At 59.8% G+C, this 55,424-nt stretch carries 60 protein-coding genes and 1 pseudogene (2 of these 61 cut by a window edge); 32 read left to right on the forward strand and 29 right to left on the reverse strand.

Annotation, left to right across the window (positions count from 1 at the left end):
- On the reverse strand, positions 1–78 hold the start of the coding sequence (gene msrA, locus N5D22_RS05605; protein WP_058193752.1) for a peptide-methionine (S)-S-oxide reductase MsrA. 426 nt of this gene lie to the left of the window's left edge; only the first 78 of its 504 coding nucleotides appear in the window; it begins with the start codon at positions 76–78; the stop codon falls past the left edge of the window.
- Between the two features lie 44 nt (positions 79–122).
- The gene (locus tag N5D22_RS05610; RefSeq protein ID WP_058193757.1) at positions 123–1,352 is read right to left on the reverse strand and encodes a bifunctional alpha/beta hydrolase/OsmC family protein; all 1,230 of its coding nucleotides are present in this window, start codon (positions 1,350–1,352) and stop codon (positions 123–125) included.
- A 233-nt stretch (positions 1,353–1,585) separates the two neighbouring features.
- Here N5D22_RS05610 and N5D22_RS05615 point away from each other — a divergent pair, with 233 nt between their 5' ends.
- The 7 genes from N5D22_RS05615 to N5D22_RS05645 all read left to right on the forward strand — a co-directional run bounded on the left by N5D22_RS05615 (position 1,586) and on the right by N5D22_RS05645 (position 6,598).
- Entirely contained in the window at positions 1,586–2,461 is an 876-nt protein-coding gene (locus N5D22_RS05615) for a LysR family transcriptional regulator (RefSeq protein ID WP_170233918.1), read from the forward strand.
- Positions 2,462–2,610: 149 nt separating this feature from the next.
- On the forward strand, positions 2,611–3,054 hold the full coding sequence (gene msrB, locus N5D22_RS05620; RefSeq protein ID WP_058193748.1) for a peptide-methionine (R)-S-oxide reductase MsrB: 444 nt from the start codon (positions 2,611–2,613) through the stop codon (positions 3,052–3,054).
- A gap of 1 nt (position 3,055) precedes the next feature.
- Complete coding sequence (msrA, locus tag N5D22_RS05625) at positions 3,056–3,595, forward strand: peptide-methionine (S)-S-oxide reductase MsrA (RefSeq protein WP_058193745.1); 540 nt, start codon at positions 3,056–3,058, stop codon at positions 3,593–3,595.
- Between the two features lie 132 nt (positions 3,596–3,727).
- Positions 3,728–4,432 (forward strand): glutathione S-transferase N-terminal domain-containing protein, encoded by a 705-nt coding sequence (locus N5D22_RS05630; protein ID WP_058193743.1) that lies wholly within the window; start codon positions 3,728–3,730, stop codon positions 4,430–4,432.
- Positions 4,429–5,397, forward strand: a complete 969-nt coding sequence (locus tag N5D22_RS05635) for a magnesium and cobalt transport protein CorA (protein ID WP_058193741.1) — start codon at positions 4,429–4,431, stop codon at positions 5,395–5,397. The genes N5D22_RS05630 and N5D22_RS05635 overlap by 4 nt, the downstream gene beginning before the upstream one ends.
- 94 nt (positions 5,398–5,491) lie before the next feature.
- Positions 5,492–6,064 (forward strand): hypothetical protein, encoded by a 573-nt coding sequence (locus N5D22_RS05640; protein WP_058193739.1) that lies wholly within the window; start codon positions 5,492–5,494, stop codon positions 6,062–6,064.
- An 84-nt stretch (positions 6,065–6,148) separates the two neighbouring features.
- A complete protein-coding gene (locus N5D22_RS05645) occupies positions 6,149–6,598 on the forward strand; it encodes a hypothetical protein (protein ID WP_058193737.1) in 450 nt (149 codons plus the stop codon).
- Between the two features lie 427 nt (positions 6,599–7,025).
- Here N5D22_RS05645 and N5D22_RS05650 read toward each other — a convergent pair whose 3' ends face one another.
- From N5D22_RS05650 to nadE, 4 genes are all read right to left on the reverse strand, one after another.
- A complete protein-coding gene (locus N5D22_RS05650; protein ID WP_058193734.1) occupies positions 7,026–8,285 on the reverse strand; it encodes an MFS transporter in 1,260 nt (419 codons plus the stop codon).
- An 8-nt stretch (positions 8,286–8,293) separates the two neighbouring features.
- Positions 8,294–8,785, reverse strand: a complete 492-nt coding sequence (locus N5D22_RS05655) for a DM13 domain-containing protein (protein ID WP_058193732.1) — start codon at positions 8,783–8,785, stop codon at positions 8,294–8,296.
- Between the two features lie 3 nt (positions 8,786–8,788).
- On the reverse strand, positions 8,789–9,262 hold the full coding sequence (locus tag N5D22_RS05660; protein ID WP_071537974.1) for a redoxin domain-containing protein: 474 nt from the start codon (positions 9,260–9,262) through the stop codon (positions 8,789–8,791).
- Positions 9,263–9,523: 261 nt separating this feature from the next.
- A complete protein-coding gene (nadE, locus tag N5D22_RS05665) occupies positions 9,524–10,348 on the reverse strand; it encodes an ammonia-dependent NAD(+) synthetase (RefSeq protein ID WP_058193727.1) in 825 nt (274 codons plus the stop codon).
- Between the two features lie 351 nt (positions 10,349–10,699).
- On the opposite strand from nadE, the gene N5D22_RS05670 reads away from it, so the two are divergent.
- The 13 genes and pseudogenes from N5D22_RS05670 (at position 10,700) to N5D22_RS05730 (ending at position 20,012) form a co-directional block, all read left to right on the forward strand.
- On the forward strand, positions 10,700–11,305 hold the full coding sequence (locus N5D22_RS05670; protein WP_058193725.1) for a sulfite oxidase-like oxidoreductase: 606 nt from the start codon (positions 10,700–10,702) through the stop codon (positions 11,303–11,305).
- Positions 11,298–12,044 carry a ferredoxin reductase gene (locus N5D22_RS05675; protein ID WP_058193722.1) on the forward strand — a complete coding sequence of 249 codons (747 nt, stop codon included), beginning with the start codon at positions 11,298–11,300 and terminating at the stop codon, positions 12,042–12,044. The genes N5D22_RS05670 and N5D22_RS05675 overlap by 8 nt, the downstream gene beginning before the upstream one ends.
- A gap of 118 nt (positions 12,045–12,162) precedes the next feature.
- Positions 12,163–13,428, forward strand: a complete 1,266-nt coding sequence (locus N5D22_RS05680) for a thiolase family protein (RefSeq protein ID WP_071537973.1) — start codon at positions 12,163–12,165, stop codon at positions 13,426–13,428.
- Positions 13,429–13,442: 14 nt separating this feature from the next.
- Positions 13,443–13,994 (forward strand): zinc-binding dehydrogenase, encoded by a 552-nt coding sequence (locus tag N5D22_RS05685; RefSeq protein WP_079979739.1) that lies wholly within the window; start codon positions 13,443–13,445, stop codon positions 13,992–13,994.
- A 66-nt stretch (positions 13,995–14,060) separates the two neighbouring features.
- A complete protein-coding gene (locus tag N5D22_RS05690) occupies positions 14,061–15,665 on the forward strand; it encodes a GAF domain-containing protein (RefSeq protein WP_058193720.1) in 1,605 nt (534 codons plus the stop codon).
- Between the two features lie 16 nt (positions 15,666–15,681).
- Positions 15,682–16,041: a response regulator gene (locus N5D22_RS05695; RefSeq protein ID WP_200969033.1), complete on the forward strand. Its 360-nt coding sequence runs from the start codon at positions 15,682–15,684 to the stop codon at positions 16,039–16,041.
- 141 nt (positions 16,042–16,182) lie between these two features.
- Positions 16,183–16,455: a glutaredoxin 3 gene (gene grxC / locus N5D22_RS05700; protein ID WP_058193717.1), complete on the forward strand. Its 273-nt coding sequence runs from the start codon at positions 16,183–16,185 to the stop codon at positions 16,453–16,455.
- A gap of 56 nt (positions 16,456–16,511) precedes the next feature.
- A complete protein-coding gene (locus N5D22_RS05705) occupies positions 16,512–16,793 on the forward strand; it encodes a DUF427 domain-containing protein (protein WP_058193715.1) in 282 nt (93 codons plus the stop codon).
- 172 nt (positions 16,794–16,965) lie between these two features.
- Positions 16,966–17,232: a hypothetical protein gene (locus N5D22_RS05710; protein WP_058193713.1), complete on the forward strand. Its 267-nt coding sequence runs from the start codon at positions 16,966–16,968 to the stop codon at positions 17,230–17,232.
- 190 nt (positions 17,233–17,422) lie between these two features.
- A complete protein-coding gene (locus N5D22_RS05715) occupies positions 17,423–17,923 on the forward strand; it encodes a DNA starvation/stationary phase protection protein (RefSeq protein ID WP_099503724.1) in 501 nt (166 codons plus the stop codon).
- Between the two features lie 323 nt (positions 17,924–18,246).
- Complete coding sequence (locus N5D22_RS05720) at positions 18,247–18,813, forward strand: alpha/beta hydrolase (protein WP_266282153.1); 567 nt, start codon at positions 18,247–18,249, stop codon at positions 18,811–18,813.
- A gap of 51 nt (positions 18,814–18,864) precedes the next feature.
- Positions 18,865–19,302, forward strand: a pseudogene (locus tag N5D22_RS05725) (peptide-methionine (S)-S-oxide reductase); the annotation flags it as partial.
- 440 nt (positions 19,303–19,742) lie between these two features.
- Positions 19,743–20,012, forward strand: a complete 270-nt coding sequence (locus tag N5D22_RS05730) for an AlpA family phage regulatory protein (protein ID WP_099503730.1) — start codon at positions 19,743–19,745, stop codon at positions 20,010–20,012.
- Here the strand turns inward: N5D22_RS05730 and N5D22_RS05735 are convergent.
- From N5D22_RS05735 to N5D22_RS05800, 14 genes are all read right to left on the reverse strand, one after another.
- Positions 20,002–21,258 (reverse strand): tyrosine-type recombinase/integrase, encoded by a 1,257-nt coding sequence (locus tag N5D22_RS05735; RefSeq protein WP_099503732.1) that lies wholly within the window; start codon positions 21,256–21,258, stop codon positions 20,002–20,004. The two genes, N5D22_RS05730 and N5D22_RS05735, sit on opposite strands and share 11 nt — an antisense overlap.
- Positions 21,259–21,576: 318 nt before the next feature.
- Entirely contained in the window at positions 21,577–23,154 is a 1,578-nt protein-coding gene (guaA, locus tag N5D22_RS05740) for a glutamine-hydrolyzing GMP synthase (RefSeq protein ID WP_279654737.1), read from the reverse strand.
- 83 nt (positions 23,155–23,237) lie between these two features.
- Positions 23,238–23,876, reverse strand: a complete 639-nt coding sequence (locus tag N5D22_RS05745) for a 5'-methylthioadenosine/S-adenosylhomocysteine nucleosidase (protein ID WP_279654738.1) — start codon at positions 23,874–23,876, stop codon at positions 23,238–23,240.
- Positions 23,873–24,322: a PaaI family thioesterase gene (locus N5D22_RS05750; RefSeq protein WP_279654739.1), complete on the reverse strand. Its 450-nt coding sequence runs from the start codon at positions 24,320–24,322 to the stop codon at positions 23,873–23,875. The genes N5D22_RS05745 and N5D22_RS05750 overlap by 4 nt, the downstream gene beginning before the upstream one ends.
- A gap of 78 nt (positions 24,323–24,400) precedes the next feature.
- Complete coding sequence (locus tag N5D22_RS05755; protein ID WP_279654740.1) at positions 24,401–24,853, reverse strand: tryptophan-rich sensory protein; 453 nt, start codon at positions 24,851–24,853, stop codon at positions 24,401–24,403.
- 51 nt (positions 24,854–24,904) lie between these two features.
- The gene (locus N5D22_RS05760) at positions 24,905–25,999 is read right to left on the reverse strand and encodes a DUF1513 domain-containing protein (RefSeq protein WP_279654741.1); all 1,095 of its coding nucleotides are present in this window, start codon (positions 25,997–25,999) and stop codon (positions 24,905–24,907) included.
- A 4-nt stretch (positions 26,000–26,003) separates the two neighbouring features.
- A complete protein-coding gene (locus N5D22_RS05765; RefSeq protein ID WP_279654742.1) occupies positions 26,004–27,125 on the reverse strand; it encodes an imelysin family protein in 1,122 nt (373 codons plus the stop codon).
- Entirely contained in the window at positions 27,125–28,648 is a 1,524-nt protein-coding gene (locus N5D22_RS05770) for a di-heme oxidoredictase family protein (protein ID WP_279654743.1), read from the reverse strand. Before N5D22_RS05770 ends, N5D22_RS05765 begins: the two co-directional genes overlap by 1 nt.
- 57 nt (positions 28,649–28,705) lie before the next feature.
- Complete coding sequence (locus N5D22_RS05775; protein WP_279654744.1) at positions 28,706–29,983, reverse strand: imelysin family protein; 1,278 nt, start codon at positions 29,981–29,983, stop codon at positions 28,706–28,708.
- A gap of 155 nt (positions 29,984–30,138) precedes the next feature.
- Positions 30,139–31,428, reverse strand: a complete 1,290-nt coding sequence (locus N5D22_RS05780; protein WP_279654745.1) for an RsmB/NOP family class I SAM-dependent RNA methyltransferase — start codon at positions 31,426–31,428, stop codon at positions 30,139–30,141.
- A gap of 61 nt (positions 31,429–31,489) precedes the next feature.
- The gene (locus N5D22_RS05785; protein ID WP_065114667.1) at positions 31,490–31,858 is read right to left on the reverse strand and encodes a septal ring lytic transglycosylase RlpA family protein; all 369 of its coding nucleotides are present in this window, start codon (positions 31,856–31,858) and stop codon (positions 31,490–31,492) included.
- 426 nt (positions 31,859–32,284) lie between these two features.
- Positions 32,285–33,157: an SDR family oxidoreductase gene (locus N5D22_RS05790; protein ID WP_279654747.1), complete on the reverse strand. Its 873-nt coding sequence runs from the start codon at positions 33,155–33,157 to the stop codon at positions 32,285–32,287.
- Between the two features lie 3 nt (positions 33,158–33,160).
- The gene (gene queG, locus N5D22_RS05795) at positions 33,161–34,312 is read right to left on the reverse strand and encodes a tRNA epoxyqueuosine(34) reductase QueG (protein WP_279655040.1); all 1,152 of its coding nucleotides are present in this window, start codon (positions 34,310–34,312) and stop codon (positions 33,161–33,163) included.
- Between the two features lie 132 nt (positions 34,313–34,444).
- A complete protein-coding gene (locus tag N5D22_RS05800; RefSeq protein ID WP_279654748.1) occupies positions 34,445–35,137 on the reverse strand; it encodes a glutathione S-transferase family protein in 693 nt (230 codons plus the stop codon).
- 158 nt (positions 35,138–35,295) lie between these two features.
- Here N5D22_RS05800 and N5D22_RS05805 point away from each other — a divergent pair, with 158 nt between their 5' ends.
- On the forward strand, positions 35,296–36,102 hold the full coding sequence (locus N5D22_RS05805; protein ID WP_279654749.1) for an undecaprenyl-diphosphate phosphatase: 807 nt from the start codon (positions 35,296–35,298) through the stop codon (positions 36,100–36,102).
- A 587-nt stretch (positions 36,103–36,689) separates the two neighbouring features.
- Here N5D22_RS05805 and N5D22_RS05810 read toward each other — a convergent pair.
- The 6 genes from N5D22_RS05810 to dnaN all read right to left on the reverse strand — a co-directional run bounded on the left by N5D22_RS05810 (position 36,690) and on the right by dnaN (position 41,422).
- A complete protein-coding gene (locus N5D22_RS05810) occupies positions 36,690–37,670 on the reverse strand; it encodes a complex I NDUFA9 subunit family protein (RefSeq protein WP_279654750.1) in 981 nt (326 codons plus the stop codon).
- A gap of 132 nt (positions 37,671–37,802) precedes the next feature.
- Entirely contained in the window at positions 37,803–38,090 is a 288-nt protein-coding gene (locus N5D22_RS05815; RefSeq protein ID WP_279654751.1) for a DUF1330 domain-containing protein, read from the reverse strand.
- 20 nt (positions 38,091–38,110) lie between these two features.
- On the reverse strand, positions 38,111–38,818 hold the full coding sequence (pyrF, locus tag N5D22_RS05820) for an orotidine-5'-phosphate decarboxylase (RefSeq protein ID WP_279654752.1): 708 nt from the start codon (positions 38,816–38,818) through the stop codon (positions 38,111–38,113).
- A gap of 4 nt (positions 38,819–38,822) precedes the next feature.
- Positions 38,823–39,419: a phosphoglycerate mutase family protein gene (locus N5D22_RS05825; protein ID WP_279654753.1), complete on the reverse strand. Its 597-nt coding sequence runs from the start codon at positions 39,417–39,419 to the stop codon at positions 38,823–38,825.
- 95 nt (positions 39,420–39,514) lie between these two features.
- Positions 39,515–40,108 carry a phospholipid N-methyltransferase PmtA gene (pmtA, locus tag N5D22_RS05830; RefSeq protein ID WP_279654754.1) on the reverse strand — a complete coding sequence of 198 codons (594 nt, stop codon included), beginning with the start codon at positions 40,106–40,108 and terminating at the stop codon, positions 39,515–39,517.
- A 195-nt stretch (positions 40,109–40,303) separates the two neighbouring features.
- Positions 40,304–41,422 (reverse strand): DNA polymerase III subunit beta, encoded by a 1,119-nt coding sequence (gene dnaN / locus N5D22_RS05835; RefSeq protein WP_279654755.1) that lies wholly within the window; start codon positions 41,420–41,422, stop codon positions 40,304–40,306.
- Between the two features lie 267 nt (positions 41,423–41,689).
- Here dnaN and rsmI point away from each other — a divergent pair, with 267 nt between their 5' ends.
- From rsmI to N5D22_RS05885, 10 genes are all read left to right on the forward strand, one after another.
- Complete coding sequence (gene rsmI / locus N5D22_RS05840) at positions 41,690–42,631, forward strand: 16S rRNA (cytidine(1402)-2'-O)-methyltransferase (protein ID WP_279654756.1); 942 nt, start codon at positions 41,690–41,692, stop codon at positions 42,629–42,631.
- Positions 42,621–42,989 carry a YraN family protein gene (locus N5D22_RS05845; protein ID WP_279654757.1) on the forward strand — a complete coding sequence of 123 codons (369 nt, stop codon included), beginning with the start codon at positions 42,621–42,623 and terminating at the stop codon, positions 42,987–42,989. The genes rsmI and N5D22_RS05845 overlap by 11 nt, the downstream gene beginning before the upstream one ends.
- Before the next feature lie 13 nt (positions 42,990–43,002).
- Positions 43,003–43,563 carry a sugar O-acetyltransferase gene (locus N5D22_RS05850; RefSeq protein WP_279654758.1) on the forward strand — a complete coding sequence of 187 codons (561 nt, stop codon included), beginning with the start codon at positions 43,003–43,005 and terminating at the stop codon, positions 43,561–43,563.
- Positions 43,564–43,695: 132 nt separating this feature from the next.
- A complete protein-coding gene (locus N5D22_RS05855; protein ID WP_279654759.1) occupies positions 43,696–44,994 on the forward strand; it encodes an extracellular solute-binding protein in 1,299 nt (432 codons plus the stop codon).
- 83 nt (positions 44,995–45,077) lie between these two features.
- Positions 45,078–46,046 carry an ABC transporter permease subunit gene (locus N5D22_RS05860; protein ID WP_279654760.1) on the forward strand — a complete coding sequence of 323 codons (969 nt, stop codon included), beginning with the start codon at positions 45,078–45,080 and terminating at the stop codon, positions 46,044–46,046.
- 11 nt (positions 46,047–46,057) lie between these two features.
- Positions 46,058–46,900 (forward strand): sn-glycerol-3-phosphate ABC transporter permease UgpE, encoded by an 843-nt coding sequence (ugpE, locus tag N5D22_RS05865; RefSeq protein WP_279654761.1) that lies wholly within the window; start codon positions 46,058–46,060, stop codon positions 46,898–46,900.
- A gap of 10 nt (positions 46,901–46,910) precedes the next feature.
- Positions 46,911–48,011, forward strand: a complete 1,101-nt coding sequence (locus N5D22_RS05870; protein WP_279654762.1) for a sn-glycerol-3-phosphate import ATP-binding protein UgpC — start codon at positions 46,911–46,913, stop codon at positions 48,009–48,011.
- Positions 48,012–48,121: 110 nt separating this feature from the next.
- Positions 48,122–48,634 (forward strand): cupin domain-containing protein, encoded by a 513-nt coding sequence (locus N5D22_RS05875; protein ID WP_279654763.1) that lies wholly within the window; start codon positions 48,122–48,124, stop codon positions 48,632–48,634.
- A gap of 243 nt (positions 48,635–48,877) precedes the next feature.
- Complete coding sequence (gene gshB, locus N5D22_RS05880; RefSeq protein ID WP_279654764.1) at positions 48,878–49,837, forward strand: glutathione synthase; 960 nt, start codon at positions 48,878–48,880, stop codon at positions 49,835–49,837.
- A gap of 184 nt (positions 49,838–50,021) precedes the next feature.
- The gene (locus N5D22_RS05885; protein ID WP_279654765.1) at positions 50,022–51,554 is read left to right on the forward strand and encodes a YifB family Mg chelatase-like AAA ATPase; all 1,533 of its coding nucleotides are present in this window, start codon (positions 50,022–50,024) and stop codon (positions 51,552–51,554) included.
- A gap of 217 nt (positions 51,555–51,771) precedes the next feature.
- On the opposite strand, the gene cysK is transcribed toward N5D22_RS05885, so the two are convergent.
- From cysK to dut, 3 genes are all read right to left on the reverse strand, one after another.
- Complete coding sequence (gene cysK / locus N5D22_RS05890) at positions 51,772–52,740, reverse strand: cysteine synthase A (RefSeq protein ID WP_279654766.1); 969 nt, start codon at positions 52,738–52,740, stop codon at positions 51,772–51,774.
- A 155-nt stretch (positions 52,741–52,895) separates the two neighbouring features.
- Positions 52,896–53,513 (reverse strand): LysE family translocator, encoded by a 618-nt coding sequence (locus N5D22_RS05895; RefSeq protein ID WP_279654767.1) that lies wholly within the window; start codon positions 53,511–53,513, stop codon positions 52,896–52,898.
- 144 nt (positions 53,514–53,657) lie between these two features.
- Complete coding sequence (dut, locus tag N5D22_RS05900) at positions 53,658–54,128, reverse strand: dUTP diphosphatase (protein WP_279654768.1); 471 nt, start codon at positions 54,126–54,128, stop codon at positions 53,658–53,660.
- Positions 54,129–54,218: 90 nt separating this feature from the next.
- Here dut and N5D22_RS05905 point away from each other — a divergent pair, with 90 nt between their 5' ends.
- Positions 54,219–55,424 carry the 5' portion of a peptide chain release factor 3 gene (locus tag N5D22_RS05905; RefSeq protein ID WP_279654769.1) on the forward strand. It continues 378 nt past the right edge of the window, so only the first 1,206 of its 1,584 coding nucleotides appear in the window; it begins with the start codon at positions 54,219–54,221; the stop codon falls past the right edge of the window.

Below are 55,424 nucleotides of genomic sequence, written 5' to 3' on the forward strand. Positions count from 1 at the left end.
GACCCCCCTGGCTCGCCGAAACAAATCCTCCAAGCCCCAGAAACACCCACCAGCAAGGATTGCGCGTTCTCGACGCATGGTTTCGCTAACTGATTGACCGTGACTTTTTGCGGAAGTCACGATTACGGCTCCACCTTCGTGGGCGTGATGAATGCTAATCCGTCTATCAACTCGGTTTGCACATCCGACCCTCGGAGGAGCGTCAAGTCCACCGGACAGCGATCAGCAATCTCAAGTATCCGCGCACGCTGCTCATCACTCAACGGCCCCTCCAGAACGACCGTCCGTTTGAAGCGATCGGGGGGCATCATATCTGCCACTTTCATGTGCTCGACGGTCGTGCTCGCGCGCTCAAGCGGAAATCCCTTGCGGTTCGCGTAAAGTCGCATCGTCATGACGGTGCAGGCCGCTAGACCGGCTGACACCAATTCATAAGGGGACAATCCGCTGCCAAGTCCGCCGACCGACGGCGGCTCGTCCGCAAACAAAGTGTGCTCGCCGCTGCGCACCGTAAGCTGGAACTTTCCGGCTAGCGTCTCCGTGGCGCTCACGCCCTTCGCCGCTTCAACTTGCGGGAGGTCGTCCACGAGTGGCGGAAGAAAGCGGTTGGCCCAGGCAGCGACCATAGCGGCAGCGTAGTTCGCGTCGCCTGCATCGCTGAGGAGGTGATCCGCCGTATCAAGCGATATGAAGCTCTTTGGGTGGCGCGAGGAGACGAAGATGCGCGACGCATGGTTGATCCCAACCACCTGATCGACCGGGGAGTGCATAACCAGCACCGGACGTCGTAGTGAGTTGATGGCCGTCTCCACATCGATTGCTTGCAAAGACTCGATGAAGCTACGACTGATCACGAATGATCGACCGGCGATTTCGACCGAGGCTTCCCCGTCTTCCCTGATGGCGTCGAGGTCATCTTGCTTAAAGATGCTCAGGATATGGTGCAGGTCCGCCGGCGCACCGATCGTTGCCACCGCAGCGACATCTGGTAGCTCTGACGCGGCTACGATTGCTGCAAGGCCGCCAAGACTATGCCCGATAAGAAGAGAGGGGGTCTTACCGGCGGCCTTCATCGCCTTTGCGCCTGACCTGATATCCTGAACGTCCGAGGCGAAGTTCAAAGCATCGGCGGTCGGCTCGCCGATCCCAGCGCCGGCAAAGTCAAATCTCAAGACGCCGATGCCCGCGCGCGACAACGCGCGCGATATGTGAACTGCGGCACGGTTGTCTTTTCCGCAGGTGAAGCAATGGGCGAAAATCGCCCAGCCGCGAGGTGTTCCCTCCGGGGGTTCTAGCCGCCCGGAAATCCGTGAACCTGCCGCGTTGAGAAACGTGAACGCAGTGCCTGCCATGTCTTCGAGCCTCCCACACGCCGCGGTGCGAGCGTGCCAGCGCGCAAACTCGGCCGAACCGATCGACATATTCGCGACCAAACCCAGCACCGCAGGACATCTCTTTTATATGCGTGGCGCATATAGACAAGCCCCTCGGTCATGATTATATGCGTCGCGCATACTTCTGTAGGGCGTCCGCGGGGGACGTTCAGTCAGCGGTAGCATCTGTCAGGCGCACGGGCCGAAGGGCTATGGAACTCAATCAGGTCAGCTATTTCATCAACTTGGCCGAGACGCTGAATTTCACGGCAGCTGCTCGTCTTAGTGGTGTCTCCCAACCAAGCCTGACCCGCGCGATCCGCCGCCTGGAGGAAGAACTTGGTGGACCGCTGATTTATCGTGACGGGAAGAACAGCAGGCTCACCGGCCTCGGTCAGGATGTCGAACTCGAGTTCCGCCGCATGCTGGTCGCGATGAAAAGCGTAAGGCATCACTCGGAAAACTGGGCCATGGGACGACACCGCGTTCTCGATGTCGCGGTCGCTCCGACGGTCGGCCCAAAGGCTTTCACGACATTTTTCGACAGCGCCTTGGAAGAGGTTCCGTCAATCGAGATCAAACTGCATTCGCTACAGTCGAGCGAAGACACGTCGGAGGTGCTCTCAGGTAAGTACCATGCTTGCATCCTACCCCGCGAATCGAGACCGGACCGCAAGCTCGATGTCCGGCCCCTGTTCAAGGAACGGTTCGTGCTGGGCTGCTCCGTCAATCACCCTTTAGCGGAGACCGACACCGTTCGCGGCGAAGACCTCCTGGCCTTCCCGTTCGTGGATCGGCTGAAATGCGAGTTCCGCGATCAGATCCTCGATCACTTCGCTCGGCGGGAGGTGCTCGTCCGCCCTCGTTTTCGCTCAGATCGAGATGATTGGGTCCAGCGTGTCGTCGCTGAAGGGCGGGGGATTTGCATTCTGCCTGAACGATCGGCTGCCGCGCCTGGCTTGGTAACCAGACCGATTGAGGGTTTCGCCCTGGAACGTGAGGTGGTGATCGCGACCGTTTCAGGGTCCACGGCGCCGGTCGAGATACGGAAAATTGCACAACTCGCAGCGCGTTACGAGTGGAGTTGACCTCGCAAGCAAAGTGCACGGGCGGTATCAAAACTATACACACGACGTATTGGATAAAAACTGGAGCCGCTGCGATAGTTGAGGCGACCACCGCAAAGATAAACTGAACGTAGTGTGCCTGGACCTCTAACTAAGTATTGGAGACCATCATGAAGTTTGAGAAATCAAAGGAAGCAATTGAGCGCCTGACGCCGGAACAGCGCCGGGTCACCCAGCAGGACGGCACCGAGCGGCCCTTCACCGGCGAGTACAACGATAACAAGGAGGCGGGCATCTACGTCGACGTCGTATCCGGTGAGCCGTTGTTCGCGTCGACGGACAAGTTCGAGTCGGGCACCGGCTGGCCGAGTTTCACCAAGCCGATCGTCCCGGCGCACGTCAACGAGGTTCGAGACAGCTCGCATGGGATGGTACGGACTGAAGTTCGCTCAGTACACGGCGACAGCCATCTCGGTCACGTGTTTCCGGATGGTCCGTCCGACCGCGGCGGCCTGCGCTACTGCATCAACTCAGCAGCGCTTCGCTTCATCCCACGCGATGAGATGGAAGCCGCGGGCTACGGTGAATATCTCGATCAAGTAGAGGAGGCCTAACATGCAGCAGCGCGCTGTTCTCGCAGGCGGGTGCTTCTGGGGTATGCAGGATCTGATCCGCAAGCAGCCCGGAATCGTCTCGACCCGCGTGGGTTACACCGGTGGCGACGTGCCAAACGCCACCTATCGCAATCATGGCACGCATGCCGAAGGGATCGAAATCATCTTCGACCCCGAGGTGACGAACTATCGCAACATCCTGGAGTATTTTTTCCAGATCCACGATCCGACCACGAAGAACCGTCAGGGCAATGACCGCGGACTCTCATACCGGTCGGGCATCTACTACGTCGACGACGAACAAAAGCGCGTCGCAGAAGACACGATCGCTGATGTTGACGCATCCGGACTGTGGGACGGCAAGGTGGTCACCGAAGTCGAACCCGTTGGGGATTTCTGGGAAGCAGAGCCAGAGCACCAGGATTATCTGGAGAAGCGGCCGGGTGGCTACACCTGCCATTTCCCTCGCGCAAACTGGGTGCTCCCCAAACGTAATGACGCTGGCGACACTCAGCGCACCGCCGGAGAGGCAGCGGAATAGCTGCAACGGCCAGCGCGGCTAAGCCCCTGGATCGTAAGCATCGGGACCGCATCGACCAGCGATGCGGTCCCCGAGCCAGCCAATCAGGCGGTCACGCTTCTTCGCTGAAATCACGTTGTGGGATCGCCCAGCATGCCAGACCTTTCATCGTTTCCGATCACTCAGCGCTGGCCCGCCTCCAACACTGATCTGTTGCAGCTCTATGCGGCTCCGACGCCAAACGGCGTCAAGGTCTCCATCATGCTGGAGGAGACCGGCCTCCCATACGAGCCGCACTTCATCGACATCAGCCGGAATGAGACCAAAGACCCGGCTTTCGTGTCTCTAAATCCCAACGGCCGCATACCCGCGATCATTGACCCATCCGGTCCGGACGGTGAGCCGCTCGGTCTTTGGGAATCCGGTGCGATCCTCGTCTATCTTGCCGAGAAGACCGGCCAACTGATCCCAGCGGCGGCAGCCAGGCGTTACGAAGCGCTCAGTTGGGTATTTTTCCAAATGTCGGCGATCGGCCCGATGTTCGGTCAACTGGGTTTCTTCCTGCGTTGGGGCGGCAAGGACTATGAGGACAAGCGGCCTCAGCAGCGGTTCGCCGACGAGTCCAAGCGCCTCCTGGGGGTGTTGGATCGCCAGCTCGAAGGGCGCAACTGGATCGTCGAGGACTACTCCGTCGCCGACATTGCGACGCTCGGCTGGGTCAATGCCCTGGTCGGCAGCTATGACGCCGGCGACCTGCTGCGCCTTGACGATCACCGGAACGTCCGAGCGTGGCTAGACCGCGGCCTTGCTCGGCCAGCTGTGCAGCGGGGCCTGCTCATCCCGGCGAGGCCGGCATGAGCGTCATCGCCGCGTATTACTACAACGAGGGTCGGCGGATCCGCGAAGTCGCGATCGACGAGCGCGTCGAGCTCGACAAGAGCCGTTCGGGCTTCTGCTGGATTGGGCTCAGCGAGCCGTCAATAGGCGAACTGAAGACGCTTCAGGCGACCTACAATCTGCATCCATTGGCGATCGACAACGCGATGCACCCGATGTGCCCGCCGAAGCTCGAAGTTTACAATGGCGAGCTTTACGTCGTCGCCCAGACGGCCGAGCTGGTTGGAGATCGCATACGCTACGGCAAAACGGCGATCTTCACTGGCCATAACCACCTCATCACCGTGCGCCACGGCAACGCCGGGGCATTGGGCAATCTTCGAGAGCAACTGGAGGGCTCGCCCGCCCAGTTCGGAAAGGGCGTCGATTACGTCCTTCACGCGATCCTGCACCGGATCGTAGATCAGTATCTTCCCATCTTCGAAATGATCGAAGATGACGTTCTCGAGATGGAGAGGCGGTCGCTCGACGATTTCCTCGGGCGAGAGGAAGTCGCCCGCATCTTCGGCTTACGATGCGAGCTAACGCGCTTTCAGCGTACGCTCGGCGCTATGGCGGAGCTGGTGCGCAAGCTCGTGCGCGGACACTTTCCATGCATCAGCGCTGAAGTTCGCCCCTACTTCAACGACGTCGCGGACCATGTCGATCGCGTTCAGTCCATGGTCGACGGCCTCCTCCAGGTGTTGTCCACTGTTTTCGAATTCAGCAGCCTGCTGGAAGCGCAGAGAACAGGTGTCATCACGCGCCAACTCGCGGCCTGGGCGGCCATCCTTGCGGTCCCGACGGCCATAGCGGGGATATACGGGATGAACTTCAGGAACATGCCTGAGCTGGATACAGCCTACGGCTACTTCGTCGTGCTCGGACTGATGTTGACGTTCTGCCTGTTCCTGTTCGTGCGCTTCAAGCGAGCAAAATGGCTATGACGGAAGCCCACGCTTCGCGCGCTGATTGGTCGATGCGCCATTGCGTGCTCTCCGCCCTGGCGCGATCCTTCCAATGCGAATTCGAGGTGCGTTTATGCCGACCCAAGTGACAGACGTTCTGGATGCCGTGCAGTCCTTCGTGGCGAAAGGCTATGACCGAGAATATCGCGTGAAGGACGGCGCTCTCGTCGATCTCGAACTCGGATCAACGCTCGATCCATGCAGCATTCGCGTCGACGCAGCATTGCGTCTCGAAAGCGGGGACGGGGCCGAAGACGCGTCCAACATTTACGCCATCACCGATCCGGCGACCGAGCACAAAGGCCTGCTGATCGATGCGTTCGACGTATTTGACGAGATATGTCACCGCGACCTGTCTGAACGGCTTATCGAGCACCGCGAGACAGCCCCGGCTGGCGACGAGGACGTCCCGAGCAAGCATGGGCTGCGCAAGGTCTATAAAAGCGAGTTCGATCGCGATCCGGAGCGCTACGTGTTGAGAGAGGGCTTTCCGGACTTTCCAGCGTGTCCGTTCGGGGGCGCATTCAGCATCCTCGGCTTCGATACTGCAGAACAGTCCTACGTTTGGCTCGTCACGAGCATCATTCGGGACCCTCGGCTAATCAGAATTCCCTACCAGGGCGAAGACGTCATTAGCGACGAATGACTCGTTCGCTGTTCGCGGAGACCGCTTCTCGAGCAATCGCCCAGGATGTGCGTCGGCTCCAAATCACGAAGTAACGAGGACAAGATGGACTGGAACAAAGACCACATTCGGGAGACCATGCTGTCGCTTGAGACGGCCGCACTACACAGCGCTCGAGACAACTATCTCGATTACGTTTCCACCGCGCGCCTCGATCGGAGCGAGCCGATAGAGAACGACGAGCAGGCGCAAGCCGAGGTCGCAAGCGATTTCGCTGAAGCGCTCGACGACACTCTCGATGATTATGCGGATAAGCTCGACAAGCTGCGTGCGATCGATTTCGGGCCGAAGTCAGCCGTTGCGGAGGGCGCCGTCATCAAGCTGTCCGGCAAGTACTTCGTGATCGCAGTGTCGACGAGTAGGTTTACCTGTCATGGGCGTGAGCTCATGGGTATTTCCACGATGGCCCCGATCTTCGAGGCGATCGAGGGTGCGCGGGCGGGTGAAACCGTGCAGTTCAACGGCCGGGACCTCACCGTTGAGGCCGTTGCCTAGGCGAGGACCCGCCGTGCTGCATTATGCAGCCCCACAGAAATTCAATCCGGATCTTAGGCGGCCGCGGCCCAGCGGTTGGCACACACAACATCTGGGGGGTGAGGCTGCGGACAGATAGCGTCAAAAGCCTTGCCGACCCAACGGCTATCTCCCGGGGCCGTTACATCGAACCGATGTTGAGTTTATGCCCCTAGAGACGCTCATGATCCCCACGCCCCACCACGGAAAGCCTACCTGCACAGCCAGAAGACCGAAGGCCATGCCATACACGCTGGCTCCCAACGCCAAGGGAAGGATGGCAAGAGCACCCCGCTTCATTTCATGGGCCCCGCTTTGAGCGGGAGCACACACTGTCTCGTCCATGGCGGGCTTCGCTTCGTTTGGGCCAAGCGTCTGCATCAGCTGACTGGCCTTCGGCCGCGAATGATCATTTCTGTGGCTTAGCTTGCGTTGTTATCATCGCATCGAGGGATCCGGTGATCATCGCCGTGCTTGGGCAGCGTATGGCGCGTGTCTCGATGGCGCGGTGAGTACGCCTGCGCGCACCGGCCAACACCGCCAGCGCAGTGAGCAACGCCGCCGCGTAGAGAAACAAGCCGCCGGGCCCCACTAAATCCATCACTACTCCCCCGATGAGCGGCCCAGCAGCGGTCCCGATACCGTTGAGCAGAAGAAGCCCGCGAGCTGTGCCCAGAAGCCGACCCGCAGGAAGATCGTCGTTGGCGACGGCTAGACATAGCGAATAGATGGGAATGCCGAAGCCGCCGAACAGCGCGCCCGCGGCGAGTAGCAGAGGCAGAGGCGCGTCCGCCGCCATCGCTACGGCGATAGCGGACGCTGCGGAAGCCAGGGCCGCGCCGGCGATGACGAGGTTTCGCGACACCTGGTCCGATAGCCATCCGAGAGGCCATTGCAGGGCGAGCGTCCCACCAAGGACTGCCGCCATGAACGCGGATATGCCGCCCACATCGAGGCCGATCCTCTGTGCAAAGTTAGGTCCCAAGCCCCAGAAACCGCCTATGGCCAGGCCCGCCAGGAAGACGCCGACCGATGCTAGAGGCGAGACCGCGAAAAGATCGCGGAAGGCGACGGGTTCCTGTCGAACATCGGCCGGCGGATGGCTGGGCAGCAGAGTGACTGGGACGACCGCCGCCGATATCAGCAGTGAGACGATCAGGAACAGGGTCACGTCTGCAGGTGGGGCCACGTTTAGAAGTGCTTGGCCAAGAGCCCACGAGCCCATCGAAACGACGCCGAAGATCGACAAGAGCTGACCGCGTGTGGACGGAATAGCGTGAGCGTTGAGCCAACTCTCAGTCGCAAGGATCATGCCGGCATAGGCGAAGCCGGTTACAAGCCGAAGTGGCATCCATGCGCTCGCGTCTACGAATGCGACATGGAGGAGAGAAGTCATCGAAGCGATCGCCGCGAAGCCAGCGAAGGTCCTGACGTGACCGACAGACACGATGATCCGGGGCAAAACCAGCGCGCCGATCGTGAAGCCCGCGAAATAAAAGGACATCATTGCGCTGATCGTCCCGGCCGAGAAGCCTTCCTGACCAGCTCTCACAATCAGGAGAGTACCCAGCAGACCATTGCCCAGGAGCAGTGTGGCGACACTTAACAACAGCGCCGCAACCGGAGCCAAAACGAGTCCCCGCGCGCACGCTGCCTTTACGTCGTCCATCGCCTGGCTCATTTCCGAGCCTGACGCGGAGGCTGATACTCCGCGGAACTGATGAACTGAGCAAAGGCTTCGCACCAGATGACAACGGTGCTGTAGTCTCGAACATCGATATCGGCGGGCACCTCTACGATGAAGCCGTTGAACGTTTTCACATCGCCCACCCGAGCGGATGCGTCCTTGATCGCGAGGAACGCTTCCTCTGTGTCGACGAAGTGTGGGGTGAGATAGAGCTTGTAGTCCGGCCCCGGCGAGAGGCGGCCGATGTGCGCGATCCGGAGAGGCAAGACCCGCACTTCACCTTCGCCCCAATGCAGCAGGTCGCTGCCGGCGAGATCCCGAACAAGCCTTCCGGAATAAAGCGCTTCAGGCGTCGAGCTGCGCAGGACAGCTTCGGTCGGCGAAACCGGCGCGGTCAGGATCGGGAGCATGTAGATGCCACCAGCAAAGCCTGCGGCGGCGGCGGCGATATGGGTGGCGGCTAGAATGAGCCAACGTGGCATCTTTCACGTGCTCTCCAGTTCCGCCACCAAACGATCCGCGTCGAGATGAAAATCCGAGAAGACGATGCGACCGTTGGCGTTGATGACGGTAAACCACGGCGTTCCCCGTGTTCTGTAATCTTCCATGAATGTGGGAAAAGCCGCGCCAGCTGGCGGCTCGTCATGCCCGAAAGCAATGGGGAGATTGTATTCGACTTGATTGATGCGCAGTTTCTCGAAGGTATTTTCGTGGGCACCTTCGAAGACCGTTTGGATCACTGCAAACCCGACACCTCTGGATTCCAGCGCTCCGTGCAATTTCTGCAGAGTGGGAAATCCATGCAGATGGCAGCCACGGCACCAATGCTGAAACGCGAACACGATCTTCGGGCCTACGCCCAGATCCGATAGTTGGATCGGCGTGGCGAGGTTGCCGCCATCTACACCGATCCACCGTTGCACACGAAGCTGAGGAGCTTGACGTTCGGCCGGGCTCATTCTTCTCTCCAACCACGATGCAGACACCCGATGCCTGGCGAAACATCGCGTCCACAGCGGCTTTGCTATGCGTTACTGCTCCCTGAGCCAGAGGGTCGCGTGGTCGATGAGACCAATGCTCTTCTCAACTATACCCATCGAAACAAAGCGTTCGCGTGATCGACTATGAATTCCCACGCTGAACTTTTCCAATAGCGACGTGACATAGTTTCTATATCTTCGACGGGAGCAAATCGGAGCGTGCGTTCGACCTGGGTGACGTCAAATCTGGAAAGCGGGCGCAGCAGGTAGCTTACGTTTGTGGGCTGTCGCTCGGTACGCTTCTTCGATTGTCTCTACAGCCGTCGGCGCCACGACGCGTCCCTCGAGGTAATCGTCGATCTCATCGTAGGTCACGCCGTAGACATCCTCATCTGGGCGCAACGGCATGAGATCGTCCAAATCCGCAGTCGGAACCTTGCCGATTATCTCAGGCGGGGCGCCAAGGTGAACCCCAATCGCGCGAACACGTCGCTTGTTGAGACCCGCGAGAGGCAGAACATCCGCGGCGCCATCGCCAAATTTGGTGAAGAACCCCATGACCGCTTCCGCTGCATGGTCCGTACCGATCACTAGGCCACCCAGGCTTCCAGCGAGCGCGAATTGAGCAATCATGCGCTGGCGCGCCTTGACGTTACCTAGCGCTCTGCCGCGGTCGTGAGGATCAACTGGATCGTATCCGGAGTACGTCAGTTCCGCCCAAAGAGCGTCCGTTGCGGGCCTCACATTGATCGCCACCGTACGGTCAGGCTTGATCGTCGAGAGAGCAAGTTGAGCATCGTGCTCATCCGACTGAATGCCATAAGGTAGCCGCACCGCAAGAAACTCGCACTCGTACCCGGTGCGGCGAAGCTCCTTCACGGCCGATTGCGCCAGCAGGCCCGCGGTCAGGGAATCGACGCCCCCGCTGATTCCAAGCACATACGCTCGCTGGCCAGACCTTCTCAAATAATCGCGAAGGAAGCCGATACGGCTCGCGGCCTCTTGTTCAGCATCGAACGTTTGAGAGACGCCGAGCGCTGCGATGATTTCAGCTTGAGCGTGCATGGCGACCTCATGACGTGAACCGCAAGCAGGCGATGACCGTGCCTTCTCCGTCCGACAGCCGGCGGCGTTCGCCTAACATCCCACGGGCGCACATACGCGTGCAACGCTGGTCGGAAGGTATTGAAACTATAGCGAGCAGACATTGGGCAAAGATGCTGCTCTACCGCTATAGTCGAGGTGCGATTAGCGCGATTCATAGTGATGATAAACAGATCTATACTGATACGGCATTCGGTTGTCTGAGTTTCAGCCTGTCGATCCATTCGGCATCATGCAAGTGCGAAGATCATCTACGCAGTAGCCTGAGATTAAGTCGGTTCCGGTCTGTCGTGACGAGCAAGGGGGTTCGGCATGGTCACCAGAGGTTTCACCGGCCGCGGTTCAGGCGGCGACCACGATGGCCGCATTCCGCCGGGTCAACATCTCGTAGAAAATTTTCCCGTACTGACCGCGGGACCGACGCCACGTATCGAGACATCCGACTGGAAGTTTACGGTCAAGATCGGTCCAAAGCCGATCAAGGTCTGGACCTGGAGCGAGTTTAACGCCCTTCCGAAAACCAACGTAACTAAAGACATACACTGCGTTACGTCATGGTCGAAGCTCGACACCAAGTGGGAAGGCGTGCTGATCGAAGACATCCTCGCGGATGCAGGACTCGAGCGGCCCACCGATTTCGTCTTGGCCCACTGCTACGATGGCTATTCGACCAATGTCCCGCTCGCCGACCTTCTGGCCGGTAAGGCGATGGTCGCGACTGGGTATGCGGGCGAGCCGCTTCCCCGTGATCATGGCGGACCGGCGCGCCTGCTAGTACCTCATCTATACTTTTGGAAGTCCGCCAAATGGGTGAATGGGCTGCAGTTCACGACGCGTGATGAAGCTGGCTTCTGGGAACTGCGCGGCTATCACATCTACGGCGATCCGTGGCGCGAACAACGGTACACCCATGACTGAGATCGACGCGCAACCCGCGTCGTGGCAGTCATGTGTGATCGACGAGATCGTCCAGCAGACCCCAAGTATAAAGAGCTTTTTCCTGCTGCTACGGGAGCCTTTCTTCCATACCGCCGGCCAGCACGTTGACGTGCGCCTGACCGCCCCCAATGGCTATCAAGCGATGCGCAGCTATTCGATTGCATCGTCGGCTGCCTCGTCCCCGATCCTCGAGTTGGCAATAGAGCGTCTGCCCGATGGCGAAGTCTCGCCGTTCTTCCACGACGTCGCCGCTCCTGGCGACGAAATCGAACTTAGAGGTCCTCTCGGTGGCCACTTTTTGTGGCCCGAACCTGCTGACGACCCGGTGCTGCTGATCGGCGCAGGTTCGGGCTTGGTCCCACTGATGGCAATGATCAGGCAGCGCCAAGCACTGGCCCAGGCCGTTCCAGTTGCGCTGCTCTTGTCCGCTCGGACCAGTCGCGACGTACTCTTCTCCAGCGAACTTCGCTCGATCGAGATGCGTGATTCTGCGTTGGTCCTAGCCGTCGCGATAACGCGCGAAGCGCCAATGCGCGCCTCGGACTTTGGCCGACGGATCGACGCCGAGATGGTCAAGGAGACGATCGCCCGCCTGGGTCGAGATCCTGCCCACGTGTTCGTTTGCGGGTCCAACGGTTTCGTCAACATCGCGACGGACGGCGCGTTAGCGGCCGGGCTCGACGCCTCGATCATTAAGACTGAGCGCTATGGAGGGTAGAGGCAGCGAAATGGTCGAATCCCTCCAGACGAAAGCGCTCAACTACGGCCCAGGCCGGGGAGCCTGAGCGCACTACGCCGCGTCGCTTATTCGAACCTTTGTCTTTCGGGAGACCACTGTGAGCCGCTTTGCAGAACCAGTTTTCGTAGCCGCAGGCCTTCGGACCCCTTTTGGGCGCGGCGGGGGAGCACTGGCGAATTATGACGCGGTCTCCTTATCCGTGCCCGTCGTTCAGGAGATGGGGAAGCTTGCCGAGCCCGACCTCGTTGTCTGGGGAAGCGTCATCCCAAACCTGGGCTGGAGCAATATCGCTCGTGAGGTATGGCTAGACGCGAAACTCAATCCCAATGTCCCGGCATTCTCCGTTGTTCTTGCGTGCTCAACCAGCATGACCGCGTGTTTCGCTGCGGCCGGCATGCTCGGTGGCGGCCTTAACTTGATCATGGTCGGCGGCTCTGAGGTCATGAGCCGGCCATCGCTCGCGCTTACCCCCGAGGCATCAAAGCGGCTCACCGATTTGTTCGCGCAGGATGCCGCAGCAGCACTTGCCGCCTTGGGGGCGCTGGCTCCTACCGACTATGTGCTCCCGACGAAGGGATGGGCCAACCGCCTTACCGGCAGGACGATGGGCGATCACATGGAGGAGACCGCCAAGGCGTGGCGGATCTCGCGTGAGGCACAGGACGACTGGGCTCTCAAGAGCCACCAGCGAGCGATCGCCGGTTGGGACAGCGGTTTCTTCGATGACCTCGTGATTGCACTGCCGGAACTTGCCCGCGATGCAAACCCGCGTGCGGACACGTCCGCCGAACGGCTGTCAGGTCTGAAGCCGGCCTTTGATCGCGAGAGCGGCATGGGTAGCCTGACAGCTGGCAACAGCTCTCCGATCACAGATGGGGCGGCCGGCTGTTGGGTGTCCAATGAAGAAGGTTTGCAGAGGCTCCCCGAAGGCACGGCTCACGTGCGGCTCGTCGACTTCGAAATATCTGCGGTCGACCTCCACACGGAGGGGCTTCTGATGGCACCGTCATATGCCATTCCGCGTCTGCTCGCGCGACATCAGCTGGCATTCTCCGACATTGCCCTTTGGGAGATCCACGAAGCCTTCGCGGCACAGGTCTTGGCCAATGTCGCAGCCATCACCGATCCGAATTGGGTCCGAGAGAAGGCCGGCGTCTCGCCCGAGATGGGTAACTTCGACTGGGATCGCGTCAATCCCAACGGCGGTTCGGTAGCTATCGGGCATCCCTTCGGCGCGACTGGCGCGCGTGACCTCAGCCAAGCCGTCAAAGAGCTGTGGGCCATGCCGGTCGGGTCTCTCGGGATCGTCAGCATCTGTGCCGACGGCGGTCAAGGCACCGTCGCCCTCCTCGAACGCGTCTGATTGGGGGGTATGAGATGAAGGCGATCCGCTTCCATGAGTTCGGCGCTCCCGAGGTCCTCCGCTATGAGGATGCGCCACTAGCTGTCGCGTCAAGCCGGCACGAGGCTTTCCTCCGCGAACTGGGTGCTGACGAGTTCATCGACTACACGCAGACCAAGCCCGAAGACGATGTGCGCGACGTCGATCTCGTCGTCGACGCTGTCGGCGGCCCGGCCGCGAGCCGCTTTCTGCAGACCATCCGTCCGGGCGGCGCGCTGTTCCCGATTTTTCCCCTCGGCTTTGCCGGACATGACGAGGCTGCCGGCCGGGGGGTGACCGTTTCGGCGACTCAGGTTCGTTCCAACGGCGATCAGTTGGCCAAGCTAGCTCAACTACTCGATAGCGGTGCGGTTCGCGTCGCCGTGGACAGCACATTCCCGCTTTCCGAAGCGGCTGCCGCTCATCATCGAGCAGAGGCAGGCCACATCCAGGGCAAGATCGTTCTGACTATTGGTGCCGCCGCCGATCAGAGCCGCGACACGGGGGGCCCGTCATCGCAGTGGCCGCCGCGCGTGAGGGGGCACTGACGTGACTAAGCCAAAGCGCATGATCGGCCATGTTCAGGCTTCAAGGCCCCGACCGGGAGAGCTCTGGTGAGCCTGAACTCTGACAAAACAGATTTCGGGCCGGCACAGCGGGCGAAGGCGCTTGCGGACCTCATGGTCCTCGACACGCCGGAAGAGCAAGCCTTCGACGATCTCGTTTTCGTCGCGGCAAAGGCTTGCGACGTTCCGATCGCGCTCATCACTCTCCTCGACACCGACCGTCAATGGTTCAAGGCCAAGTACGGGCTCGAGGTGTGCGAGACCGAAATCGAACACTCGGTCTGTCGGATCGAGATCGATCAGGGCGACCTCTTGGAAATCGTCGATCTCACAAATGACGCGCGGACCAAGCGCAATCCGCTCGTCACCGGCGTCAGGCACTTTCGCGCCTACGCTGGCGCACCGCTCATGCTGCGATCCGGCGCGATCGTTGGTCGGCTCTGCGTCATCGATACCGCTCCGCGGCCTAAAGGGCTCAGCGAAGCGGAAAAGGCGATGCTTCAGGCACTTGCTCGCCTCGCCAGCGAAAATCTTGAACTGCGCCGTGTCGCCAACGCGAGCGAGCGCCTCACGGGGCTGCAGACAGCCTTGGTCGAGATCGGCGAGACCATACGAAGCAGTCACGACACCGCCGAGATGGCGTCGGCTACCGCCGCCATCGTGGGCAGGGCGCTTGCCACGGACCGGGCCGGGTTCGGATCCGTCGACGATGACGTCGAGACCATTGACGTCGAAACAGATTGGACGGCGCCCGGGATTATGAGCATCGCCGGCCGCCACCGTCTCGAAGAGTACGGAAGCTTGCGCAAGCCGCTCGTCGGTGGCGACCCCCTGATCGTTTGGGACGCCCTAACCGACGACCGCACGCTCCATAATCTCGAGAGCGCAGTGCGTGTCGGCGTTCGGTCTCTGGTCGACATGCCAGTGAGAGATCGAGGCAAGACCATCGCCGTCTTCTTTGTCCATTCGGCGCACCCCCGACCGTGGCCAGCAGAAGAAATCTCGTTCCTGCGGAGCGCGGCGGACCGGCTCGAGGCTGGGGTCGCGAGGCTCCGCACCGAGCAGCAGCAAGTCATCGTGAATGGTGAGATCGCTCACCGCTTGAAGAACATGCTCACTATGGTTCAGGCCATCGCGAGCCAAACGTTGCGAAACGTCACCGATCGCGATGCAGTCTACGCCTTTGAGCGCCGTCTGATGGCTCTTAGCGCGGCGCACGACGCCTTGCTTCAAATGAGTTGGACGCAGGCTGACTTGCAAACGATCGCCGCGACCGTGATTGACGCGATAGGATTCTCGGATCGGGTCGACATGAGTGGCCCTACGGTGGCCCTTGGGCCGCGAGCGGCGCTCTCTTTTTCGCTGATAGTGCACGAGTTGCTGACCAACGCCTGCAAGTACGGCGCGCTGAGCAATGATCACGGCGAGGTGTCTCTGACGTGGGGCATACTGAACGGGCAGGAGAGCGATCTTCTAAGCATCCAATGGCGTGAGCGCGGGGGACCACCCGTCGTCCCGCCGACGCGCAGAGGTTTTGGTTCGAAGCTGATCAACATCGGCCTTGTCGGCACAGGAGGCGTCGATGTCCGCTACGAGCCCTCCGGGTTAGCTGCTGATCTACACGCCTCCATGCGTCACCTGGTTCAAGGTTGATGGGAGTATGCGTGGAATGGTGAAACCCGTGGTGCTCGTCGTCGAAGACGAGCCACTCCTTCGTCTGTTCGCATCGGACATGATCGAGGAAGCAGGATTCGAAGTGCTTCAGGCGTCGGATGCGTCCGATGCGCTCGTAACTTTGCAAGATCGGCTCGACATCCGTGTCGTCTTCACTGATGTGAACATGCCCGGCGGCATCGATGGAATCATGCTCGCCATCCGCATTCGCGAGCGCTGGCCCGCCATCCAGATCATCATCACGTCCGGCAGGCCGTGGCCGGAAGCAGCGGTCGTGCCGCAGGACATCGTCTTCTTTCAAAAGCCTTATCGCCGGGACCGCGTCTTAGACACGGTCCGAAGGATGGCAGCGTGATGGCCCAACTCATCCGCAATCGGACTTTCGAAACCGAAACCCTTGAGCCCGCCGCTCGGTCCCATGCCTACACCTTCGCAGAGGTCGACGTCCCCCAAGCATCGGCCGCAACCCCACACATGAACGATCGGAGACGAGGAAATGAAACCAGACATCCTCCTTTACACCACGAGCTGGTGCCCGTTCTGCCGTCGCGCGAAGGCACTTCTCACTGAAAAAGGCGTGCAGTGGACCGAGCACGACATCGAGTCCGACCCGGCACACCGAAAGACGATGATCAAGGCGTCGGGCCGCAGCACCGTGCCCCAAATCTTCATCAACGGAACGCACGTCGGTGGCTCCGACGATCTCGCCCGGCTCGATGCCGATGGCGAACTGGACAAGCTTCTTGCGGGCGGGGCGCCCGCGAACTGACTGGGCTTCGCCTCGGCCTGCCGGCCCGAGGGCGATAGGCGACACAGGAGGTTTTTATGGTCTCAGCAATTTGGAAAGACGCCACCATCGCTACGAGCGACGAAACGGTAGTCGTCGACGGCAATCACTATTTCCCGCCCAAAGACGTCGACCACAGCCGGCTCGAACGGAGTGAGCAGACTTCGGTCTGCCCTGTGAAGGGATCCGCCCACTATTTCCACATTCGTGTAGGCGGCGAGCGCAACCTAAATGCCGCTTGGACCTATCCTGACCCAACGGCCAGCGCTGAAGCGATTAGAGGCTACTTTGCTTTCTGGAAAGGCGTGGATGTTGCGTAGCGGTCGGTCATTTTCCAACGCTCACAAAGCTGGGTTTCTTTGGGATGATAACGTGCGGATGACGCTTGGCCGACATTAGAAGTCTGAGCGCGGTCGGCTGACTCTGGACTCGTTGGCCGTTAGGGAAACAACGGGGTTCAAACCGTCCTTCAGATGAGTGTGGTGGGGTCGGATGGAGCGGGCAAAGTTTGATGCGGCCTTCAAGGAACTGCCGGAAGGTTACAGCGAAGGCATCTACGACGGTCGACGGTTCGGCGTGACCGTGCGTCGATCGAAGGATGGACGACGGAACAGTCTTTTCGCCCGGGAGTTGGCAGGCTCAGACCTTATCAGCTTCAATCTTTATCGCGTCTCTTCCGGGAAGGCGTCGCTCAAGCCGTGTGAGATGTCGGCGGATAAGGTTGTAGCGTTCGTTCTGAGCTATCGACCGGACGCCTGAAGAACAAGGCGCTCGCAGCGTCCCTAGGCATCGAATTTCAGCAGCGCCTTTCGGCTCCACCAAGGATATCGAAACTATAGCGACGATTTATTGGACGGGATCATTCAGTAAATCCTTCTTCTACACCGCAGCGTCAGAGGAGGCACGACGCTGATATCCCGCAGAATATTCAATCGAGGAAGTCCTAGCGATGACGAAATCTAGTTCCGCACCCGCTCCGACGCCATCTGACCTCGACGAAAGCGCGGCCATGACTGTCGCCGATGCTCTCAAGATCATCTTGGCGAACAGCTATGCTATTTACCTGAAAACGAAGAACTTCCATTGGCACGTCTCCGGGCCATATTTCAGGGATTATCACCTGCTCCTCGACGAGCAGGCGGCCGAGATACTCGCTGCCACTGACGCGATCGCAGAGCGCGCCCGGAAGACGGGTAACACCACGCTACGATCGATCGGCGATATCGCTCGCCATCAAACGATCAAGGACAACGACGCGGATTTCGTGACGCCGCAGGACATGCTCGCTGAGCTGCGCGCTGACAACCTACACATGGTGGAGTCACTGCGTCGCGCCAAGGACGTGGCGGACAAAGCCAAGGACAACGCAACTTCCGGCCTGATCGACACCTGGACCGACGAGGCGGAGCGACGCGCCTGGTTCTTGTTCGAAGTCGGTCGACCAGCCTGAAGCTCGATCTCACGGGAAGGGAAACTCGATGGCCTCGTCTCTTGTCCGCACCGAGTACATTGAGGTCGACAGCGGCCGTATCGCCTTCGACGACACCGGCGGTCCGGGGCACATCGTGCTGTGCATTCCAGGGATGGGCGATCTGCGATCCGAATATCGGCTCCTAGGGCCCGACCTAAAGCAGGCAGAATTCCGCGTCGTCACGATGGATGTGCGGGGATTCGGCGAAACGTCAGCGCGATGGACTGACTACTCCGCCCGGTCAGTGGGCCTGGACGCAATCTCTATCGTGAGACGCTTGGGCGCAGGCCCTGCCACCATCACTGGCAACTCTTTCGCGGCCGGGTCAGCTCTATAGGGCGGCGAGAGAGAGTCCGGACCTGGTCCGCAGTGTCGTGCTCCTCGGTCCGATAGTCCGAGACCTTCCACTGACGAGCGTCCAGAAGCTCGTCCTTTCGATAGGGTTCGCCGGGCCATGGCGGACGTGGTTTTGGACGACATACTGGAGCAGCCTCTATCCAACGAAGCGAGCTTTTGACCACGAGGCGATCAAGTCGGCCATCGCTCGAAATCTCAGAGAGCCGGGACGGATGCAGGCGCTGCTGACGATGCTCTCGCTTTCGAAAGCCGACACGGCCGCCATTCTAGATGACAGCGCCGTTCGCGCGCTTGTTGTGATGGGGACGAAGGATCCGGACTTCCCAAACCCGGTCGAGGAAGCTCAGAACCTAGCAAGCCGGCTGCATGCCGAGACAATGATCGTGGAAGGTGCCGGCCATTATCCCCACGTCGAAATGGCCGACCAAGTGGCGCCGCGGATCATCTCGTTCCTCGGCAGCTTATCGCCCGCGCCGGCGGCGGCCGGGATCACCCGACTGCATAGGAGCTGATGAATGGAGAAAGTCGGCTTCGGCGGCGGATGCCACTAGTGCACCGAGGGCGTCTTTCAGGCGCTGCGAGGCGTCTCCCAAGTCGATCAGGGCTTTCTGCAATCAGAAACGCCGGCCGACACGTGGGCCGAAGGTGTGGTCGTAAGTTTCGACCCTGCGGCTATTGGATTGGCCACGCTCGCCGAAGTGCATCTAAGGACGCACTCCGCCACAAGAGCTCGCTCACCGCGCGGAAAATATCGAAGCGCCATCTATGTCTTTGAAGTCGGTCAGCGGATAGAAGCCGAGAAGGCAATCGCGCAGTTTGCCGCTGAAACAGACAAGGCTGTCCACACTCTGGTGCTCCCGTTCAAGGGTTTCAAAGCTTCGGACGAGCGCTATCAGAACTATTATCGCACCGATCCAAGCAGGCCCTTCTGCCAGCGCTACATCGATCCAAAGCTGGATTTCATCCGGAAGCATTTTTCGGAGATCGCGTTGCCGCGATGAATGAATAATTGGGCTGTCGTGCAGGTCGCGATCTCATATCCCAACTGTCTGTAGGATGCAGTCAATCAGCTTTCCGGGCAGCGGAGGACTTAGGCGGCGATCGGGAACGGGGTTCCTTACGAGACAACGTCTCTCATCACCCATTTAGGGTGCCGCTTTGGGTAGATGGTGCGGGCGGTCGGATTCGAACCGACACGTATTTCTACGGCGGATTTTGAAGTGAGTCGCGGCTTTCATCGGGCTGCTATTCCACGGATGACGGCGCTTCAAACAAGAACCCAAGGGTCAGCCGACACTCCTAGATGGCACTTGCCCGTTGAGACGGCCCGTCCGATGTGCACGCTATAGCCCGATATTACCGCATCCCTTCACGCGGCGGCTTCAAATCGGAAGATCTATCGCCTTCTATCTCCACAAGAGTAAAGAAGTGGAGATACGGTATGAGCGTTGCGCCGCATGTCGCCCGCAGGACAATTCGCCGGCATCAGCTACGAGAGATCGTGCCGCTTGCCGACAGCACAATCTACGACATGGAGCAGCGAGGAGAATTCCCGCAGCGCTTCTATCTCACCTCGCGTTGCGTCGTCTGGGATCTGGCAGAAGTCGAAGCTTGGCTTGACGCTCGACGCCGTGCCTCTCGGGCCAATGCTATCGAACGCGCTCCAAGCCCCGACGTGAGATTGCGCCGCTCTCGGCCTGTCAAACACTAGGCTCGAGCTCAAGCAGCTCCATCGTGGCCGGGAGCAGGGTCGGCACATACTTCCGACCCGCGACCCAAGCGTCCACCAGGTTGGACCACTCCTGCATCATATGCCGGCGCTGGTGCTCATACTCCGCCTTGTTGTAGACGCCACGCGAGGACCGTCCGTCCTCATGCGCCAAGCACTTCTCGATCCAGTCGCTGTTGAAGCCGAGTTCGTTCAACAAAGTGGACCCGGTGCGTCGAAGATCGTGAACAGTGAAGGGCTCAAGTGGCAGCCCCTCCTTTTTCGCTCTAGCGACCACGGCGGTCGTGATCCGGTTGAACGTCGCCCGCGACATTGGCGCGTCAGCGTCATATCGCGACGGAAGGACATAGCGCGAATTGCCGGCGCAGGTTTTCAACGCGATGAAGATGTCGATGGCCTGCTGAGACAGGTAGACGTTGTGTGCCTTCGACCGCTTCATTCTTTCCTTGGGTATCGACCAGACGGCGTTCTCAAAATCGACCTCATCCCAGGTGGCATCCTGGAGCTCGCTCTTCCTGACCATCGTCAGGAGGAAAAGCTTCATTCCCAACCGTATGGTCGGCAGTGTCGGCACATGCTCAAGCTGACCGAGCATGACGCGGATCTCCGCGGGCGATAGGGACCGATCCTTCGGCACGAAGGTCGCGATGGACGCAGGCCCAACCTCATCCGCTGGGTTGGCGACCTTCTCGCCATGCAGGATGGCGAATGCAAAGATCAGCTTCACGATATCGCGCACATGGACGGCCGTGGCTGGAGCGCCGCGATCCTTCACTTTCCCACACATCATACGGAGATCGTCCGGCGTGATCTCCGTTAGGAGCCTGTTTCGGAATGTCGGCAGAATGTCGCGCTCGTAGATGGAGCGCCGCATAGCCCGCGTGCTGTCCGCCATGCGCGACTCCTGGAACCACTTTTCGCCGAACTCGCCGAATCGCTTCGCCTCCTTCAGTCGCCGCTTGTCATGCTGCTTCTCTTGAGCAGGCGACCGCCCCTCTGAAATGGCCCGCTTCGCATCGATCAGCTTCTCGCGAGCCCTGGCAAGTGAGAGGCCGTCAGGGCCATATCGGCCGAGCGTCAGCGTCTCGCGCCGTCCGTTGAGTCGATAGTCGTACCGAAACACGATCGCCCCGGACGGCTGGACCACGACATACATACCGTCACGGTCACTCACCTTGTACAATTTCTTCTGTGCTTTCAGCGCCTTAATCGCTGTGTCCGTGAGCATGGAGACCTCCAAATCTGTCCAAAAACAGCAGAGAGGCACCGATTATACCGTCAGCCCAAAACTGGGGTCACTGAAAGTGAATTTCATTCGCTCTTTCAATGCCTTAAGGCCAAAAACTATACCGTCAGCAGCTCTCTTGGCCATGACGGTATAGCGAAATCTCTAACCGAACAAGTTCCCCCATACCGTCCACTATACCGTCAAACCGGAGCACTGTCCCTCGATAGATGGCGATAGACGATGACAGTTTTATCTTTGTTATTCAGATACTTATGCCGTACCCTGGCGTACAATCGGATACTGCCGGAGGGGCAAAAATCATTCCCACTCGATCGTGCCCGGCGGCTTGCTTGTCACGTCATAAACGACGCGATTGATGCCGCGCACTTCATTGATGATGCGGGTTGCGGCGCGGCCGAGGAAATTCATGTCATAGGGATAGAAATCCGCCGTCATGCCATCCACGGAGGTCACGGCGCGCAGCGCGCAGACGAAGTCATAGGTGCGGTAATCGCCCATGACGCCCACGGTCTGCACCGGCAGAAGCACGGCGAAAGCCTGCCAGATGGTGTCGTAAAGACCGGCCTTGCGGATTTCATCGAGATAGATCGCATCCGCCTTGCGCAGAATATCGAGCTTCTCGCGGGTGATCGCGCCGGGGCAGCGGATCGCGAGCCCCGGGCCGGGGAAGGGATGGCGGCCGATGAAGCTTTCCGGCAGGCCGAGTTCGCGGCCAAGCGCACGCACTTCATCCTTGAAGAGCTCACGCAGCGGTTCGACGAGCTGCATGTTCATGCGCTCTGGAAGACCGCCGACATTGTGGTGGCTCTTGATGGTGACCGAGGGGCCGCCGGAGAAGGAAACGCTCTCGATGACGTCAGGGTAAAGCGTGCCCTGCGCCAGGAAATTCGGTGCGCCCTTGCCATCGGCGGCAATCTTGGCCGCTTCGGCTTCGAAGACCTCGATGAACAGGCGGCCGATGGTCTTGCGCTTCACTTCCGGGTCGGAAACACCGGACAGTTCGCCGAGGAACAGATCGGCGGCATCCACATGAACAAGCGGAATATTGTAGTGGTCGCGGAACATGCCGACGACCTGCTCGCTTTCGCCAAGCCGCATCAGGCCATGGTCGACGTAAACGCAGGTCAGCTGGTCGCCGATCGCTTCATGGATGAGGATCGCCGCAACCGAGGAATCGACGCCGCCGGAAAGCGCGCAGAGCACGCGGCCGGTGCCGACCTGTTCACGGATCTTGCGGATCATCTCGGCGCGATAGGCCGCCATCGTCCAGTCGGATTTGAGACCGACGATCTTGTGCACGAAGTTGGAGAGCAGCTTGCCACCGTCAGGCGTATGCACCACCTCCGGATGGAACATGGTGGAGTAGTAGTGACGCTTCTCGTCAGCGGCGATGGCGAAAGGCGCGTTCTCGGAGGTCGCGATGACCTCGAAGCCTTCCGGCAGCTTCGTCACGCGGTCGCCATGGCTCATCCAGACGGGATAGCTCTTGCCCTGTTCCCAGAAGCCTTCGAACAGCGGGCTTGCCTTCTTGATGTCGATATCGGCACGGCCGAATTCCGCCGCATGGCCGCCTTCGACCACGCCGCCCAGCTGCGTGCAGAGCGTCTGCTGGCCGTAGCAGATGCCGAGGATCGGAACCTTGCTGTCAAACACCGCCTGCGGCGCGCGCGGGCTTCCTTCCGCCGTCACGGATGCGGGGCCGCCGGAAAAGATCACGCCCTTCGGCTGAAGCTTCTCGAACGCTTCTGCGGCATTCTGGAACGGGTGGATTTCGCAATAGACCCCGGCTTCGCGGATGCGGCGCGCAATCAGCTGCGTCACCTGGCTGCCGAAATCGATGATGAGGATGCTGTCGGGATGGGCTATCTGGGTCATGGCGAGCCTTTAAAGAAAATGGCGGCTTTAGGCAACCCGGAAGCGGGCGTCAAACGGCGGAAATTTGCGAAAATAGCAGGGTTTCAGAGGGCGATCATGCCATCCTCAATGGCGCGGCAAAGCCGGTCGACGGCATCGGCGAGCTTTTCATCGATGATGTGCAGATACTCCGTCCAGTCGTCCACATGGTTCACATCCGCCTTGCCGTCGGAAATACCGCGCAGGCCGATGAGCGGCACGCCGAAGCGCTGGCAGGCCCGGAGCACGGCATAGGTTTCCATTTCCACCATGTCGGCATCGATCAAGCCATAGGCATCGCCGGAAACGACGTTGCCGCCGGTGGAAAGCCTGGCTTCGGCAATATCGGCTATCCGAAAAGGCATAGCCACCTCCGCCGGCAGATCGAGGAACGGCGTGCGCCCCTTTTCAAAACCGAAGGGGGAGGCATCCATGTCGCGATAGGAAACCGAAATCGCCTGGTAGATGCCCGTCTGTTCCAGCGTCCGCGAACCGGCTGAACCAAGCGAAACGACAAGGTCCGGCAGATGGTCGGCTGCATCGAGGCCTGCAAGAACGGCGGTTACCGAAATCGCCGATTCAACCGGGCCGACACCAGTCATCAGCGGCGCAATGCGCACCTGCAGATGAGGGCCGTATTCAGCGGAAGCCGCCATGACGAAGAGGACGGATTTATCTGCAACATGCAAAAGACGGTAGTTCATCCGTTAATATCCTCGCGTCCCTTCACCACCATCATCGTTCCCGTCATCGAGGCGATCAGCTTTGCCGGCCCGTCCGAAAGCGCATAGGCGCGGCCATCGGCGACGATGAGGTTGTTACCGGGCTTGATGATTTCGCCGCGAAACAGGAACCGCTCGCCGCGGCCGGGCGACATCAGGTTGACCTTGAACTCGATGGTCAGCAATGAGGCTTCCGGCTCGATGATCGTATAGGCGGCATAGGTGCAGGCGGTGTCCAAGCCGGCGGCGATGACGCCCGCATGCAATATGCCGTGCTGCTGTGTCAGTTTTTCATGGAAGGGCAGCTCGATCTCCACCAGACGGTGTTCGATGCGGCTGATCTGTGCATCGATGGCCTGCACCACGCCCTGCAGCGCAAAGCTTCTTTCTATCCGCTGACGAAAATCGCCGGGATCCGTGATCTCCATGGCCTACCTGCCCGCTTGTGCCTCATCGCAAACTGACATGGCGCGTGGCGGCAGGCAAGGCAAGGGTGGTGCGGCGATTTAGTTCAGCATGCCGATGCTTGCGTTGAGCACCGTGGCAAAGGCGACCCATAGGGCATAGGGCACAAAAAGCCACATGGATATGCGGTCGCGGCGGTAGCTGAGCGCCGCGAAGGCGATGATGCAGATCAGCATCGGAATGATGATAATGAATGCGCCCGCCGGGCTCTGCATGCCGAAAAAGATAGGCGACCACAGGAAATTCAGCACCATCTGCGTGAACCAGAGGCGCATGCGCGTTCCCATCGGCTTCCTGATCCAGGTTCGCGCGCCGGCAATGCCGATCAGCACGTAAAGCGCGGTCCAGACGGGCCCGAAGATCCAGTCGGGCGGATTGAAGAATGGTTTCTGCAGCGATTGATACCATTCGCCGGGCACATTGTTGACGCCGATCAGCGCCCCGACGGCAACAACAGCAACCACAAAAACAACATGGACGGCTAGGTTTCTCATGACCCGTCCAATACGCCGGTTTGGCTTTTGTTCCCTTGTCTTTTCAGTATTTTAGCTGGAAAGCCGCACGATGTGCTGGTCCCACGCCACGTCGCTGCGCCGGGTTTCGAAAGATCCGTCATAGGAAGAAACCGCAATGCCCCGGGCGGCCGGGGCGACACCTGCCGCTTCCCGCACGGTTGTCTCGGAAACGACGCGCCCGGTTTTCGCGTCCAGCGTCACGGCGGCGTTGCCGTTGGGCGAGGTCAGGCCCACCAAACCCTCGCGCCGGTTGACGGCGATGGCTCCGACATAATTGGCAAGGCGCATCGTCGTTTCCTGCGGCAGATCGACAAAGGCGATATCCTCGCCCTTCGAGAAATGGCCGACCAGCGGCGGAAGATCGTTGCGTGGCCCCTCATATTGGCAGGCGAACCAGATGCACCCGTCATCGCCGAGATCGACATGGCGGGTGGAAAGCTGCCGCAGGTGCGCCGGCATGGCGTGCTTCTGGATCAATTGCCCGGTCGCGGCGTCCAGAAGCACGAGGGACGGCTGCATATTGTCGATGTTGAGTTTCGTGCGGCCGAAATCCGGATGGGTCTCGATGCCGCCATTGGCGATCACGATCAACCGCCCGTCATCGCTCACCGTCATGTCATGCGTGCCGATGCCGTGGGCATCGTATTCGCCAATGCGTGCAAAGCCGTTGCGGGCGTCATAGAGCCCGATGACGCCCCGATTGCCGTCGAAGTCGTTTTCGCTGGCATAGAGGATAGCGCCGTCAAGGGAAAATTGCCCGTGACCATAGAAGTGGCGGTTCTCCGGCGTGTGCATCACGATCGGTTCGCGATGCCACGCAGGGTCAAAGGCTATGAAGAACGTGCCGGGCCGGCGTGCAAAGGCCACCGTCGTGCCGGTCACATGGCTCGTCGCCATTCCATGGGCGCGGGCGGGAAGCGCGACGCGGTCGATGATCTCGCCGTGCTCGCTCACCGTTGCGATGCCGTAGGAGCCGTCGCGGGCGCGGAAGGCAGAAGCAAAGACCGCGTCTGCCCGTTCAAGCGCATAAAGGGAACGGGGAGCCAGCGCGGCGAGGAAGGGAACTCCCGCCGCTTTGATGAAGCTGCGCCGGTCTATCAGCATCCGCTTTTTGCCGGGGATCATCGCTTCAGTCCCCGTCAGCGAAGGAAAAGCCTGAACTGAGACCTATGGCGCCGCCATACTGGTCGTTGAGGCGGTAGATCAGGTCTTTGCCATTGAGCAGCAGATAATCCACCTTGGCCCGCTGATCGTCCTGATCCAGCGCCTTTTGCACATCCGTATCGATTGTTCCGGCAACGCGGATCATCGATTTGGCGATGAAGTCGATGGAGTTGACGATGGAGCGCTGGTCTGGCGGCACGAGTTCGACCATATCAGCTGTGTGCAGCAGCGTCTGAACGGCCTTGATATTGGTCGCAATGCTCTTCCACGTCAGGCCGGAGCGCCAGTAAATGGCGGTGCGGGGGAATTTCGCCTTGTCCGGCCCCTTGTAGAAAGTCTCGATCCGCTGGTCGCGGACCGCCTCGGAAGCGTGCACGAGAATGCCGAGGAGGGCAACCAGCGCCTCGCGCTCATCGCGAAAGACGGGGTTGTCCGGTCCCGGTTGTGTCCAGTTCTTCAAAGCGCCGTCGGGTGCGTTCCAGCTATCGGAAAGCTCCGCCGCTACGTTCGCGACATTGCCGGCTATGGCCGCGCCGTAACGGCAGCGAAAATCGCCCTTCTTGCCGAGAAGCTCATCCGCGCCGGTTCCGTAGAGAACGAATTCCAGCGCGCCAAGCCCTTGCGCTGCGACGCTCTTGCCCTTCAGACTGTCGGCGCTGGTGACGCTTTCATCCTTTTCGGCAAGGTAGCGCTGTACCTGTTTCAGCCCGAGGCCCTTCTTGTCGGGATAATAAAGCACACGCTCGAAACGGTTCTTCTCGATGACAGGGCCGACACGCACAATCTCGATGGTCGACCAGCTGGAGACCGTATCGGCGAAAGCCATCCTGGCCGCCTCATCCGTTGTCTTGGAAGGTGCTGCGCAGAACGCCTGCATGCTGCTCTCCAGCTTCTCGGCGGATTGCCGGAAGTGGTCATAGCCGGGGCGGATGAAGCCGTTCACGGCTTTTTCCATGACGCCCCGCACCTGCGCAGGGTCGAGAGGCGGCGGCGGCATCAGTTCCACATCCTGCGCCATTGCCGGCTGATTGGCCAAAAGCAGCAGTATGGAAAAGAGGCCGGAGATTTTTCGCATGGCATTTTTCATCAAAGGGACTCCAGAAAGGCCAGCAAAGCCTGCCGGTCGGATTTTTGCAAGGCGGCAAAGGCATCGCGCGCCTTTTGCCCTTCGCCGCCGTGCCATAATATCGCTTCCGTGAGGCTGCGCGCCCGCCCGTCATGCAGGTAAAAACCGTTGCCGTTGACCTGTTGCGTCAGGCCGATGCCCCAGAGCGGTTGGGTGCGCCACTGTCTGCCGTTTGCTTCACCCACCTGCTGGCCATCGGTAAGTCCTTCGCCCATGTCATGCAGCAGAAAATCGGAATAGGGCCAGATCAACTGGAAAGAATGCATGGGGTCGGATGCGTCGCGACGTGTGACGAATTTCGGAGTGTGGCAGGCCGTACAGCCGGAAGCGTAAAAAATCTGCTTGCCCTGCAGAACGGTCGGATCATTGACATTGCGCCGCTGCGGCACGGCGAGATTCCCGGTGTAGAAGGTCACGAGATCGAGAACCGGGTCCGGGGCTTCCACCGGCCCCAGCCGCGGCTGCACGCCGGTCGGCATGGCCAGGCAGTCCTTCTGGGCATCGGTGCAATCGCCATAAGCGCTTGGGGCATCTGGTGTGGAAATGCCGATGTCGTGGGAGAAGGCGCTGGCGCTTTGATCGCGCACACTCGCATTCTGGGCTTTCCAGCCGAAGCGCCCGAGTTTCACCTCACCGGTGCGATGGTCCTTCACCCATGCGGGGCGCCCGGCAATACCATCGCCATTTTTGTCGTCAGGGTCGGCTTTGGCCAGAATATCGGCCTCTGCAATGGCTTCGATAAGGCCGAGCCCAAGCGTGGGCATGGCAATGCGCGCCGAAAGCGTCGTGTCCGCGCCGAGCGGGCCATATTGCAGGTTCGCCGCGTCATAGGCAGGCTTGCGCAGCACCACCACTTCCCCATCCGCAAGCCGAACCGGCTTTTCCGTATAGGTGATGATCGGTTTGCCTTCAGCGGCAAGGCCGGGAATGGCAAGGTTCTGAAGTTGCCGGCCATAGGTTTCATCGGGGAAATTCAGCACGTCGTGGCGCGCAATTGCTGCCCGTTCCGTCTCGTTTCGCGCCGGTCGCGCCAGCCGCAGAAACAGCGAGACGGCATCTTCTCCGGCAAGAGGTGGGCGACCCCTGCCGTCCTTCACATGGCATGTCTGGCAGGACCGGGCGTTGAAGAGCGGCCCAAGTCCGTCCGAAGCCTGGGTGGAGGAAGGAGAGGAGACCCAGAGCTTCTGGAACAGCGCGTTGCCGAGCTTGAAATCCTGTTGCCGCTCGAATGTCATGGAGGCGGAAGGTTGCGAGAATGCGTTGCCATCGGCTTTGCGGGTGCTGGTTGTCGCTCCGCCGGACATGGCCTCGAAAGGTTCCGGCCTGGTAAAATCCGTGGTTGGCGCGGTCGCGGCCAGCACGCGGCTGCGATCTTTCTCCGTCAGGTCGTTACGCAGCGGTTCGGCAAACGCCATCGACGCCACGAGGCAGGCTGCCCCGGCGAAGAAGAATGGCTTGCGGATCGGCTGCAGCAAAAATTGCATGGCAATTGGAGTAGCGAGGAGTAACGGGCCGCAGCGATCTGCGGCCCGCTTTACCGCTTATTTGAAGACGGTGTTCGGATTGTCGAGGCTGTCGGAACCTTCAAGCTCGATCTTGCCGAGATCGAGCGCCGCGATGACACGTTCGACAGTCTTTGTCTGGTCGAGAAGGCCGTCGATGGCTGCCTGAACCACGGCGTTGCCTTCCTTGTTGCCTTCGCCGATCATCTGGTCATAGGCCTCGACGGTCTGGGCGCGCTTTTCCATCGCATGCATGGCGTCGAGCGTCTTGTTCAGCTTCGCCAGCATCTCGTCGTTCAGCGCCTTGTCCTTGGCGCCCACAAGTTCCGACAGCGAGGCGCCCGTCATCTTCGTTCCGTCCACGCGGGTATAGTCGCCGGTATAGGCCGAGGCGATGCCGATGGCGTCGTTCAGATGCGAATTATAGGTGTTGTCGGAGAAGCAGTCATGCTCCTCTTCCGGATCGTGCAGCAAAAGACCGAGCTTCATGCGCTCGCCCGCCAGCTCGCCATAGGAGAGCGAACCCATGCCGGTGAGAATGGCGGTCAGGCCCGCTTTCGGATCGGCTTCCACCGTCTTCGTGGCTTCGCCTTCCGGCGCCCAGGCATCCACCATCTCCTGAAGATCCTTGATCAGCAGGGTGGAGGCGGATTTCAGGTAATCGGCGCGGCGGTCGCAATTGCCGTTCGTGCAGCTTTTCTTGTCGTAGTCGGTATAGGGACGGTTGCCCGCGCCGGGTCCGGTGCCGTTCAGGTCCTGCCCCCAGAGCAGGAATTCGATGGCGTGGTAACCGGTGGTCACATTGGCTTCGACATCGCCCGCCTCGTGCAGGCTTTCGATCAGCTCAGGGGTGATCTTGGAGGCGTCGACTTCTTCACCGCTGATCTTGATCTTCGGATTGGCGATGATGTTGGCAACGTAAAGCTCGTTCTCGTCGCTTTCCGTGCCGTAGGAGCCGTCGACATAGTCGATCAGACCTTCGTCCAGCGGCCAGGCATTCACCTTGCCTTCCCAATCGTCGACGATCGGGTTGCCAAAACGGTAGACTTCCGACTGCTGATAGGGAACGCGGGCCTTGATCCATGCTTCCCGGGCGGCCTTCAGGGTTTCTTCGCTCGGTGTTGCGATCAACGCATCGATGGCCTTGTCCAGCGCCTTCGCCGTGGTCAGCGAATCCTCATATTTCGCATGCGCGACATCGGCATAATGCTTGACGACGGCGGCCGCGTCGGTGGCGGCCCGGGCGGGAAACGCGGTGAAAGCCGCCGATGCGGCAAGAAGCGCGAAAGACGCGCTGAGAATGGTTTTGCGGATCATGATCCCTCTCCTTGGGCAGACATGAAAAGACTTCACGCTGCGGCCAGCGAGTTCTGACCCAATCACAAACTTGTGTCAAACATTCTAGTTTAGAATGCTTTGAAACAAGCCAGTGCGGTATTTTCCAAGTAAAATCGCTGCGTGCAAATCGGCTTTTATGCTTTGCGTTTCATCAAGCAGAAGAAGAAACCGTCCGTATCTGTGGTTGCAGGCGTCAGCGTGACTGTCTTTCCGTCAGAGGAATGGGGTTTGTTCGCATTTGCGCCGAAAGTCGTCTGCCAGCGTTCCAGAGCGGAACCGATGGCGAACTCTGGATTTTCCTCGCAGAAACGTCTGACCTGCTGCTCGTTCTCCTCAGGTAGAACGGAACAGGTGACATAAAGCAATTCGCCGCCCGGACGCACGAAACCCTTGGCCTGTGAAAGCGCCTCGCCCTGCTGCTGCACACGCTCTTCCAGATTGCGGGCCGTCAGCCGCCATTTGGTGTCGGGGCGGCGGCGCCATGTTCCGGTGCCGGTGCAGGGCGCATCGACCAGAACGCGGTCGAATTTTTCCTGGAACGGCGTAAGGCCGGAGGCGCGGTCGTGCACCTGCACATTGCGTGTACCGGCTCGCTTCAGCCGTTCGATGATCGGCGCAAGGCGCTTACGGTCGGCGTCAAAGGCGTGGACCTGACCCTTGTTGTTCATGCTGGCAGCCATGGCCAGCGTCTTGCCGCCGCCGCCGGCGCAATAATCGAGGATCTGTTCGCCTTCATGCGCGCCGGCAAGGTCGGCAACAATCTGCGAGCCTTCGTCCTGCACTTCGAACCAGCCTTTCTGGAAGGACAGTTCGGCGGTGACGTTCGGCAGGCGGGAAGGGCCTTCGCCGGCGGGAATGCGCACGCCCTGCCGGGCGATATGCGTGGCTTCAGCGCCGCTCTCTTCCAAAGCCTTCAGCACCTTGTCGCGGGTCGCTTTCAAGGTGTTGGCGCGAAGATCGAGCGTGGGCCGCTCGTTCAGCGCTTGCGCCTCGGCGAGCCAGCGCTCTCCGAATGCCGTTTCGAGGGAAGATTGCACCCATTCGGGAATATCGCCCTGAATATGGGCCGGCGCGTCATCGAGGGAACGAGAGAGAAAGGCTTGCTGCCTCTCCCCGTCGGGCGCGGCTGGGGCGAATTTGTCGCCGTCGAATTCCGCCGAAAGGTCCGAAAAGCTTTTGCCCCATTGGCGCAGCAGCACGGCATAACCAAGCGAGGCAGCGCTGTCGTCATCCATCAACCAGGCGTGCGACAGTTTCATGCGCAGCGCGTCATAGACGATGTTGCCGATTGCGGCCCTGTCGCCGGAACCGGCGAAACGATGGGCAAGGCCCCAATCTTTCAGAGCATCGGCGACGGGACGCCTGCGCCCCTCAATATCCGCCAATACTTCGATTGCTCCGGCCAAACGCCCGCCTAAACGCATTGTCTACCTCGTTCCTGTGCTAAGCCCGGTTGGTAGACGCGAATGGCGGCGAGGGCAAGGCTCAATCGGCCTTGACGACCTCGTAGCAGACCTTGGCGGTGCCGGAGTTGATCATGCCGATGTTCTTGGCGGCTGCCTTGGAAAGATCGAGAACGCGGCCCTTGATGAACGGACCGCGGTCGTTGATGCGAACAATCACGGCCTTGCCGTTGCGCGCATTGGTGACCTTGACCTTGGTGCCGAACCGCAGAGAGCGGTGAGCGGCGGTAAGGTTGGCGGCGTTCATGCGCTCGCCCGAAGCAGTCTTGGAGGTCAACGCATACCACGATGCGCCTCCGCAACCATTTGCCGCATTCGCCTGAAGAGGCGCAATGATGGAACAGGCGGCAATAGTTGCAGCGGTGAAAGTTATACGACGGATATTCAACAAACTGTGCTTTCCTGAAAATCGGCCCCGCGCCGATTGATTGTGCCCTTGCTAAACGGCCAGAAACTGACCTGAACGCCTTTTGATGCAAGATTGTAGGGCGAGGGAAAAATGGCGAAAAAAAGCTGACCTCAAATCACGAACTGTTACAGTATGTAATATTCGTGATCGTTAGCCGGAAAGGCGTCATAAGGCCCTTCCTGTCACAATTCGGAAAAATAATGCAGAATCAACGCTCAATGGAAATGCTATTGCAAGTCACGGCTTCGTGAATCCACTTCACGAAATGTGAGTGAAATATTTTTCTAATGACTATGATTTTAGCGATTTTTGGATGGTTAATAAAGTCCTAATTAGCTGAAATAAGACGAAAACCATCCGCAAAAGCCCGGTTGGAAGAATTTTTCATCGCTTTCGATGGTGGCATTCTCAGCCGCGCCAGAGGCCGTTTTCCCACAATTGTTTCAGGGAGAGCCTGTACTCCGGAAAGCGGAAATCGAAGCCAAGATCGCGTATTCTGGCGTTGGAAACGCGCTTGTTCTCGCCATAAAAAGAGCGCGCCATGGGCGTCAGATCGGCGGTCTCGAAGGCCTGTTCGGGTGGCGGCTCCACACCCATCAGGGTCGCTACAAAGCTCACCACATCCTGTGGCGGGCAGGGTTCGTCATCGGTCACGTTGAAGATGCCGCGTTCGTTTTTCCGTGCCAGAAAGGCAAGTGCGGCACCGATATCCTCGACGCGGATGCGGTTGAAAACCTGGTCCTTCTTCACCAGCCGCCGCGCCGTTCCCTTCTCGAAATTCATGAAGGCGTTGCGCCCGGGGCCGTAAATTCCGGATAAGCGCAGGATGGAAAGCGGCGCATCCGCCTTTCGGGCTGCTTCAGCCCAGGCGGTTTCGGCAGCCACCCGTTCCACGGAGCGGGCGGAAACCGGACTGCAGGGTGTTGTCTCGTCCACCCAGGCGCCGCCATGGTCGCCATAAACGCCGACGGTCGAAAGATAGGCGACCCACTTCAGATTGAGCAGAAGCTTTTTCAGATCGTCGCCCAGCAACGCAAGCAGCGGATCCCCATCCTTGCCCGGCGCGATGGATTGCACGAGATGGGTGACATTGCCCATTGCGGCAACGAGATCGTCATCGAGGTGAACGCCGTCAAAGAGGAGCGGCGTCATGCCGGCGGCTGCGAGGCTCGGCAACTTCTCCCGGCTGCGTGTCGTGCCGGAAATAATTGCAGCCTCGTCTTTCAGCGCGTTTGCGATGGCTTTTCCCGAATATCCCGCGCCGAAAATCATCACATGCATGCTTCACGCCTCTGCCAGTTGCCATTCCATTTCCGCCTCCGGATCAGTCTCCGGCGCGCGACTGGCAGAGTATGTACGGAATTCCTCCCTGTCCATAAGCCGCGACAAGGCCCATGCGGCCATGCCGCGCACCTCCGGCGAGGGGTCGGTTTCGGCAAGCGCCTTGCATTGCTCCACAAATTGCCGGTCGGCTGAGTTACCTGCCGCGATCAGCACATTGCGGATGAAGCGATTGCGGCCGATGCGCTTGACGGGCGAGCCGCTGAAGAAACTGCGAAAGGCGGCGTCATCGAGCGTCAGCAGGAAGGCGATGGAGGGTTCCTTCAGATCCTCGCGCGCCTGCAGTTTCATCTCGGAAGCGCTGGCCGCGAACTTGTTCCACGGACAGGCGGCGAGGCAATCGTCACAGCCATAGATGCGATTGCCGATCATCGGCCGGAATTCGTGCGGGATCGGCCCCTTGTGCTCAATGGTGAGATAGGAAATGCAGCGGCGTGCATCCAGTTGATAGGGCGAGGGGAAGGCGGCCGTCGGACAGGCATCGAGACAGGCGCGGCAGGAGCCGCAATGATCCTTCTCGGCCTCGTCAAGACAGAGTTCGGCCGTGGTGAACATGCTGCCGAGAAACAGCCATGAGCCATGGGTGCGGCTGACGAGGTTGGTGTGCTTGCCCTGCCACCCGAGGCCGGCGGCGGCGGCAAGCGGTTTTTCCATGACGGGTGCGGTATCGACGAAGACCTTCACATCCTCGCCGGCACGCGCGGCAAAACGGGTGGCGATTTCCTTCAGCCGCCCCTTGATGATGTCGTGATAATCGCGATTGCGGGCATAGACCGAAATGGCCGCCTTGTCGGGTTTGGAAAGCAGATCGCGCGGATCTTCCTCGGGACCATAATTGAGGCCGAACATGACGATGGAGCGCACGTCTCCCCACAGCGTTTTCGGTTCGGCACGTCGGGCCTCGGTTTCCTCCATCCACGCCATCGTGCCGTGATAGCCATTGTCGAGAAACTGTCTCAGCCGTTCCGGCGCGAGCGGAATACTGTCCGGGGCGGTGATGCGGCAGAGATCGAAGCCAAGCGAAAGCGCTTCCTGACGAACGAAGTCCGTCAGTTTATGCGCGCGTATCCGCTGCTTTTCGCTCGCGACGTCGATGGTCGTTTCTCCTGCGGGTTATTCTGCGGCATATATAATGCATGTCGCCCGAAAGTGTGCAGCGGTTTCGGGACAACGACATGCTTTAGATGCAGCTGCAGGCCACAGCAAATAACCCGGAGGCCACAGACCTCAGAAGTCCAGATCGGCGTAGTGGGAGGAAGGGGCAAGGCGCGGAATGCGCTCGCTGAGGAACGGCCGGAAGGAAGGCCGGGATTTTATCCGCTGATACCATTCCTTGGCGATTGGCGCTTCGAGCCAGTTGATCTCACCGAGGTAATCGAGCACCGAGACCGCGGCAGCCGCGGCAAGATCGGCATAACTCAACCGGTCGCCCGCCAGCCAGGTGCGCGAGCCGGCCAGCCATTCCAGATATTTGATGTGCTGGCGGATATTGTTGCGGGCGGTGCGCAGCAGCTTGGAATCCGGCGGCCCGCCACCCTGCGCCGCCGTCATCTGCAATTTGTAGACCCGCTCGCGGACCAGCGGCCGGGTCACGTCATTTTCCATCTTCTGCAGAAACCATTCCGTCAGGCGGCGGATTTCCGCGCGCTGAAACGGGTCTTCGGCAAGAAGCCGACGGTCGCGCTTCAGAACCCCATGCGTTTCATCGAGAAATTCCGCAAGCACATAAGGTCCGCTGAGGGAACGCATGTTATCATCGAGATAGACCGGCAGGGTGCCGGCAGGATTGAGCGCCAGAAACTCCCGCCGTCTTTCCCACGGTTGCTCCTCCACGAGATCGGTCTGGAACCCGTATTCCGCAAGGATCAGACGAACGAACCGGGATGCGGTCGACATCGGGGAGTGATAGAGAGTTGGCATCGGTACTCAATTTTTACGATTGGTTGTCATGATCGGCATTTGCCGAAAAACTTTTCAGTTTCACTTCATCAAGACGCTATAAAAGCTTGGCTACTTTAAAACAAGTTTAACGCAATTGCCTTCCATTGCCACTTTCCCCCTGAAAAGAAGGATACCTCATGGGTGACCAATCGATCATCAGCGCGCTTCTGCTGGGCATTATCGAGGGTCTGACGGAGTTCATTCCTGTCTCCTCAACGGCGCATGTGCTGCTGGTCGGACACTTCCTTGGTTTCAAATCGCCCGGCAACACCTTTGCCGTCCTCATCCAGCTCGGCGCGATCCTTGCGATCCTTCTTGTTTATTTTCAAAAGCTTGTGTCGATAGCCTTGGCGCTGCCGACCAGCGCCAAGGCGCGTCGTTTCGTGCTGGCCGTCATTCTCGCCTTCTTACCGGCGGCGGTGATCGGTGCGCTGGCGCATGACTTCATCAAGACAGTGCTGTTTGAAACGCCGATGCTCATCTGTGTGGTGCTGATCATCGGGGGCGTCATTCTGCTTGCGGTCGACCGCATGCCGCTGAAGCCGAAATATACCGACATCATGGATTATCCGCCGTCGCTCGCCTTCAAGATCGGCATCTTCCAGTGCCTCGCGATGATTCCCGGCACCTCGCGCTCCGGCGCCACCATTGTCGGTTCGCTGCTGATGGGAACGGACAAACGTTCCGCCGCCGAATTCTCGTTCTTTCTCGCGATGCCGACCATGCTCGGCGCTTTTACGCTCGATCTTTACAAGAACCGCGATGCGCTGAGCTTCGATGACGGCGCGCTGATTGCCGTTGGTTTCATCGCCGCTTTTGTCTCGGGCCTCTTCGTCGTGCGCTCTCTGCTGGATTTCGTCTCGCGGCGGGGCTTTGCGCCCTTCGCCTGGTGGCGAATCGCCATCGGTTCGCTGGGACTGGTCGCGCTTCTGGTCATTGGCTGACCCGGTCTCTTCCATTGGACCAAAAACAAAAAAGCGCCCCGGAAAACCGGAGGCGCTTTTTTGTTTGAAAGCTGTAGAGGCCAATCAGTTGGTGCTGATCGAAGCCGTTGCGCAGGGGTCGACACCATAGGCGGGAGCGCAGCCGCTCTTGCCCGCTGCAACCGTTCCCGGTGCCATGAAAGAACCCGCCAGAACCACCAAAGCCGCACACGCAAAAAAGAGTGCGATAGATCTGCCCATTTTATGATTGCCTTTCAGACGTTCGTTCGCGCGGATCATGCCGCTATGTGTGAATTGAGGGTGCGGGATATGTTTGGAATGTGGCGAATATCAATAAAGCAGCTTGTTGAATACCGGGTTAATACGAAGTCTTTTCCATAGTTGCGCTTGTGCCACGCTTGCCTGTGGAGGCCGGATGGCCGCTTAAAATTACCCGGCTTTTCAAATCGCCCCAATCGATGATGCACCTCCCCTGCAGTTGAGGGGAAAATGCGCCAATAACGGTTTGGTTGCGATTGAATTGCACAAAAACAAAAAGCGGGAAAGATTCCCGCTTCCGTTTAAATGCCTGACGCCCGGGGGTGGTCTCAGGCGGCTTTGCCAGCGTTCGAGAACTGGCCGTGCGGGCGATACTGCACCATGTAGGAGGGCAGAACCGAAGCGACGCGAACGGGGGTGATGCCGATGCCTTCCAGCGTCAGGCCGTTCTTTTCGGCTTCGGCGGAAACGACGTTGTCCTTCTTCAGCATGGTCACCTGGTCGGGCGTCAGCGGCGGCGTAATCAGCGGCACCATTGAAGCGATCTTGCCGATCATCGAAGCGACGCCGAAGGGCAGGTTGATGAAGGGCCGCTCCCGATAGGTCGCGGCAAGAACGGCCTCGAGACAGTCGCGGAACGTCATGACATCCTGACCGCCAAGCTCATAGATGGCTCCGGACTTCAGCTTGCCATCGACGCTGCGGGCAACGGCTTCCGCCACATCCTCGACATAGACCGGCTGAAACCTGGTTTTTCCGCCGCCGATCAACGGCAGGAACGGCATGTTGCGGGCCATCTTGGCAAATTTATTGAAGAAATCGTCTTCCGGTCCGAAAATGATCGACGGACGCAGGATCACGGCGCCAGGCAGGACGGAATGGATGGCGGCCTCGGCGCGGCCCTTGGTGCGGCCATAACCGGTGGGCGAACTGGCGTCCGCACCGATGGCGGAGATATGCGTCAGCGTGGCGCCGGCATCGCGGGCCGCCTCGGCGATGGCTTTCGCACCGAATTCCTGGACGGCGTCAAAGGTGTTGCGGCCGCTTTCAGTCAGGATGCCGACGCAATTGACGACATGGTCGGCGTCTTCCACGGCTTTGACGATGGAATCGCGGTAACGCAGGTTCGCCTGGGCGAGGGAAATCTGGCCGACATTGCCGAGCGGTTGCAGGAAACCGGCGAGATCGGGACGCCGCACGGCGACGCGGATGCGATAACCGCGCTTGGCGAGTATCCGCACGACATGCCGCCCGACAAAACCCGAACCGCCGAAAACGGTGACGAGGGGTGGAAGGTTGGCCAAGGTCATGGGAGGCTCCTCAGAAGCTGTCGATAAAGTGTTTTTCAGTCTCTTAGCCCAAAGCCGCGCACACGTGAAGAGATGTTGTCGCGCGGCCGAGGCTAGTTTTGGCGCCGGTTTTGGAAATGCGGTTGATGTCCGTCAAATCCCTTCGACGATCATCATCTCCGCATCCGAGACTTCCTGGCGGATTTTTGCCGCCGCCTGATACTCCGGCGAGTTGTAGCAATCGATGGCGTGCTGCACGGAGGGGAACTCGATGATGACGTTGCGCGCGCGCGCCTTGCCTTCCAGCTCGGTCAAAGCACCGCCACGGGCCAGAAAATTGGCGCCGAACCGCTCGAAGGCGGGTTTTGCGGTCGTGACATAGTCCTTGTAGCGCTCATTGTCGCGCACATCGACGCGGGCGATCCAGTATCCCTTGGCCATTGCCGTCTCCTTCAATTGCCCTATTGATTTGCCGGGAAGCTGGCGCGCAGCATGTCGTCCAGAATGGCGCGGGCTGCCGCCTTCGGGTCTTCGGCCTTGACGATGGGGCGGGCAACGACCAGATGGCTCGAACCGGCCTTGATGGCGTCGTAAGGTGTCATCACCCGCTTCTGGTCGCCGAGATCCGCGCCGGCCGGGCGAATGCCGGGGGTGACGACGGCAAGATCGGGGCCGAGGATTGCGCGCACGGCGGTCGATTCCTCCGCTGAACAGACGATACCGCCCATGCCCGCTTCACGCGCCTGTTCCGCCCGGCGCAGCACGAGCGAACGGGCGTCCGAGGCGTAACCGGCTTCCACCAGATCGCTGTCATCCATCGAGGTCAGCACGGTGACGCCCAGCAGGCAGAGACCGGAACCTTCCGCCGCCTTGACTGCGGCGCGCATCGCTTTCGGATAGGCATGCAGGGTCAGCATCGACATGCCCATGCGGGCGATGTTTTCAACGCCGGAGGCGACGGTATTATCGATATCGAGCAGTTTCATGTCGAGAAAGACTTTCTTGCCGCTCTCAACAAGGTCACGCGCGAATTCGAGGCCGCCTGCGAATACCAGCTGGTAACCGATCTTGTAGAACAGAACCTCGTCACCGATTTTCGAGACAATCTCTTCGGCCTGCTGCACAGTCGGAACATCGAGCCCGACGATGAGTTTTTCGCGCGCGGTCATTGTCTTATCCCTGCCATGTTTCCATTGCCGTCCAGTCGCATGTGGGGGACGCGGCTGCAAGAGAAAAGTCGGCGATGGAAAAGCGGAAGAGATTGCCGCCGCCCGGCGGCTGGTCCTTGCTGCGGCTGATGCCACGGCCTTCAATATGGCATTTCAAAAGCGTGCCCACGCCACCATGACCGACAAAGGCGATCGGTTGCTGCGGGTCGTGCCGGTCGAGGACGACTTTGACCGCGCCGACGATCCGGGCCTGCGCATCGATTGCCCGCTCCCAGCCGTGAAAACTCTCCTGCGGATGGGCGAAGAACCAGTCTGCCGCCTTTTCGAATTCCGGCGGCGGCAGAAAGCCGGTGGCGGACCGGTCGTTTTCATGCATCGCCTCGATGATTTCTATCTTCGCACCGGATGTTTCGGCAAGAATGCGGGCGGTTTCGATCGCCTTGGCTTCAGCGCTGGAAACGATGCGCCGCAATGCCTGCGCCCAGGGAAGGAGGCTCGCCTCGCGCGCCCGCTCGGCACCCCTGTCAGAAAGCCCCCATTCAGGGACCGGAACCATTGGGTCGATCTTGACCTGGGGGTGGGTGATGTAGAGCGCATGCATGAAGATCAGTCCTCAGGGTGATGGAAAGAGTAATTTGACACCCTAACCATCCGTCGCGACCGCGAAATGACGGCCTCGCCCATTCTGCCGGGTGATCAGGCCCGAGTATAGGTCCACAATTGCGCCGGCGGAATATTGCGCACAATGAAATCGAAATGGCGGATATGGTAGAGATGCGGCTGCGCCACGATCGGGGAGATCGCACCGTAGGATATCTGCACAACGGGACGGCCGTGCGGCACACGCTTCAGCAACTCGTCGAGAAGCTTGACGCGGGCGGCCATGGGGAAATTGAGCAACGGCACGGCGGAGACGACGCTGTCGAACATCTGGCCCGTGTGTTCGCCGAGCGTCGCATCGAGATCGAAGGCGTCGCCATTGATGAAATTGACGCCCGGATAGCTTTTGAGCAGCTGATTATAGAAATCGGTCGAATATTCGATGGCCGTCAGATTCTCCGGCTTGATGCCGCGCGCCAGAATGGCCTTGGTGATGACGCCGGTGCCCGGGCCGAGTTCGAGAACCGGCAGGCCGGAATGGGGATTAATGACACTCGCCATTTTTTTCGCCGTGATCGACGATGTCGGGACGATGGCTCCGACTTTTTTCGGTTGGCTGACCATGCCCTTGAAAAAGCGGATTTCTTCCTCGAATTTCTGTTCAAGGCGTTGCTTCAGGTTAAGTGCCATAATTCCCCTCAGATGCATTTGGTCATTGTCAAAAAACTGTTAAGCAATGTTGATCCCATTTGGCGCAAAAACAAGGCAAAATGTCGTAACTGGAAAAATTCGCTTACGCTCTGAAATGAACGGACAGCCGAATCAAAAACGCCGATGGAGCGATCCATCGGCGTTTTTTGACTAAATCGAGAAAAAAGAACCGCTTTAAACGCGCATCGGCATCAGAACATAAAGCGCATCGTCGCCTGCAGTGTCGCGAACGAGCGTCGGCGAACCGGCATCCGCCAGCAGGAAAATCGCGTCGTCGCCGGAAAGCTGCGAGGTGATATCGAGGAGATATTTGGCGTTGAAGCCGATTTCCATCGAATCATTGTCGTAACCGACGGCCACTTCTTCCGTCGCGCTGCCCGAATCCGGATTGTTGACAGTCAGTGTCAGCTGGCCATCGGTCAAAGCCAGCTTCACCGCGCGGCCGCGCTCGGAAGAAATGGTTGAAACGCGGTCGACAGCCTGCGCGAAGGTCTGGCAATCGACACGCATTTCCTTGTCGTTGCCGGTCGGGATGACGCGCTGGTAATCGGGGAAGGTGCCGTCGATCAGCTTCGAGGTCAGAACGACCGAGCCGATGGTCAGGCGGATTTTCGCATCCGAGACCTCGACGGTGACTTCCAGCTCCGGATTGTCCATCAGCTTCTGCAGTTCACCGACGGTCTTGCGCGGAATGATGATGCCCGGCATGCCCTCGGAACCGGAGGGCGCATCCACATCGGCGCGGGCCAGGCGATGGCCGTCCGTGGCGACGGCGCGCAGCTTCAGCTCGCCATTGCTTTCGATGGTGTGGAAGAAAATGCCGTTCAGGTAATAACGTGTTTCTTCGGTCGAGATCGCAAACTGCGTGCGGTCGATCAGCATCTTCAGATCGGGGGCCTTCAGTTTGAAGGTGTGGCTGAAAGTGCCGGCGGTCAGGTCAGGGAAATCCGCTTCCGGCAGGCACTGCAGGGAAAACTTCGAACGGCCGGAAGCGACCGTCATTGTGGAGCCGTCCGGGTTGGTCGCCAGAAGTACCTCGGAACCGTCAGGCAGCTTGCGCACGATTTCGTAAAGCAGGTGCGCCGGCACGGTGGTGGCGCCGGCCTGCTCCACCATGGCCGGTGTCGCTTCGGTGATTTCGAGATCGAGGTCGGTCGCTTTCATGTCCAGATTGGCGCCGGAGGCGCGCAGGAGCACGTTGGACAGGATCGGGATCGTGTTGCGACGCTCGACGACCCGGTGGACGTGGTTCAGCGATTTCAGAAGGTTCGACCGCTCAAGAGTAATACGCATGGACGCTACCGCTTTCAACCGTTGCGAACCGGCCACCGCCGGATCGGCAAGAAGAGTCTTCACCGGCGGAAAAGCCGGACAATGTGGACGGGCAAAATGGCAGAGTTATTGCAGAAAATGCAAGAGCCGAGTGCCTCTGCTGCGGCTCATTTTGCTGCTATACAGCACGATCCACAGGCTAGGGGCATCCGTGGACCTTGTTCGCCGGTTTTCAATTGCCCATAAAGAGAGGAAACCGGAGCGACCGGCCGGGAATGATCGGCCAGAATGATTGGAAGCCGTGTGACGGAAGAAATATCGAACAACAACACCAGCGATGCGACAAAGAGCTTCAGGATCGGCGCGGCCACCATTCCTGCGCGGCCGCTGGAACCGGCGCTTTATCTGGTTGCTACCCCCATCGGCAATCTCGGCGATATCACCATCCGTGCGCTGGAAACGCTGGCCTCGGCCGATGTCCTCGCCTGCGAGGATACCCGCGTCACCCGCATCCTGCTCGAACGTTACGGCATCCGCACGCGCCCGCTTGCCTATCATGAGCATAATGCAAACGAGGCGGGGCCGAAGCTCATCGCGGCGCTGGAGGCGGGAAAATCCGTGGCGCTGGTCTCGGATGCCGGAACGCCGCTTGTTTCCGATCCCGGTTATCGCCTCGGCCAACTGGCGCTTGAAGCCGGCCACCGTGTCGTGCCGGTGCCGGGCGCATCCGCGCCGCTCGCAGCCCTCGTGGGCTCTGGCATGCCGAGTGACGCCTTCCTGTTCGCAGGTTTCCTGCCGGTGAAGGACCGCGGCAAGCGCGACCGTTTTGCCGAACTGGCAAAAATTCCCGCCACTCTCATCTTCTTTGAATCGCCGCATCGCATCGGCGCTTCTGTCAAGGTTGCCTCGGAAGTGCTCGGCCGCGACCGCCGCGCCGTGGTCTGCCGCGAGCTGACCAAGACCTTCGAGGAATTCCGGCGCGGCACGCTCGGCGAACTTGCCGATTATTACGATGGCGACCGCGTGGTGAAGGGTGAGATCGTGCTTCTGGTGGAGCCGCCCTCCTATGACGAGATTCCCGATATCGAGGATGTCGAGAAGCTTCTGAAGGATCTCGTCGCCAGCATGCCCGCCGCCAGGGCGGCAGGTGAAGCGGCAAAGCTGACGGGCCTGCCGCGCAAGGAGCTTTATCAAAGGCTGCTGGACATGAAGGAAACGGATGGCCGCTGACGGGCGCACTCACAAAAGGCGCAAGGCCGAGCGACGCGGCCATGCCGCGGAATATTGGGCCGCTCTTTATCTGCTGGTAAAGGGATATCGCATCCTCGCCATTCGTTATCGCACCCGGCTGGGGGAAATCGATCTCATCGCCCGCAAGAAGGACTTGCTCGTCATAATCGAGGTCAAGGCGCGACCGTCGGGTGCCGTGGCTGTCGACGCCGTCGGTTTCCATTCGCAGCAACGCATCCGGGCCGCGGCCGATCTCTGGCTCTCCCGGCGCAAGGATGCCGGGCGCCTTTCGCTGCGTTTCGATATCATCGCCGTTTCGCCGCGACGCCTGCCGCAGCACTTTATCGACGCCTTTTGAGGGGAGGGAACCAATGTCCACCGAGCGGGAAAAGATGGCCGCGGGCGAATGGTACAGCTGCATGGATGCCGAGCTGGATATATTGCGCTGGCGGGCACGAGGGGCCGTCCACCAGCACAATACGATGCCCCCGGATGAGCGCGGGGCGATTGCGCCGCTGCTGCGCGCGCTCTTTGCTTTTGTCGGGGAGGGTGCATTTCTCGAGGCGCCGTTTCATTGCGCTTACGGCATCAACATCACGCTGGGCAAGAATGTCTATCTCAATGCCGGTTGCACCATTCTCGATTCCGCGAAGGTCACGATAGGCGATGGCGCGATGCTGGGGCCTGCGGTGCAGATCTATTGCGCGGAACACCATCTGGACCCCGCGCCGCGCGCACAAGGCATTGAAATCGCAAAGCCTGTGACGATCGGGCGAGATGTCTGGATCGGCGGCGGGGCGATCCTTCTGGCCGGCATCACCATTGGTGACGGCGCGATTGTCGGCGCCGGTTCGGTGGTCACGCGCAATGTGCGGCCAGGCGCGACGGTTGTCGGAAATCCGGCCCGTCCGATAGTGCGAGACGGTGCTTGAGCTATGCGTTCTTGCGGGAGCGGAGGCTATTGAGAGGCGCCGTAACAAATCTGACATGAAACTGTTAAAGAGGCGTCATGGAACGCCTCTATTCGCATCCTCATACCAATAAATGGTGGAGAGGATTTAGTAATGTTGAAGAAGATTTCCATGGCCGCGGTGGCCGTCAGCATTTCGGCGACGTCTTCCATGGCTGCGACCAACATCACCTGGTGGCATGGCATGGGTGGCCGTAACGGCGAAGTCATCAACGAAGTCTCGCAGAAGTTCAACGAAGCCCAGAAGGAATGCGCTCTGACGCCGGTTTCCAAGGGCTCCTACGAAGAAGCGCTGGCCAGCGGCATCGCTGCTTTCCGCTCTGGCGAACAGCCGAACATCCTCCAGGTCTTTGACGCTGGCGCCGCCACCATCATCAACGCCAAGGGCGCTGTCATTCCTGCCGAAGACCTGATCAATAAGGCCGGTTACAAGTTCGACCGCGAGGCCTTCATCAACGGCGTGCGTTATTTCTACGCTGCTGCCGACGGCAAGTTTGTCGGCATGCCGTTCAACTCCTCCGCTCCCATCATGTATGTCAACGACGAAGCCCTGAAGAAGGCCGGCGTCGAGGCGCCGAAGACCTGGGAAGAGTTCGAGCAGGTTGCGCCGAAGCTTAAGGAAGCCGGCTACATTCCGCTCGTTCAGTCGCAGCTGACCTGGCAGTTCACGGAGAATTTCTTCTCCCGCAACAACATCCAGTTCGCCACCAACAATAACGGTTACGACAGCGTCGCCGACACCAAGCTCAAGGTCACCGACCCGAACCTCGTCATGATGTTCGACAAGCTCAAGGACTGGAAGGACAAGGGCCTGTTCGCCTATTACGGCGCCGGCTGGAACGACAACCAGAAGCCGTTCGAAGAAGGCAAGGTTGCCTTCTGGATCGGTTCTTCGGGTTCTTTCGGCGGCCTGCAGAAGACGGCAACCATGCCGTTCTCGGCAACCTTCCTTCCCTACTGGGGTTCCATCAAGGGCGCTGGCACCAACTCCTTCATCGGCGGCGCTGCCCTCTTCGCCATGTCCGGCAAGTCCGAAGCCGAAAACAAGTGCGTGGCTGACTTCTTCCAGTTCCTGACCTCGCCGGAAATCCAGGTCTTCTACCACAAGGCTACCGGTTACGTCGCCATCACCAAGGCTGCTTACGAAAAGGCCAAGGCTGAAGGCTTCTACAAGGAAAAGCCGGTCGCGGAAGTCGGTATCCAGCAGCTTTCGCTGCCGGGCGGCGAATGGTCCAAGGGTTATCGCCTCGGTTTCTATCCGCAGATCCGCGCCGTGATGGAGCGTGAATACAACCGCATCTTCTCCGGCGAAGTCACGCCGAAGGCTGCTTTCGAGATCATCGAGAAGGAAGGTAACGACCTTCTGGCCCGTTTCGCCAAGACGGCCGGCTGATCGATCTTTTCGAAACCAACGATCGTTGTCGAGCCTCCTTTCCGATGGAAGGGAGGCTCGCTTCTGGATAAGGAGGCGCAAGCGTGGCCTATACATCGTCTCAACCGCGCCGGTTTTTATCCGGCTGGTCCGCAAAGGCTGGAAAACCCGCCAAGCCCGCTGAAGCCGGCATGAAGCGCGTGCAGTTCTCCTCGTCTTTCGTGCCCTATCTGTTTCTGGCGCCGCAGCTTGCGGTGATCTTCATCTTTTTCTATTGGCCGTCCGTTCAGGCCATCCAGTCTTCCTTTTATCTCGAAGACCCTTTCGGGTTCGGGGCCTCATTCGTGGGCCTCGCCAATTATTCGGATGCGATATTCAATCCGGAATATCTCAATATCGCCAAGTTCACGGTCGTTTTTACCGTGCTGGTGACCTTCTTTTCGCTGGCGCTCGGTCTTTTGCTGGCAGTCAAGGCCGATGCGGTCATTCGCGGCAGTTCGACATACAAGACATTGCTGATTTCCGTCTATGCCATCGCGCCGCCGGTCGCCGGCCTCATCGGCATGATGTTTTTCGACCAGCATATCGGCCCCTTCGTCAAAATGGCCGCATTTTTCGGCTGGGACATGAAGGTCGGCCTCAATTATTTCGATACGGCCTTCGCCATGGTCGTGGTCGCGGTCTGGAAGCAGATTCCCTATAATTTCATCTTCTTCCTCTCTGGCCTCCAGGGTGTGCCCGTTTCCGTCCGGGAGGCAGCCGCCATCGACTGCCGTTCGGGCTTCCGCCGGTTCTGGACGGTCATCATGCCGCTTCTGGCGCCCACGGCCTTCTTCCTGCTGATCATCAACATCACCTATGCGCTGTTCGACACCTTCGGCGTCATCGACGTTATGGTGAAGGACAAGGCGGCGAATAACCCGATCACGCTGGTCTACAAGGTGTTTCTCGATGGTTTCCGCGGCAATGACATTGGCGGTTCGTCAGCACAGTCCGTCATCCTGATGCTGGTCGTCTTCGTCCTCACCATTATCCAGTTCCGCTTCATCGAGAAGCGCATCCATTACAATTGAGGGAAAAGACGATGTACAAGACAAAACCCCTCGATCATCTGGTGCTGATAGTAGGTGCGCTTTTCCTGATTTTGCCTGTTGTCGTGGCTTTCATGACCTCCACGCATACGGCGGCGGAAATTCACCGCAGCGGTCTGGCGATCGTTCCCGGCGACAATTTCGTCGAGACCTATGAAAAGGTCCTGACCCAGAAGGGCGGTTTCACCGGGCAGATCACCGGCCTCAACATGGTGATCAACTCGCTGATCCTCGGCATCGGTTTTGCCGTCGGCAAGATCGTCCTGTCGATGACGGCGGCCTATGCGATCGTCTATTTCCGCTTCCGCTTTGCCACGCTTGCCTTCTGGATCATTTTCACCACGCTGCTGTTGCCGCTCGAAGTGCGCATCATGCCGTCCTATGAGGTGATGAGCAAACTCGGCCTCTTGAACTCCTATACCGGCTTGATCGTGCCGCTTCTCGCCTCGGCGACAGGCACCTTCTATTTCCGGCAGTTCTTCAAATCCATTCCGGAAGAATTGCTGGAGGCCGCCCGCATCGACGGGGCAGGGCCGTTCAAGTTCTTCATCGATGTCATCATCCCGCTGTCGCGCACCATGATGGCGGCGATCTTCATCATCATGTTCGTTTATGGCTGGAACCAGTATCTCTGGCCGATGCTGATGACGACGGATGAGAGTTTCTTCACCCTGATGCGCGGCATCAAGTCGATCCTGCAGGTCTGGGTCGGCTCGCAAATTCCCGATTACAACGAAGCTTTCGCGCTTGCCGTTCTGGCCATGCTGCCGCCGGTGCTGATCGTCGTCATTTTCCAGCGCTGGTTCATCAAGGGCCTCACCGAGAGCGATAAATAAGGAGACCGAAATGGCCGCGATAGAAATCAGTCAGGTCTGCAAGGATTATCATGGCGGCGTGCGCGCCGTGCATCACGTCGACATCGACATCAGGGACGGTGAGTTCATCGTTCTCGTCGGCCCTTCCGGCTGCGGCAAGTCCACGCTTCTGCGCATGGTTGCCGGGCTGGAGGACATCTCCGAAGGCACGGTGAAGATCGGCGACCGGGTGGTCAATCAGGCCGATCCCGCCGACCGCGATATCGCCATGGTATTCCAGAATTATGCGCTTTACCCGCATATGTCGGTGCGCCAGAACCTGGAATATGGCTTGAAGAACCGCAAGACTCCAAAGGCGGAAATCGACGCGCGTGTGGCCGAAGCCGCGCGTATGCTGCAGCTCGAACCCTATCTGGATCGCAAGCCGCGCGCCCTTTCCGGCGGTCAACGGCAGCGTGTCGCCATGGGCCGCGCCATCGTGCGCAAACCGGCGGCCTTCCTGTTCGACGAACCTTTGTCCAACCTCGATGCCAAGCTGCGTGTCTCCATGCGCGGCGAAATCAAGCGCCTGCAAAAGCGCCTCGGCACCACCTCCATTTATGTTACCCACGACCAGCTGGAGGCCATGACGCTGGCCGACCGTCTGGTGGTGCTGAATGGCGGCCGCATCGAACAGATCGGCGCGCCGCTGGATGTCTATCACACGCCGGCCTCCACCTTCGTCGCGAGCTTCATCGGCTCCCCGGCCATGAACCTGTTGAATGGCGAATTGCATGGCGACAGCCTCGCCATCGGTCCGTCGCTCTTTGCATTGAATGGCTTCGCCCCAGTCTCCGGGCCGGTGACAGTGGGCATGCGCGCGGAGGATTTCCGCTTGGCCGCTGCGGGTGAGCAGGGTTTCGCCCTCCGTGTCGATTATATCGAGGAGCTGGGTTCGCAACGCCTCATCCACGGCACGATCGGCGACCAGACGCTGACCGTGGCCTTTCCGCCGGATGTCGAGGTTCCCTCCGCGCTCTCCGTCACGATCGCGCCGGAAAAGCTGCATTTCTTCTCCGGTGAAACCGGCAAGCGCATTGCCGGCAAGACGGAGCAGGTCGGCGCGCAATCCGTTCAGCTGGCGACGGCCTGAGCGCATCGGAAGAAATCGGCGCGATGATTAAAATTGCGCCGATTGTCAAAACCGCTTTGTTACGATCCCGATGATAGAAGACCTCCAATATATCACGGGGGTTTTTTCATATGTCGTTCAAAATGATGTTCGCGGCGGCTGCAACCATGGCGATCCGCACGGTGCCGGTTTTGCCGGCCTATCTGCGCAGACAAAAAGACGAAACCGTCGTCAGTGCATCCTGCACGGATCTGCGGCTCCAGCCGGCCCCCATCAATCCTGACTGGATCATCTCCGGTAATCCGCACGCCCGCGCGGCGGATCACTCCCGAAGCGGCGACCGCGCCTCCAGCACCGCCATGTGGGATTGCACCGCGGGCGAATTCCGCTGGTTCTTCGGCTGGGACGAAACCGTCTATATTCTGGAAGGCGAGGTGCATGTAACGGCCGAAGACGGTTCTGTCAGCATCCTGCGCGTGGGCGACGTTGCTTATTTTCCTGCGGGAACATGGGCCACCTGGCGGGTGGATGATTATGTCCGCAAGGTCGCCTTCATGCGCCGTCCGTTCCCCAAGGCGCTGGCCTTGGCCTACCGCGTCAAGAACAAGCTGTTTGCCGGCCGCTCCTACAAGCTGGCGGCCTGAACCCTGTGCCATGTCGCAGCCGGCGGGCCCATGTGGCATCGCCGGCAGATTTGTGAAGGTTCAATAAAACTCACACAAACCACCGCTTGCAGCAGTTGCCTTTGAACGGTCGCTGCCCTACATCTTCAGGGTTTTCTGAAGCACTTCCGGCGTTTTTCCGGTCCTGCCAGAAAGCTTGAAAAGACGGGGCAATGGGCATTGCGGACCGGCGAAGCGTCCGCATGCCGCAAGAGGAAAATGCGCATGGCGAAGATCAAGAACGTCGCGATCCAGATGGATCATGTCTCCGGCATCAACATCGCCGGTGACTCCACCTTCGCCATGAGCCTTGAGGCGCAGGCGCGCGGATACCGGCTGTTCCACTATACGCCCGAGCGTCTTTCCATGCGTGACGGCAAGATTTACGCCACCGTCGAGCAGATGGAACTGCGCGACATCAAGGGCGATCATTTCTCCCTGTCCGAACCGGAGCGTGTCGATCTGTCGACCATGGATGTCATCCATCTGCGCCAGGATCCGCCCTTCGACATGGCCTATATCACTTCCACCCATCTCTTGGAGCGCATTCATCCCAGGACGCTTGTTGTCAATGATCCCGCCTGGGTGCGCAACTCGCCGGAAAAGATTTTCGTCACCGAATTCGCCGATCTGATGCCGAAGACGCTGATCACCAAGGATGTGGCCGAAATTGCCCGCTTCCGCAACGAAATGGGCGATATCATCCTCAAGCCGCTTTATGGCAATGGCGGCGCGGGCGTTTTCCACTCGGCACGCGACGACCGCAATTTCTCCTCCCTGCTTGAAATGTTCGGCCAGATGTTCCGCGAACCCTATATCGCCCAGCAATATCTGCCTGACGTCCGCAAGGGCGACAAGCGTATCCTTTTGGTGGATGGCGAACCGGTGGGCGCGATCAATCGCGTGCCGGCGGAAAACGATGCCCGCTCCAACATGCATGCCGGCGGCCGGCCGGAGCCGACGGAATTGACGGCGCGCGAAAAGGAAATCTGCCGCCGCATCGGTCCCGCCCTGCGTGAACGCGGTTTCCTCTTTGTCGGCATTGATGTGATCGGCGACTATATGACGGAAATCAACGTCACGTCGCCCACCGGCATCCGCGAAGTGCGGAAATTCGGCGGCGCCGATGTCGCAAGCCTGTTGTGGGATGCGATCGAGAAAAAGCGCGAATCTCAGGATTTCTGACGCGACCTCTCGCCGATCCAGCTTTGTTCCGCAAGCACAACTAGACACAACTAAAATACATCGTCAGCGAGAAATTGTTCGCCGAATGTTCTTGTTTTATTCTTTGCTCTGTGGCACGTTGCTTGCGGGTGGCGGCCGCGGAGCATGAGGTTCTGATGGCGCGACCGGTTTGCGGGGGCAGGCCATGGTGGCAAGGGTCAACACGGTTGCATTTCAGGGCATAGAGGGTGTGCCCGTCGAGGTGCAGGTCATGGTCGCACCCGGAAAGGTCGGCATCCAGATTGTCGGCCTGCCGGACAAGGCGGTGGCCGAAAGCCGGGAGCGGGTTCAGGCCGCCCTGCATGCTTCGGGGCTGGCCTTGCCGGCGAAAAAAGTCACTGTCAATCTCGCACCGGCCGATCTGCCAAAGGAAGGGTCGCATTTCGATCTTCCCATTGCGCTTGGCCTCATGGCCGCCTTGGGCGCCATACCGGCGGAAGCGCTTGGCCAATATGTGGTTCTCGGCGAACTCAATCTCGATGGCACCATCGGCATGGTTTCAGGCGCGCTGCCGGCCGCCATGGGGGCCAATGCCCTCGGCAAGGGCCTGATCTGCCCCGCTGAAAGCGGGCCGGAGGCGGCCTGGGCCGGCGCCGGTATCGATATTCTCGCCCCGCGCAGCCTCATAGCGCTTGCCAATCATTTTCGTGGCACCCAGCTCCTATCGCGCCCGACAGCCGCCATCCGCGCCAATCCGGTTAATTTGCCGGATCTGGCGGATATCAAAGGGCAGGAAAGCGCCCGGCGCGCGCTGGAGGTGGCGGCGGCTGGCGGCCACAATCTGCTGATGGTCGGTCCGCCCGGTTCGGGCAAATCCATGCTCGCCGCCCGCCTGCCTTCCATCCTGCCGCCGCTTGAGGCGGCGGAGTTGCTGGAAGTGTCGATGGTTCATTCCATCGCCGGCCAATTATCGGGCGGCAAGCTTTCGGATCGCAGGCCGTTCCGCACCCCGCACCATTCCGCCACCATGGCGGCGCTGATCGGCGGCGGGCTGCGCGCCAAACCGGGTGAGGCCTCGCTTGCCCATCACGGCGTTCTTTTTCTCGATGAGTTCCCGGAGTTTTCGCCGCAGGTGCTGGATGCGCTGCGCCAGCCGCTGGAAACCGGCGAGTGCATCATCGCACGCGCCAATCACCGCGTCAGCTATCCGGCGGAAATCCAGCTCGTGGCCGCCATGAACCCCTGCCGCTGCGGCATGGCGGGAGAGCCGGGTTTCTCCTGCGCCCGAGGCCCGCGCTGTGTGACCGATTATCAGGCCCGTATTTCCGGCCCGCTGCTGGATCGTATTGATATCCGTATCGACGTTCCCGCCGTTTCCGCTACCGATCTCATCCGACCCGTTGCATCTGAGCCGAGCGCGGCGGTTGCGGCCCGTGTGGCCCGGGCGCGCCTTGCCCAGCAGGAGCGTTATGCGTCAACGGGGTTTCCTGCCATCCGCACCAATGCCCGCTGTGCGACGGCGCTGATCGAAAAATATGCCGAACCGGATGCATCCGGGCTGCAATTGTTGCGCGATGCCGCCGAACGGCTGAAGTTTTCCGCGCGGGGATATCATCGCATTCTCAAGGTTGCCCGCACTCTGGCCGATCTGGAGGGCAGGCAGACGGTTGGCCGCATCCATATAGCGGAAGCGGTGTCCTATCGTATCGCAGGCGAAAGGCTGACGGTGGTGGCCTAGAACCTTGGTGCTTGGGCGTTGCTCTTGGAAGTATGGCGCATGCCCTCCAATGAATTCAGACGTTCGGGGTAGGGACAGGCAAAAAAGGATTTGAAAGGCATCGCATGGGCGCGGTCGAATGCGAGGCGTCTTGAAAACCGATATGCCGCCGGCAAGGCCAGCGGCATATCGAATATTCGCTCATTTGGTCCGCGACTGCGCGCATCGGATGATGTGTTTAGAGCCCAAGACCTTCGAAAAGCGCGGTCGAGAGGTAACGTTCGGCGAAGGAAGGAATGATGACGACAATGTTCTTGCCGGCATTTTCATCGCGCGCGCCGACCTTGATCGCCGCCGCCAGTGCCGCGCCCGAGGAGATGCCAACCGGCACACCTTCGAGCCTTGCCGCCAGACGCGCAATTTCGAAAGCCTCGTCATTGGTCACGGTGACGATCTCGTCATAAATGCCGGTGTCGAGGATCGCAGGTGCAAAACCGGCGCCGATGCCCTGAATCTTGTGCGGGCCGGGGTTGCCGCCGGAAAGAACCGGGCTGTCGGCAGGCTCGACCGCAATGACCTTCACTTCCGGTTTGCGGGATTTCAGAACCTGGCCCGTGCCGGTGATGGTGCCGCCGGTGCCGATGCCCGAGACGAGAATATCGACCGTGCCGTCGGTGTCGTTCCAGATTTCTTCCGCCGTGGTCCTGCGGTGAATTTCCGGATTGGCGGGGTTTTCGAATTGCTGCGGAATGATCGCATCAGGCAGGGTCTCGGCCAGTTCCTGCGCCTTGGCGATTGCGCCCTTCATGCCCTTGGGGCCTTCGGTCAGCACCAGTTCTGCGCCGAGCAGGGCCAGCATCTTCCGGCGCTCGACCGACATGGTTTCAGGCATGGTCAGGATCAGCTTGTAACCCTTGGCGGCGGCGGCGAAGGCAAGCGCGATGCCGGTGTTGCCTGATGTCGGTTCCACCAGCGTCGTTTTGCCGGGAGTGATCTTGCCCTGCGCTTCCAGCGCTTCGATCATGGCGACGCCGATGCGGTCCTTGACGGAGGCGATGGGGTTGAAAAACTCCAGCTTGGCGAGGAGGTTGGCCTTTACGCCCTTTTCCTTTGCCAGCTTGTCCAGCCGCACGATCGGCGTGTCGCCGATAGTTTCCGTAATCGAGGAATAGACGCGTCCGCGTCCGGGCTTTCTGGCTTCAGGCATGGTGCTCTCCCGTATGAAGGCCACACGACGGTGACCGCAAGATTTGAGCGGCAGAATAGGAGCAATCGCCCTGTCAGGCTAGCGAACGTTCATCCTTATATGGCTGGTTTACCGGAAAAATTTCCCGATAAGCCAGATAAATGCACGAAATTATTTTAGGTGCTGCGGATCGCGATCATGGTCGCGGTTCCCGCCAGAATGCCCGCCGCCGTACGGTTGAGGATCGTCAGGGCGCTCGGCCTCTTCAGCAGGTTACGCGCCTTGGCCGCAAGCAGGATATAGGGCAGCAGAACCGCCATCAGCACGACGAAGGTAAGGGCGAGAAGTGTCGCATATTCCGAAGGGCCGATCATGCGGATATCGATCAGCGTCGGCACCAGCGCCACGTAAAACAGCATGGTTTTCGGATTGCCGAGTGTGATCAGCAGGCCGGACAGGAAGGACATGGGCATGCTGGTGCTTTTTTTCGCCTTCAGGTCCTGCGGCAGCAGGCCTGCAGTCCACAGCTTCCAGGCGATATAAAGGAGATAGGCGGCACCGGCGAATTTCAGGACCATGAAGGCTTCCTGAAAGGTTTGCGCCACAAATGCCAGACCAAGTATCACGCCGGTCAGGTAGATCATGTCGCCCAATATCAGCCCGAGGCCCATGAAGAAGGTTTCCCGAAAACCCGATCCCAGCGCCCGCGCCACGATCGCCGTCATGCCGGGGCCTGGAATGGCGGCGGCGATGAAGAGTGCGGTGGCATAGGCAAAAATCGTGGTCAGTGTCATGATCGTACATCCCGAAAAGCTGCCAGATCCATAGCGAAATTGCCGGGCAAAAACAATCGGCTCTCCCACGCACCAAGCCGGACGGCACGGGTGCGTCGCCTCACGTAAAAGCGGTCTGAAGGTTCTGACGGACCGGCGGTGTGGCTAGACGCCGGTGGAGCCGAAACCGCCGGTACCACGCACCGTTTCGGAGGTTTCCGCCACTTCGCTTACCGCAACCTGCGTCACCGGCGCGATTACCATCTGGGCGATGCGCATGCTGCGTTCGATGACAAAATCATCCTGCCCGAGATTGGCGAGAATGACCTTCACCTCGCCGCGATAATCGCTGTCCACCGTGCCGGGGGAGTTGAGGCAGGTAATGCCGTTCTTGATGGCGAGGCCGGAACGGGGACGGATTTGCGCCTCGTAACCGGCCGGAACCTCGAAAACGAAACCGGTCGGCACCAGCGTGCGTTCGCCGGGTTTCAAGGTCAGCGGCGCATCCGCGGGCACCGCTGCGCGCAGGTCCATGCCGGCGGCGCCGCCGGTTTCATAAGAGGGCAAGTCGAGGCCTGCGCCATGGGCAAGGCGGACAAGACGGAGAGGGGGGCGATTGTCGTTTTGAACGGTCATGCGGCATTAGTTTGCCGAGATCGCGGCAAGGTCAATTGCAAAACCGGGCCTGAAACGCTAGATAGCCCGCAATTCCACAGGATTTGTCAGATGGCCGAAACACTTGCCGAGGCGGTCTCCCGCCGCCGCACCTTTGCTATTATCGCGCACCCGGACGCGGGTAAGACCACGCTTACCGAAAAATTGCTGCTGTTCGGCGGAGCGATCCAGCTTGCCGGTGAGGTGAAGGCGAAGAAGGATCGCATCCAGACCCGTTCGGACTGGATGAAGATCGAGCGCGAACGCGGCATTTCGGTCGTCACCTCGGTTATGACCTTCGAATATAACGACCGGGTCTTCAACATTCTCGACACGCCCGGCCACGAGGACTTCGCCGACGATACCTACCGCACGCTGACGGCGGTGGATGCGGCGATCATGGTCATCGACGCCGCCAAGGGTATCGAGCCGCGCACGCTGAAGCTCTTCGAAGTCTGCCGCATGCGCGATATTCCGATCATCACCTTCATCAACAAGATGGACCGCGAAAGCCGCGACCCCTTCGAGATTCTGGATGAGGTGGAAGAGAAGCTGGCGCTCGATACCGCGCCGATTACCTGGCCGGTCGGTCGCGCCAAGACCTTCTGCGGCGCCTATAATCTTGCCGACAGCACCTTCCGTGGTGTCGATACGCAGGTGGAGGCCATGCCGGTCAACGGTCCGCAGGCGGTTGCCGATCGCCTGCCGGAAAATGAGCGCCATCTTTTTGTCGAAGAAACCGAACTGGCGCTCGAAGCCTGCCGTCCTTTCGATCGCCAGGCGTTTCTCGAAGGTCATATGACACCGGTGTTCTTCGGTTCGGCGTTGCGCAATTTCGGTGTACGTGACCTCATCAATGCGCTTGGCGATTTCGCACCGCCGCCGCGCGATCAGGTGGCGGATACCCGCACCGTACATGCGGCTGAAGAGAAAATGACGGCCTTTGTCTTCAAAATACAGGCCAATATGGACCCGAACCATCGTGACCGCATCGCTTTCGCCCGCATCTGCTCCGGCAAGCTGGAGCGCGGCATGAAGGCGCGGCTTGCCCGCACCGGCAAACAGATGGGGCTGACCGCGCCGCAATTCTTCTTCGCCTCGCAGCGCCAGCTGGCCGATACCGCCTTTGCGGGCGATGTCGTCGGCATTCCCAACCACGGCACGCTGCGTATCGGCGATACGCTGACGGAGGGGGAGAACCTCGTCTTCCAGGGCGTGCCGAACTTCTCGCCGGAAATCCTGCGCCGCGTGCGTCTGGAAGACGCCATGAAGGCGAAG

Origin of the sequence: Agrobacterium sp. GD03872 (genome assembly GCF_029840625.1) — a bacterium.
In the GTDB taxonomy this organism is placed as follows: Bacteria; Pseudomonadota; Alphaproteobacteria; order Rhizobiales; family Rhizobiaceae; genus Agrobacterium; species Agrobacterium fabrum_A.

Bases quoted from the DNA above. Each gene is read 5' to 3' on its own strand.
- N5D22_RS05645 (WP_058193737.1), top strand. From the start codon at position 6,149: ATGGACTGGAACAAAGACCACATTCGGGAGACCATGCTGTCGCTTGAG.
- guaA (WP_279654737.1), bottom strand. From the start codon at position 23,154: ATGACCCAGATAGCCCATCCCGACAGCATCCTCATCATCGATTTCGGC.
- N5D22_RS05705 (WP_058193715.1), top strand. From the start codon at position 16,512: ATGGTCTCAGCAATTTGGAAAGACGCCACCATCGCTACGAGCGACGAA.
- N5D22_RS05790 (WP_279654747.1), bottom strand. From the start codon at position 33,157: ATGCATGTGATGATTTTCGGCGCGGGATATTCGGGAAAAGCCATCGCA.
- N5D22_RS05780 (WP_279654745.1), bottom strand. From the start codon at position 31,428: ATGCGTTTAGGCGGGCGTTTGGCCGGAGCAATCGAAGTATTGGCGGAT.
- ugpE (WP_279654761.1), top strand. From the start codon at position 46,058: ATGTACAAGACAAAACCCCTCGATCATCTGGTGCTGATAGTAGGTGCG.
- cysK (WP_279654766.1), bottom strand. From the start codon at position 52,740: ATGCCTGAAGCCAGAAAGCCCGGACGCGGACGCGTCTATTCCTCGATT.
- N5D22_RS05825 (WP_279654753.1), bottom strand. From the start codon at position 39,419: ATGCATGCGCTCTACATCACCCACCCCCAGGTCAAGATCGACCCAATG.
- N5D22_RS05670 (WP_058193725.1), top strand. From the start codon at position 10,700: ATGGTCACCAGAGGTTTCACCGGCCGCGGTTCAGGCGGCGACCACGAT.
- N5D22_RS05750 (WP_279654739.1), bottom strand. From the start codon at position 24,322: ATGGAGATCACGGATCCCGGCGATTTTCGTCAGCGGATAGAAAGAAGC.
- N5D22_RS05695 (WP_200969033.1), top strand. From the start codon at position 15,682: ATGGTGAAACCCGTGGTGCTCGTCGTCGAAGACGAGCCACTCCTTCGT.
- N5D22_RS05870 (WP_279654762.1), top strand. From the start codon at position 46,911: ATGGCCGCGATAGAAATCAGTCAGGTCTGCAAGGATTATCATGGCGGC.
- pmtA (WP_279654754.1), bottom strand. From the start codon at position 40,108: ATGGCACTTAACCTGAAGCAACGCCTTGAACAGAAATTCGAGGAAGAA.
- N5D22_RS05615 (WP_170233918.1), top strand. From the start codon at position 1,586: ATGGAACTCAATCAGGTCAGCTATTTCATCAACTTGGCCGAGACGCTG.
- N5D22_RS05800 (WP_279654748.1), bottom strand. From the start codon at position 35,137: ATGCCAACTCTCTATCACTCCCCGATGTCGACCGCATCCCGGTTCGTT.
- N5D22_RS05815 (WP_279654751.1), bottom strand. From the start codon at position 38,090: ATGGCCAAGGGATACTGGATCGCCCGCGTCGATGTGCGCGACAATGAG.
- N5D22_RS05650 (WP_058193734.1), bottom strand. From the start codon at position 8,285: ATGGACGACGTAAAGGCAGCGTGCGCGCGGGGACTCGTTTTGGCTCCG.
- N5D22_RS05635 (WP_058193741.1), top strand. From the start codon at position 4,429: ATGAGCGTCATCGCCGCGTATTACTACAACGAGGGTCGGCGGATCCGC.
- msrA (WP_058193745.1), top strand. From the start codon at position 3,056: ATGCAGCAGCGCGCTGTTCTCGCAGGCGGGTGCTTCTGGGGTATGCAG.
- N5D22_RS05660 (WP_071537974.1), bottom strand. From the start codon at position 9,262: ATGAGCCCGGCCGAACGTCAAGCTCCTCAGCTTCGTGTGCAACGGTGG.
- N5D22_RS05685 (WP_079979739.1), top strand. From the start codon at position 13,443: ATGAAGGCGATCCGCTTCCATGAGTTCGGCGCTCCCGAGGTCCTCCGC.
- N5D22_RS05885 (WP_279654765.1), top strand. From the start codon at position 50,022: ATGGTGGCAAGGGTCAACACGGTTGCATTTCAGGGCATAGAGGGTGTG.
- N5D22_RS05805 (WP_279654749.1), top strand. From the start codon at position 35,296: ATGGGTGACCAATCGATCATCAGCGCGCTTCTGCTGGGCATTATCGAG.
- N5D22_RS05845 (WP_279654757.1), top strand. From the start codon at position 42,621: ATGGCCGCTGACGGGCGCACTCACAAAAGGCGCAAGGCCGAGCGACGC.
- N5D22_RS05875 (WP_279654763.1), top strand. From the start codon at position 48,122: ATGTCGTTCAAAATGATGTTCGCGGCGGCTGCAACCATGGCGATCCGC.
- N5D22_RS05735 (WP_099503732.1), bottom strand. From the start codon at position 21,258: ATGCTCACGGACACAGCGATTAAGGCGCTGAAAGCACAGAAGAAATTG.
- N5D22_RS05850 (WP_279654758.1), top strand. From the start codon at position 43,003: ATGTCCACCGAGCGGGAAAAGATGGCCGCGGGCGAATGGTACAGCTGC.
- N5D22_RS05745 (WP_279654738.1), bottom strand. From the start codon at position 23,876: ATGAACTACCGTCTTTTGCATGTTGCAGATAAATCCGTCCTCTTCGTC.
- nadE (WP_058193727.1), bottom strand. From the start codon at position 10,348: ATGCACGCTCAAGCTGAAATCATCGCAGCGCTCGGCGTCTCTCAAACG.
- grxC (WP_058193717.1), top strand. From the start codon at position 16,183: ATGAAACCAGACATCCTCCTTTACACCACGAGCTGGTGCCCGTTCTGC.
- dnaN (WP_279654755.1), bottom strand. From the start codon at position 41,422: ATGCGTATTACTCTTGAGCGGTCGAACCTTCTGAAATCGCTGAACCAC.
- N5D22_RS05630 (WP_058193743.1), top strand. From the start codon at position 3,728: ATGCCAGACCTTTCATCGTTTCCGATCACTCAGCGCTGGCCCGCCTCC.
- N5D22_RS05730 (WP_099503730.1), top strand. From the start codon at position 19,743: ATGAGCGTTGCGCCGCATGTCGCCCGCAGGACAATTCGCCGGCATCAG.
- N5D22_RS05755 (WP_279654740.1), bottom strand. From the start codon at position 24,853: ATGAGAAACCTAGCCGTCCATGTTGTTTTTGTGGTTGCTGTTGTTGCC.
- pyrF (WP_279654752.1), bottom strand. From the start codon at position 38,818: ATGACCGCGCGCGAAAAACTCATCGTCGGGCTCGATGTTCCGACTGTG.
- N5D22_RS05610 (WP_058193757.1), bottom strand. From the start codon at position 1,352: ATGGCAGGCACTGCGTTCACGTTTCTCAACGCGGCAGGTTCACGGATT.
- gshB (WP_279654764.1), top strand. From the start codon at position 48,878: ATGGCGAAGATCAAGAACGTCGCGATCCAGATGGATCATGTCTCCGGC.
- N5D22_RS05765 (WP_279654742.1), bottom strand. From the start codon at position 27,125: ATGAAAAATGCCATGCGAAAAATCTCCGGCCTCTTTTCCATACTGCTG.
- dut (WP_279654768.1), bottom strand. From the start codon at position 54,128: ATGACCGTTCAAAACGACAATCGCCCCCCTCTCCGTCTTGTCCGCCTT.
- N5D22_RS05715 (WP_099503724.1), top strand. From the start codon at position 17,423: ATGACGAAATCTAGTTCCGCACCCGCTCCGACGCCATCTGACCTCGAC.
- N5D22_RS05655 (WP_058193732.1), bottom strand. From the start codon at position 8,785: ATGCCACGTTGGCTCATTCTAGCCGCCACCCATATCGCCGCCGCCGCC.
- rsmI (WP_279654756.1), top strand. From the start codon at position 41,690: ATGATTGGAAGCCGTGTGACGGAAGAAATATCGAACAACAACACCAGC.
- N5D22_RS05855 (WP_279654759.1), top strand. From the start codon at position 43,696: ATGTTGAAGAAGATTTCCATGGCCGCGGTGGCCGTCAGCATTTCGGCG.
- N5D22_RS05710 (WP_058193713.1), top strand. From the start codon at position 16,966: ATGGAGCGGGCAAAGTTTGATGCGGCCTTCAAGGAACTGCCGGAAGGT.
- N5D22_RS05810 (WP_279654750.1), bottom strand. From the start codon at position 37,670: ATGACCTTGGCCAACCTTCCACCCCTCGTCACCGTTTTCGGCGGTTCG.
- msrB (WP_058193748.1), top strand. From the start codon at position 2,611: ATGAAGTTTGAGAAATCAAAGGAAGCAATTGAGCGCCTGACGCCGGAA.
- N5D22_RS05640 (WP_058193739.1), top strand. From the start codon at position 5,492: ATGCCGACCCAAGTGACAGACGTTCTGGATGCCGTGCAGTCCTTCGTG.
- N5D22_RS05775 (WP_279654744.1), bottom strand. From the start codon at position 29,983: ATGATCCGCAAAACCATTCTCAGCGCGTCTTTCGCGCTTCTTGCCGCA.
- N5D22_RS05895 (WP_279654767.1), bottom strand. From the start codon at position 53,513: ATGACACTGACCACGATTTTTGCCTATGCCACCGCACTCTTCATCGCC.
- N5D22_RS05770 (WP_279654743.1), bottom strand. From the start codon at position 28,648: ATGCAATTTTTGCTGCAGCCGATCCGCAAGCCATTCTTCTTCGCCGGG.
- N5D22_RS05760 (WP_279654741.1), bottom strand. From the start codon at position 25,999: ATGATCCCCGGCAAAAAGCGGATGCTGATAGACCGGCGCAGCTTCATC.
- N5D22_RS05675 (WP_058193722.1), top strand. From the start codon at position 11,298: ATGACTGAGATCGACGCGCAACCCGCGTCGTGGCAGTCATGTGTGATC.